43 protein-coding genes and 3 pseudogenes are annotated in these 50040 nt (G+C 35.0%); 20 read left to right on the top strand and 26 right to left on the bottom strand.

Annotated elements, in window-relative coordinates; translation table 11 throughout:
* The coding region (locus A3SG_RS0104100) for an IS110 family transposase (protein ID WP_016988746.1) at positions 1-474 on the bottom strand (474 nt) is incomplete at its 3' end.
* A gap of 219 nt (positions 475-693) precedes the next feature.
* Here A3SG_RS0104100 and A3SG_RS23050 point away from each other — a divergent pair.
* From A3SG_RS23050 to A3SG_RS0104080, 4 genes and pseudogenes are all read left to right on the top strand, one after another.
* Positions 694-1647 (top strand): annotated as a pseudogene (locus tag A3SG_RS23050) (Fic family protein).
* A 96-nt stretch (positions 1648-1743) separates the two neighbouring features.
* Positions 1744-2226 (top strand): hypothetical protein, encoded by a 483-nt coding sequence (locus A3SG_RS0104090; RefSeq protein ID WP_016988742.1) that lies wholly within the window; start codon positions 1744-1746, stop codon positions 2224-2226.
* Between the two features lie 465 nt (positions 2227-2691).
* The gene (locus A3SG_RS0104085) at positions 2692-3249 is read left to right on the top strand and encodes a hypothetical protein (RefSeq protein WP_016988741.1); all 558 of its coding nucleotides are present in this window, start codon (positions 2692-2694) and stop codon (positions 3247-3249) included.
* Between the two features lie 1221 nt (positions 3250-4470).
* On the top strand, positions 4471-5538 hold the full coding sequence (locus A3SG_RS0104080) for a DUF3810 domain-containing protein (RefSeq protein ID WP_029596599.1): 1068 nt from the start codon (positions 4471-4473) through the stop codon (positions 5536-5538).
* Positions 5539-5647: 109 nt separating this feature from the next.
* Here A3SG_RS0104080 and A3SG_RS19080 read toward each other — a convergent pair whose 3' ends face one another.
* From A3SG_RS19080 to A3SG_RS19070, 3 genes and pseudogenes are all read right to left on the bottom strand, one after another.
* Positions 5648-6487 carry a 3-oxoacyl-[acyl-carrier-protein] synthase III C-terminal domain-containing protein gene (locus tag A3SG_RS19080; protein ID WP_198008498.1) on the bottom strand — a complete coding sequence of 280 codons (840 nt, stop codon included), beginning with the start codon at positions 6485-6487 and terminating at the stop codon, positions 5648-5650.
* On the bottom strand, positions 6430-6867 hold the full coding sequence (locus A3SG_RS19075) for a hypothetical protein (RefSeq protein ID WP_016988738.1): 438 nt from the start codon (positions 6865-6867) through the stop codon (positions 6430-6432). Before A3SG_RS19075 ends, A3SG_RS19080 begins: the two co-directional genes overlap by 58 nt.
* A 334-nt stretch (positions 6868-7201) precedes the next feature.
* Positions 7202-8499: pseudogene (locus A3SG_RS19070) on the bottom strand (NAD(P)/FAD-dependent oxidoreductase).
* 507 nt (positions 8500-9006) lie between these two features.
* Between A3SG_RS19070 and A3SG_RS0104065 the strand changes: the two are divergent.
* A complete protein-coding gene (locus A3SG_RS0104065; protein WP_016988737.1) occupies positions 9007-9501 on the top strand; it encodes an RNA polymerase sigma factor in 495 nt (164 codons plus the stop codon).
* Positions 9502-9506: 5 nt separating this feature from the next.
* Positions 9507-10139: a hypothetical protein gene (locus A3SG_RS0104060; protein ID WP_016988736.1), complete on the top strand. Its 633-nt coding sequence runs from the start codon at positions 9507-9509 to the stop codon at positions 10137-10139.
* A gap of 92 nt (positions 10140-10231) precedes the next feature.
* Here A3SG_RS0104060 and A3SG_RS0104055 read toward each other — a convergent pair whose 3' ends face one another.
* Together A3SG_RS0104055 and A3SG_RS0104050 are read right to left on the bottom strand one after the other, a co-directional pair.
* Entirely contained in the window at positions 10232-11041 is an 810-nt protein-coding gene (locus A3SG_RS0104055) for a lysophospholipid acyltransferase family protein (RefSeq protein WP_016988735.1), read from the bottom strand.
* Positions 11042-11171: 130 nt separating this feature from the next.
* Positions 11172-11822: an NUDIX hydrolase gene (locus tag A3SG_RS0104050; protein WP_016988734.1), complete on the bottom strand. Its 651-nt coding sequence runs from the start codon at positions 11820-11822 to the stop codon at positions 11172-11174.
* An 84-nt stretch (positions 11823-11906) separates the two neighbouring features.
* On the opposite strand from A3SG_RS0104050, the gene A3SG_RS0104045 reads away from it, so the two are divergent.
* Positions 11907-12341, top strand: coding sequence for a DUF4268 domain-containing protein (locus tag A3SG_RS0104045; RefSeq protein ID WP_029596598.1), 435 nt, complete (start codon positions 11907-11909; stop codon positions 12339-12341).
* A gap of 304 nt (positions 12342-12645) precedes the next feature.
* Here A3SG_RS0104045 and A3SG_RS0104040 read toward each other — a convergent pair whose 3' ends face one another.
* The 4 genes from A3SG_RS0104040 to A3SG_RS0104025 all read right to left on the bottom strand — a co-directional run bounded on the left by A3SG_RS0104040 (position 12646) and on the right by A3SG_RS0104025 (position 18772).
* Complete coding sequence (locus tag A3SG_RS0104040; protein ID WP_016988732.1) at positions 12646-14187, bottom strand: acyl-CoA carboxylase subunit beta; 1542 nt, start codon at positions 14185-14187, stop codon at positions 12646-12648.
* 217 nt (positions 14188-14404) lie between these two features.
* Positions 14405-15844, bottom strand: a complete 1440-nt coding sequence (accC, locus tag A3SG_RS0104035; RefSeq protein WP_016988731.1) for an acetyl-CoA carboxylase biotin carboxylase subunit — start codon at positions 15842-15844, stop codon at positions 14405-14407.
* Between the two features lie 64 nt (positions 15845-15908).
* Positions 15909-16394 (bottom strand): acetyl-CoA carboxylase biotin carboxyl carrier protein subunit, encoded by a 486-nt coding sequence (locus tag A3SG_RS0104030; protein WP_016988730.1) that lies wholly within the window; start codon positions 16392-16394, stop codon positions 15909-15911.
* Positions 16395-16582: 188 nt separating this feature from the next.
* A complete protein-coding gene (locus A3SG_RS0104025; RefSeq protein ID WP_016988729.1) occupies positions 16583-18772 on the bottom strand; it encodes a B12-binding domain-containing radical SAM protein in 2190 nt (729 codons plus the stop codon).
* Positions 18773-18938: 166 nt separating this feature from the next.
* On the opposite strand from A3SG_RS0104025, the gene A3SG_RS20695 reads away from it, so the two are divergent.
* From A3SG_RS20695 to A3SG_RS20685, 3 genes are read left to right on the top strand one after another with little or no spacing between them, the layout of a single operon-like run.
* Entirely contained in the window at positions 18939-19574 is a 636-nt protein-coding gene (locus A3SG_RS20695; protein ID WP_016988728.1) for a hypothetical protein, read from the top strand.
* A gap of 44 nt (positions 19575-19618) precedes the next feature.
* Positions 19619-22015, top strand: coding sequence for a T9SS type B sorting domain-containing protein (locus A3SG_RS20690; RefSeq protein WP_016988727.1), 2397 nt, complete (start codon positions 19619-19621; stop codon positions 22013-22015).
* A gap of 42 nt (positions 22016-22057) precedes the next feature.
* A complete protein-coding gene (locus tag A3SG_RS20685; RefSeq protein WP_016988726.1) occupies positions 22058-26119 on the top strand; it encodes a T9SS type B sorting domain-containing protein in 4062 nt (1353 codons plus the stop codon).
* Between the two features lie 51 nt (positions 26120-26170).
* On the opposite strand, the gene A3SG_RS0104005 is transcribed toward A3SG_RS20685, so the two are convergent.
* Together A3SG_RS0104005 and A3SG_RS0104000 are read right to left on the bottom strand one after the other, a co-directional pair.
* On the bottom strand, positions 26171-26827 hold the full coding sequence (locus A3SG_RS0104005; protein ID WP_016988725.1) for an SdpI family protein: 657 nt from the start codon (positions 26825-26827) through the stop codon (positions 26171-26173).
* 4 nt (positions 26828-26831) lie between these two features.
* Positions 26832-27086: an autorepressor SdpR family transcription factor gene (locus tag A3SG_RS0104000; RefSeq protein WP_016988724.1), complete on the bottom strand. Its 255-nt coding sequence runs from the start codon at positions 27084-27086 to the stop codon at positions 26832-26834.
* 97 nt (positions 27087-27183) lie between these two features.
* Here A3SG_RS0104000 and bshC point away from each other — a divergent pair, with 97 nt between their 5' ends.
* The 3 genes from bshC to A3SG_RS0103985 all read left to right on the top strand — a co-directional run bounded on the left by bshC (position 27184) and on the right by A3SG_RS0103985 (position 30635).
* On the top strand, positions 27184-28776 hold the full coding sequence (gene bshC, locus A3SG_RS0103995; protein ID WP_016988723.1) for a bacillithiol biosynthesis cysteine-adding enzyme BshC: 1593 nt from the start codon (positions 27184-27186) through the stop codon (positions 28774-28776).
* 58 nt (positions 28777-28834) lie between these two features.
* Positions 28835-30106, top strand: a complete 1272-nt coding sequence (locus tag A3SG_RS0103990) for an acyltransferase family protein (protein ID WP_029596597.1) — start codon at positions 28835-28837, stop codon at positions 30104-30106.
* A gap of 109 nt (positions 30107-30215) precedes the next feature.
* A complete protein-coding gene (locus tag A3SG_RS0103985; protein WP_016988720.1) occupies positions 30216-30635 on the top strand; it encodes a nucleoside-diphosphate kinase in 420 nt (139 codons plus the stop codon).
* A gap of 243 nt (positions 30636-30878) precedes the next feature.
* On the opposite strand, the gene A3SG_RS0103980 is transcribed toward A3SG_RS0103985, so the two are convergent.
* Entirely contained in the window at positions 30879-31175 is a 297-nt protein-coding gene (locus tag A3SG_RS0103980) for a DUF721 domain-containing protein (RefSeq protein ID WP_016988719.1), read from the bottom strand.
* The gene (locus tag A3SG_RS0103975; RefSeq protein ID WP_016988718.1) at positions 31156-31599 is read right to left on the bottom strand and encodes a hypothetical protein; all 444 of its coding nucleotides are present in this window, start codon (positions 31597-31599) and stop codon (positions 31156-31158) included. The genes A3SG_RS0103980 and A3SG_RS0103975 overlap by 20 nt, the downstream gene beginning before the upstream one ends.
* A 477-nt stretch (positions 31600-32076) precedes the next feature.
* Between A3SG_RS0103975 and A3SG_RS0103965 the strand changes: the two genes are divergently transcribed.
* On the top strand, positions 32077-32448 hold the full coding sequence (locus A3SG_RS0103965) for a hypothetical protein (protein ID WP_016988716.1): 372 nt from the start codon (positions 32077-32079) through the stop codon (positions 32446-32448).
* Between the two features lie 415 nt (positions 32449-32863).
* Here A3SG_RS0103965 and ftsY read toward each other — a convergent pair whose 3' ends face one another.
* The 12 genes from ftsY to A3SG_RS22715 form a co-directional block, all read right to left on the bottom strand.
* On the bottom strand, positions 32864-33823 hold the full coding sequence (gene ftsY, locus A3SG_RS0103960; RefSeq protein WP_016988715.1) for a signal recognition particle-docking protein FtsY: 960 nt from the start codon (positions 33821-33823) through the stop codon (positions 32864-32866).
* A gap of 128 nt (positions 33824-33951) precedes the next feature.
* Positions 33952-34104, bottom strand: coding sequence for a DUF4295 domain-containing protein (locus tag A3SG_RS21080; RefSeq protein ID WP_016988714.1), 153 nt, complete (start codon positions 34102-34104; stop codon positions 33952-33954).
* A gap of 75 nt (positions 34105-34179) precedes the next feature.
* A complete protein-coding gene (rpmG, locus tag A3SG_RS0103950; protein ID WP_016988713.1) occupies positions 34180-34362 on the bottom strand; it encodes a 50S ribosomal protein L33 in 183 nt (60 codons plus the stop codon).
* Positions 34363-34390: 28 nt separating this feature from the next.
* Positions 34391-34627: a 50S ribosomal protein L28 gene (rpmB, locus tag A3SG_RS0103945; protein ID WP_016988712.1), complete on the bottom strand. Its 237-nt coding sequence runs from the start codon at positions 34625-34627 to the stop codon at positions 34391-34393.
* 72 nt (positions 34628-34699) lie between these two features.
* Positions 34700-35953: a CinA family nicotinamide mononucleotide deamidase-related protein gene (locus tag A3SG_RS0103940; protein ID WP_016988711.1), complete on the bottom strand. Its 1254-nt coding sequence runs from the start codon at positions 35951-35953 to the stop codon at positions 34700-34702.
* A 103-nt stretch (positions 35954-36056) separates the two neighbouring features.
* Positions 36057-36401, bottom strand: coding sequence for an Hpt domain-containing protein (locus tag A3SG_RS0103935; protein WP_016988710.1), 345 nt, complete (start codon positions 36399-36401; stop codon positions 36057-36059).
* Positions 36401-37012: a fumarylacetoacetate hydrolase family protein gene (locus tag A3SG_RS0103930; protein ID WP_016988709.1), complete on the bottom strand. Its 612-nt coding sequence runs from the start codon at positions 37010-37012 to the stop codon at positions 36401-36403. Before A3SG_RS0103930 ends, A3SG_RS0103935 begins: the two co-directional genes overlap by 1 nt.
* A gap of 96 nt (positions 37013-37108) precedes the next feature.
* The gene (locus A3SG_RS0103925) at positions 37109-37882 is read right to left on the bottom strand and encodes a 3'-5' exonuclease (protein WP_016988708.1); all 774 of its coding nucleotides are present in this window, start codon (positions 37880-37882) and stop codon (positions 37109-37111) included.
* 174 nt (positions 37883-38056) lie between these two features.
* Positions 38057-39373, bottom strand: coding sequence for a dihydrolipoamide acetyltransferase family protein (locus A3SG_RS0103920; protein WP_016988707.1), 1317 nt, complete (start codon positions 39371-39373; stop codon positions 38057-38059).
* A gap of 84 nt (positions 39374-39457) precedes the next feature.
* Positions 39458-40621: a glycosyltransferase family 2 protein gene (locus A3SG_RS0103915; RefSeq protein WP_029596596.1), complete on the bottom strand. Its 1164-nt coding sequence runs from the start codon at positions 40619-40621 to the stop codon at positions 39458-39460.
* Between the two features lie 156 nt (positions 40622-40777).
* Positions 40778-42238 (bottom strand): glycoside hydrolase family 30 protein, encoded by a 1461-nt coding sequence (locus tag A3SG_RS0103910; RefSeq protein ID WP_016988705.1) that lies wholly within the window; start codon positions 42236-42238, stop codon positions 40778-40780.
* Between the two features lies 1 nt (position 42239).
* Positions 42240-42374 carry a hypothetical protein gene (locus tag A3SG_RS22715; protein ID WP_016988704.1) on the bottom strand — a complete coding sequence of 45 codons (135 nt, stop codon included), beginning with the start codon at positions 42372-42374 and terminating at the stop codon, positions 42240-42242.
* A 217-nt stretch (positions 42375-42591) separates the two neighbouring features.
* Between A3SG_RS22715 and A3SG_RS0103900 the strand changes: the two genes are divergently transcribed.
* The 6 genes and pseudogenes from A3SG_RS0103900 to A3SG_RS19045 all read left to right on the top strand — a co-directional run.
* Positions 42592-43560 carry a hypothetical protein gene (locus tag A3SG_RS0103900; protein ID WP_035663380.1) on the top strand — a complete coding sequence of 323 codons (969 nt, stop codon included), beginning with the start codon at positions 42592-42594 and terminating at the stop codon, positions 43558-43560.
* Positions 43561-43739: 179 nt separating this feature from the next.
* Complete coding sequence (locus A3SG_RS0103895; RefSeq protein WP_016988702.1) at positions 43740-45011, top strand: DUF445 domain-containing protein; 1272 nt, start codon at positions 43740-43742, stop codon at positions 45009-45011.
* Positions 45012-45406: 395 nt separating this feature from the next.
* Positions 45407-47269, top strand: a complete 1863-nt coding sequence (locus A3SG_RS0103890; protein ID WP_016988701.1) for an ABC-F family ATP-binding cassette domain-containing protein — start codon at positions 45407-45409, stop codon at positions 47267-47269.
* A gap of 306 nt (positions 47270-47575) precedes the next feature.
* Complete coding sequence (locus A3SG_RS20680; protein WP_016988700.1) at positions 47576-48703, top strand: PAS domain-containing sensor histidine kinase; 1128 nt, start codon at positions 47576-47578, stop codon at positions 48701-48703.
* Between the two features lie 77 nt (positions 48704-48780).
* The gene (locus A3SG_RS0103880; protein WP_016988699.1) at positions 48781-49008 is read left to right on the top strand and encodes a hypothetical protein; all 228 of its coding nucleotides are present in this window, start codon (positions 48781-48783) and stop codon (positions 49006-49008) included.
* Between the two features lie 284 nt (positions 49009-49292).
* Positions 49293-50040 (top strand): annotated as a pseudogene (locus A3SG_RS19045) (O-methyltransferase); the annotation flags it as partial.

Here is a 50040-nt window from a genome sequence, read left to right as displayed (position 1 = left end):
CAGCAACATACTTTTGATATGTGATTTGGTTTGTCGCAGTTTCTTGGTCACTTGCGTTCTATGACGAGCCAAGGTCGTAAATTGTTCGTGCTCTTCTGTGGGAATAAAAACACCTCTTAGAACACCTGATTTTAATTGATTGGACAAGTTTTTAGAATCTAAGGCATCTGTTTTTTGATAACGCTCTTTATCTCCTGTCTTTATATCGGCGGGATTAACAACTAGAACATTCCAACCCAAGTTTAAAAAATATCGTGCCGCGGAGAATCCGCAACAACCCGCTTCATAAACTAAATCCACAGCATGATCTGGAAATGTATGTTCCACATATTGGTACAAATCCTCAGCATTAGACGGCATCAAATAGGTCTTGTGAAAAAATAAATCTGTTTGGATAGAAACTGTCCAGCTTTTTTTGTGAATATCTAAACCAATGAATATCTTTGGAATAGAAAAGGCGTCTTGAAATTGCATAATCTTCGTTTTTAGTACTCTCAAAGTTATGCTTTTACATTGATGCTTTGAGATAGCTTGAGCTTAGTGGCATTAACGCCTTGAATCAAGTTCTCGTTAATCCAAAAATTGAGCGATTACGAATTTCCAGCCATCTCAAAGTGACAAAACGTTAACTAAGATACTATTTGTGCTTCAGGAGAAAACAACTACTTTCGATACTATCAAATGATAGTGTCAATGAAACCATGTTATGACATTGCTCCGAAAATTTTAAAATTGATTAGTGTAATTTCTGAGAGGATTGGAGAAGTAAATGCTAATTATCTTAGCAAGCAATCTCATCAGCTTCGCAAAGAAAACCGAATAAAAAAAATTCATTCTTCTTTACAAATTGAAGGAAATACGTTAACCGAAGAACAAATCACAGCATTAATCGAAAACCGAAGAGTAATTGGTCCTAAAAAAGAGGTCTTAGAAGTTTTAAATGCAATTAAAGTTTATGAGAATCTAAATGAATATAAATTTTCATCCAACAAAAGTTTCTTAAACGTACATCTTGAGTTAATGCATGGATTAATTGATAGTGCTGGAAAGTACAGAAAACAAGGTGTTGGAATAGTTAAAGGAACAAAAGTGGAACATATTGCTCCGCCTCATGAAAATGTTCCCTATTTAATGAACGATTTATTCAAATATCTTAAAGATTCCGATGAATTGACATTAATAAAAAGTTGCGTTTTTCATTATGAAATGGAATTTATACATCCATTTTTAGACGGTAATGGCAGAATGGGAAGGTTATGGCAAACAGTAGTTTGAATGAACGAATATTCGATTTTTGAATTTTTACCGTTCAAAACGTTAATTAGCCAAACTCAAAATGATTATTACAAATCATTAGCGTTAAGTGATAAATCCGGAAAGTCAACTTACCATAGCGAATATATGCTTAATGTTATTGACAAATCGTTAGAGAGTTTACTTAATTACAATAATAGAATTTTAAAAGCCCTTGATAGATTGGAATACTTCCAAATACTTGGCGTGAAATAATTTTCAAGAAAACACTGTATGAATATTTTCAGAAACTTATCCTCTGCTACAGCAAGTAGAGATTTGAAAAAGGGAATTGAATTAAACATGTTTGAAAGTTTTGGAAATCTAAACAAAACAAAACACATAGTAAAATAATTACTGTTGCTATAAGCTAAGGCTCCGTTGGGCTTGAAAAGCCAACAATTAAGCCTTAGCTGTTTAGGCAACTTTGATAAAAAACGCTTAAATTCAATGAAAACCTACATCACTTTTCTCTTTATCATATCTTCTATTGTTGCATTTGCTCAAACTGGCAATCGCAATTATAGAGTTGAAGTTTTAAAGAAAAATGTAATTCAAAAGGAATTTGTATATGGAAAATGGACTGAAAAAGGGGAAACAGAAACGAGATTAAAATACTTAGGACTTATAAACGCAAAAAATGGAAAAGTCTACAAAATAATGAACTCGGTCTGGATTTGGGGATTATCTGGACGAGCGACAAATAGAATAGTAGTATTTAATAAAAAAAATCAATATTTAGGAAATTACTATATCACAATGTCAAACGAATTACCTATTGAAATTAAAAATGGTTATTTGATATTTAAAAATATTGATGAAGATTGTGATAAGAGAATTGAAACTAAAATTAATTTTAATTACGGCATACCGAAAAGTATTTTCAGAAAATGTAGCACAGAACTAGGCGACGCATATAATTTTGAAGAATAAACAAGCCAGCCACTAAAAGCTAAGGCTTCGTTGGGCTTGAAAAGCTAACAATTAAGCCGCAGTTGACCCGCCTGTCCCGAATTATCGGGAGACCCGGTCGAGAGTCGGCTAACACTATGGTGTTATCGTAAAGTTATTAGAAGGATTTTCAAGAGGTAATAACGCCTCTTTTTTTTCAGTACAACTAAAGTGTTTTTTACCTTAATTTCCTTCACTTAGAGACACAATTTCCCTAAGCCGCAAAGCTAGCTTTTACAGGGACTTGAACTTTGGCTATTGCAAAGAAGTAAGCAGTTAGATCTCGTTAGTTGAAAAGTGCTATATTAGCCACCAGCAAAAATTCAACAAATCCAACAAGAACGTGCCCCAACTCCACGCCTCTTGCCTGAACCAAGACCGTTCTGCGCCTTTTACTAAAGCATTGGGAGAAAAACATTTTGAAAAATAAAAAACAAATATAAAATAATGAAAAAAAGCTTACTAATTTTAACATTTGGACTTTTAACAACTCTGAATTATGCGCAAGAAAAAAATAACATTGGAACTGAAAAAGTTTTTCGGGTAAATTTTATGAACCCTGCTATTGAATTGGAAATTCCAACAGGACAGTATTCGACTTTCTCTTCCGCTTTGGGAATTGGTTATGGCGGTGGATATCCTGACTTAACTTACGCTGGAACTGGATTTATTTATATAATAAGTCCATTCGCTGATTTTCAACAAAAATGGTTTTATAACTTAAATAAGAGAAGTGCAAAAAACCGTAATACGGAAAATAATTCTGGGAATTTTGTTTCGTTACGATTTATAACTCGAGGAAATGCTATAGCGGAAAATGTAAACCGAACTTCTGATTTTGATTTTGCTTTTGGACCAACTTGGGGTATTCAAAGGCAATATGGAAAGAATTTTCATTTCCTCTTTGATGTTGGGCCTCAATATTACTTTGACACAAACGGAAATGGAAATATTTGGCCCCTTATGTTACAACTGAATTTAGGATTTGACTTAAAAAAGAAATAAAAAACGATTGACAAACACTGTTTTTGGGCAGTGGGGTTTTAGTGGAATTATAGTTTATTTTCATAGATTCGTTTAGCCGAGAAATACTTGGGTATCAAATTCCCCACCGCACTAAACCAGGAACCCTTAGATGGTACTTTAGAAAAGCACTTGATAAAAAGCATGAAGATCAGTTAATAATGATAATTCATAAATGAGAAAGCTTACTATAGTTATACTTAGAATTTTTATAGTAGCCATTGGGGGTTACTTCGTCTGGTGGCATTTACCTTTGGCAATTAATAGGGCTTCAGATATAAAACTGGATAAAAAAATTATTAAAAATATTGAAACCTAAAAAATAAAAAAAGGCTTACTTCAAGATATGATTAAAAGACTTTAAAACAATTATGTTTTAGAGACAAAGGTGATTTTTTTCAACCAGAGTACAGAAAGCTTGATGATAACAACTTTGAATTAATTTATGTAGAAGGCTTCGATGGCCCCTATTTAATATAGAATTCGAAAGAAAGAGAATGGGAAGAAGATTATCCCACATTTGGTCAGCCTAATAAAAATAAATAGAAAAAGCAGCACACAAACGCTAGGCGAATCGGATTTCTCGACAACAATAGAGCTTATTATCAATCCTTTCCAAAATCATAACATTTAGAAAATATGATTTCTCCTTTGTCCAAATGAAAAAATTTTTGGAGATTATACCAAACCAATTTATGTATTAGTCCAAATCGTTTTAGTTTACAGCCGATCCCATATGAAAATAGCACAATATAATGGGACTATATTGAATAGACAAACAGCATTGTTTAAGAAAACGTACATCAATTAATAGACGTTGCTTAGTAGTACAGACTAGTACTAAATTAACACACGAACTGATTTAGATAATGTGATTGCTTCGTTCCTCGCAACGGCCAGTTTTGTAGCGTTTTTTTGAGTGATTTAGTGTTTCTCTGGGTTTACTTTGCGGTTCTTCGTGCCACACCAAAGTTATATTACTTATCTTTTTAAAAAAACTTCTTAAATGGCTACTCTCTTTCCCTGAGAATGACCGCGAAACAAATCTTATATCACTTACATTGTGAAAAGACTTTTGCGCCTCTCTTTGTTTTCCTTTTGCGCATCTCTGCGAAACAAAAAACTTAACGTCTTTCTGCGATCTAAAAAGTCACTATATTTACCATCCACACAAAAACAGCCACGCAAATAACATTCCGCTTCGTGAAACAAAAATTCATACTTCCCTTTTTCCTTTTTATCCAAATAATTCTTCTACAGCTTATTTCGTTTTTCCCCGAAAGTGTAGAACGTTATTACAGTAACGGGGTGTATTTGAGTCTATCTCAGTTTTCAAGAATGGTCTTGGGAAGCGTTCCGTTTTCGGTAGGGGATTGTCTCTATATCATTTTAATTATAGTAGTTTTAAAATGGTTCTGGAGCAAAAGAAAATCGTGGAAACAAAATTGGAAAGCCAACAGCTTGCAGTTAGTTAGTTTTTTATCGGTTTTTTATTTTTCGTTTCATGTGCTATGGGCACTGAATTACTATCGCCAGCCGCTGTTTGAAAAAATGGAAATTCAAAAAGACTATGCAAATGTTGACTTGGTGGATTTTACTAAAAAATTGATTGCAAAAACGAATCATATTCAATTTCAACTCACAAAATCAGATCGTTTAAAAGTGGTGTTCCCTTATTCTCAGGAAAAGGTTTTTACAATGAATTTAAACGGGTATGATAACTTGTCGAAGCAACATCAAAACTTTCGTTTTATAAATTTAAGTACTAAAAAATCTTTATTTAGCGTGCCCTTAACGTATATGGGATTTAGCGGCTATTTAAATCCGTTTACCAATGAAGCACAAGTAAACTATTTAGGTCCGATGTATAGTTTCCCTATGACGGCCAATCATGAGATGGCACACCAAATGGGATTTGCCAGCGAAAGCGAATGCAATTTTATTGGCTTTCTTGGATCTATAAAAAATGACGATTTATACATTCAATATTCAGGATACAGTTATGCCTTGCGGTATTGTTTAGGAATTTTAGAATTTAACAACAAGAAATCATTTGACCAATTGATCACAACAGTTCACCCCGGCATATTAATGAACTACCAGGAAAGTGTAAATTTCAGAAAGGAATATAAAACACCTATCGAAGCTGGTTTTCATTTGTTTTATGATCAATTCTTAAAATTGAATCAACAAAAAGACGGCATACGGAGTTACAGTAAGTTTGTGAATTTGATGGTAAACTATTATGGCAAAAAAAATAATGAGCTATAAAAAATAAGTTAAGAAACCGGCTTGGCTAACTCACTTTTTACAACTCATTATTGTTTAATCATTCTATATTTTTCGCATAAATATAGTTTTTCAGTCTACAATCCCGCGCTTATATTTTTTCAAGTAGCAGTCCTGTGGCCGTAAGGCCGGGTCCAAATGCCATTGCAACAATTTTTGTTCCTGCCGTTATGTTCGAATCGTTGACAATTTCATTGAAAATATGTGGAACAGTCGCTGACGACATATTACCATGGCGGTACAATATGTCATAGGACCAGCTGGCTTGTTTTTTAGTTATTCCAATCGCATTTACGACATAATCAATAATTTTTGGTCCGCCTGGATGTATGGCAAAATGCATTTTAGACTTTTCTTCTTCAAGATCAAGACCTACTTTATAGCAAAGTGTCGTTAGAAAACCCTTGATATTTTTACGTATAAAAACGGGAACTCTTTTAGAAAGGGTCATTAGGAAATTGTATTCCCCTATTTCCCAAGACATATCTTCCAATGAATCCGGAATAATCACTTCGTGTGAAGCCAAAATTCGCAATCCTTTTTTTTCTAATACTGCTTTATCGTTCCAGAAGGACTCTTCTTCATACAAAGAATAGCCAATAAAACCATCAGCAAAAAGGGAGCAAATCATCGTATTTGCTATAGAAAATTCTGTCAAATTTAAATGTGCTGAAAGTAACTCCGTATGAACCACATCGGCTCTACCATTAAGATTACTGCCACTTATCAAGCTACTGGCCGTACGAATAGCAGGAAAAGCACCGTAACACCCCATTTGATATGAATGCGTAACCTGAGTTGTTTCCCAGTTCCTGCTTATTGTAGCATGTTGAGCGACGCTAGGTGAAGAATAGCCAGAACAAGTTACATGAACTAAATTTTCCGGTGCTTCATCAACATCTGAATAAAACTCGTCAAAAACATAACCCATTTTTTTTTGAACCATTCCATTCGAACCCCAATTTTGGGACCAAAGGTATTCCCTGTCTTTGTCTCTAAAGTTGAAGGGAAGTCATAATCCGAAGGTGAGGTTGTCTCCATCTTATTTTCAAGAAAATCTTCTACCTCTTCAAAAATTAGAATTTGTCTTTTATTGATACTTTGAGAAGGAATCGAATACTTATCAACCTGATTTGAGATCTCATCAAAACTACTTGGACCGATTTGCATCTCATTAATTAAATCTTCAACTGGTTCTCCTAGATGTTGAAAATGATGATAAAGAAACTTTGTGTATTGATTAAGTTTTTGTTGATCGATTAATTTACCCACAAGAATGGGTTTGAAATTAGAAATAATAATACTTTTCATTAATTTTAAGGCTTCGTTTAAAATCCAAAACTAATTCAAAACTATTGTAAAAAAAGCGTCGTTACAACGCAATACGTTATTATTCATTAAATATATGATTTTTAATACGTTACAAATATTAAAATTAAGTTAAAATATTATTAATCAAAGCATTGTAAGAATGTTATCACATCACTTTAAATACTGATTACCAGGCCCGTAAGAATGCTATTACAGCCACGATGACCACGTTTTATTGTATAAACCCGTTCCACTTCAAAGGTAGTATTGGCGTTTTTTAAAGAGCATACTACAGTCTTTCTCTGCTAAATAATTCTATTATATTTTAAATCAATTAAACCTCATCACTTATAAAAGCAGTAAAACTTTTCTTTTTATAGGGTCTGATAATCAACCGTCCCTCACGGTCAAAACGAATGTAATTATAAACCCAGCTAAGGAACACTACGGCTTTATTTTTGAATCCAATCAGTGAGAATAAATGCACAAACATCCACACAAACCAAGCAAAAACGCCACTGAAATGGTAATTAGGTAAATCCACTACCGCTTTATTGCGTCCAATAGTTACCATCGATCCTTTGTCATTATAATCGAATGGTACCATGGTTTTATTTTGAATTAATTTTACAATATTTTCCCCTAGCCATTTTCCTTTTTGTAAAGCAGGTTGTGCCATAATCGGATGTCCTTGCGGGTACTCTTCCGTTTCCATAGAAGTGATATCTCCTATTGCAAAGATATTATCATAGCCCTTTACCTGATTGTATTGATTGACACGAATACGTTCTACTCTCTCCACTAAAGAATTTGCATCTAAACCAGCTACCATAGCTCCTTGAACACCAGCGGTCCAATAAGGGTTGCCGTTTCAAAAACCAACTCGGAGTTTGTTGTTATAGTACGACCGTCATAATTAGTCACTCGTACATTTTTCCAAATTATCACCCCCAGCTCCACTAAGAAATTTTTGGCGGCTTTGGATGATTTTTCACTCATGGTGTTTAGAATCCTGTCACCGCTTTGAATGAGGTTAATCTCCATTTTTGCGATATCTAAATCCGGATAATCCTTTTGAAGGATTGCTTTTTTCATCTCGGCTAACGCTCCGGTAAGCTCTACTCCTGTTGGTCCGCCACCTACGATTACAAAATTGATTAAACTATCCTTGTCAGCAGTATCAGTAGTCAAGACTGCTTGCTCAAAGTTCACCAGAATAAGACCTCGTATGTTAAGCGATTGCGGAATAGTTTTCATGGCCATACTGTTGCGCTTAATTTCTCTATTCCCAAAATAATTAGTTTTAGAACCGGTCGCGATGACCTGATAATCATAGCTTAAATCTCCTATTTCAGTTAATACTTTTTTGTTTTTGGTATCTATTTCCTGAACAGAGGTGAGTCGAAAATAAAAATCATTATATTCCTGAATCACCTTACGAATTGGATAAGCAATAGAACCTGCCTCAAGACTTTCCGTCGCCACCTGATGAAGTAGCGGCAGTAAAGTATGATAATTGTGCTTGTCCAAAAGAACTACTTGTACTTTTTGATTCTTCAGTTCTTTAGCTAGTGCAATTCCTGCAAAACCAACACCAATGATAACGACTCTGGGATTCTTAGATTTTGGAATATTCCTGTTTTACATCCTAATATGTTTCACGAAGTTACTGAAGATCGACAAAATACCTTATTATTATACCAATCGAATTTATGGTTTAGTCTAAAACGTTCTGGTATAATGCCAATTTATTATAAAAATAGTACCACGAACTTAGTGTCTATCGAATATATAATCGGTATTAATTCTATATAAAGTAAAATGTTTTTTTCATAAACTAAAAGGGATATTACTTTTTTTAAGGCCTCTTACAACACCCGTTATAGCAACTTTAAATCAGTAAAAAAAGTTGTATTGCAGGCTTGATCCTTCCTTCATAGTCCAATAACGCATTTAAAAAAAATGCTGTTCTGGAAAAAAATAGCGCTAAAATAGCCCTGATGGAAATGAAAATCCTCGCGTTTTTACGGGAGATTGCAATGTACAGCGGGACGAGGCGTAACTATTAAACTAACTCTTTGTGCTCCTAAAAAATGTATTACTTTGTAACAAATTTGACTTGAACAATACTAATGAATTATGAGTGAAAATCTAGAACATTCTTTTGTCGCGCAATTGAAGGAAAATCAGAATATAATCCACAAAATTTGTCGGTTATATACTAATTGCGAAGATTCACACAAAGACTTGTTTCAAGAGGTTACTATACAATTGTGGAAGGCGTTTCCGAAGTTTAGAGGCGATAGCAAATTTTCCACTTGGGCCTATCGTGTAGCACTAAATACCGCAATCACACTTTATAGAAAAAACAAACGCTCTATAGCTACTGTTGAATATGAAGGACGGCAACACTTCATTAAAGACATCGATTACAATTATGAAGAGGAGGAGCAAATTAAACTTATGTATAAAGCCGTTTACCAATTAAACGACATAGAAAAAGCATTAGTTTTTATGTATCTCGAGGATAAGGATTACCGCGAAATAGCAGAAACATTAGGGATTAGCGAAGTGAATGCTAGGGTGAAAATGAACAGGATAAAAGGAAAACTAAAAAAAATATTAAATCCTTAAGGAATATGAAAGAGCTGGATTTATTAAAAAAAGATTGGCAAAAGAACAAAGATTCTTTTGAGCAAGTATCAGAAATAGAAATTTACAAGATGATCCATAAGAAATCGTCATCTATTGTGAAGTGGATTTTAATTATCAGTATTTTGGAGGTTTTGTTATGGACCTCTTTAAGCTTAATTTTTAACGCTGATGATTATCTTGAAAATATCAATAACAATGGATTCGTTTCCTATTTAAAGATATTTAACTATTTAAGTTACGCAGTAATCGTAATTTTTATTTATTTGTTTTATAAAAACTATATAAGAATTTCAACAATAGCTTCCACAAAACAACTGATGAAAGATATTTTGAAAACCCGTAAAACGGTGCAATACTATGTTTGGTATAATTTGGCTATGATTGGGATTCTTCTAATTATTGGATTTGTAATTGCTTTGTTTTACAATCCCGAAACTGTTCTTTTGAGAGAGAAAATTGAAAGTGACCCGATAATAATGGCAGTGACCGTTGGTATCTTAGCATTAGTTAGTATCGTGCTTTTTGGATTGTTTTGGTTGTTCTATAGACTGCTATACGGTGTTTTACTGCGAAGGCTATACGATAATTATAAAGAACTGAAGAAAATAGACTTGTAGTAGTGGTATTTATTTTTTTCACATAAAAAACCCAGCAATTTTAAATAATTGCTGGGTTTGTATTTTTGTAATAAATAAAAACTAGTATCCTATTAATATTCCCACTTACGGAATTTATTTAATTTTTCTTCTTCTTCTTTTTCCTCGGCTGGAATTACCTTTAGAAAAGAACAATGTTGTTCAATTGCATATTCAACTTTTTCTACGATTTCATCAATAGAATCATTATCATAATCAATTTCAAGAGGCTCTTTGATAATAAACGATTGTAGAATTCCTTTCTTTTTCATGCGCAACCCCTTCTTGTCAAAAGAGCGACGGAAACCATCGATAACTATGGGAACCACTATTGGGCGATGCTCTTTAATTATATGTGCCGTTCCTTTACGAACGGGCTTAAAAGATGTTGTAGTTCCTTGTGGAAACGTAATTACCCAACCATCTTTGAGTGCTATTTTAATGTTTTCTGTATCATTCGGGTTTACGTCTTTTTTATCAATAACATCCTTTCCTTTTGAACGCCAAGTTCGTTCCACTGTAATTGCACCGCCATAAGCCATTATTCTGGTCAATAAACCAGCTTGCATTGTTTCCTTAGCAGCCACGTAATAAATATTCAACTTGGGATTCCATAAATACAAAACGTTTTTAATATTATCTTCTCTTCCCTTCAAGCTGGCATTAAATACATGAAACATTGCTACGACATCAGCAAAGTAGGTCTGATGATTCGATATAAATAATACATTGGTATGCGGTAAATTTCTAATAATATCAGAGCCTTCAATATTTAATTCATTGAAACCTCTATACCTTCTGTGGGTAACTGCTCCGAAAAGTCGGATTAACCATCTCTTTACGAAAAGTACGTGTCCAAAAGGATTTCTCTTCAATAACCCCATAAGATGATGTGTTTACTTTCTAAATTTGTTAGACAAACTTACGATATTTTTTTTGTGTTATATCGTAATGGCTACATACAAAGTGGAACAACCACTTTGTATGTTCTCCTCTTAATCGATACTTCTTTGATCATTTTTCTAAATCTAAAACTGACTTCAAAACATCTTTTAACTCACTTAGCATCATTGCCGTAGCACCCCATACCACGTGACCTTCAATATCAAAGGCAGGAACATTGACGTTTTTAGCATAAGAAGTAGATAATGTTGCATCAATTATTATTTTGTCGCTTAGGAAAACAGATAATGGCAATTCAATGATGCTAGAAACTTCCGTTGGATCAAGTACAAAGCAAACTTCCTCTTTACAGATTCCAAAAAAAGGATGAACCATAAAGTTACTTGGAGGGATATAGGTAGGCGTAAAAAATTTAATGATTTCCATCTTATCAGGATGGATTCCTACCTCCTCATGTGTTTCACGCAAAGCGGTTATAGAAAAATTTTCATCTTCTGTTTCCCATTTTCCACCTGGGAATGCTATTTGTCCAGAATGAACTCCTTCATAGGAATTCCGAACAATTAATACCAAATGCGTCATCCCGTTCTTTGGGTAAAACAACATCATAACAGCCGCCATTCTTGGATTTTTATATTCTTCGAATGTGTTCTTCAAGCTTTCTGTTCTTTCAAACGGAACCATCTTTAAATGAGCCGCCATCGCTGGAAGTTTTGCCTCCGCCAAATAAGGAACATATTCTAAAAAATGTTGAAAATCCATAATCAAAGTCTATTTTTGCATATTAAAGTAAATATACTGTAGAAAATTATAGTGCGCAAATTTTCTAATAATCAAACCATCAAAATGTATAGCAAAGAAGAAACTCAAAAATTAAAGAGAGAGTTCTGGGTCACGTTCGCAGAAAAATTCCCCAGAAAATGGTTGTTGTATGACACGAAAATTAAAGACTTCTCTTTTAAATTTTATGTGGATAATAAGAAAGCCCAAGTTTTAATTGATATTGAGCCCCGAAACAAGGATACCCGAAATGCTTACTTTGATAAACTGCAGGCCTTAAAAAACATACTAGAAGAAGAATTCGTTGCCAATTTAGTATTTGAAAGAGACTACGTTCTTGAAAACGGAAAAACAATCAGTCGCATTTGGGTTGAAAAACTGGGAGTGAGTGTCAGTAATCGACAATATTGGGACGAAATCTTTATGTTTTACAATGAAAAAATGAATGCTTTAGAACTTTTCTATTCAGCATACGATGAGTTTATAAAAGACGTGATATAGTCAAAAAAGACTAATTATATTAATTTTTTTTCGTGTTTACCACTGCTCTTGTATCATAGTAATATTAACCTAAGTAGGATTATTATTTCGACGTGAGACTTTATTACTTTTGATGATACTAAAATAATGTATAACCACAAACTAAATTTTAGATTTAGGGTATGGATAATTTCACAAGAATTTCTAAGCTTAAATGATATTTTATGAAATTAACAAATCTAACTCAGCTTATAAGTCAAGAAGCGATTGTTGTATAGAATTCCCTCTATTCAACAATCGCTTCTCTGCTACATCTGTAAAAAAGCTACAACGGAATATTCCCGTGTTTTCTGTCAGGAGTAGTACTTACCTTATTTTCAAGCATACTGTACGCTTTAATCAATTTTCTACGTGTGTCTTCCGGCAAGATCACCTCATCTACAAAACCTCTTTGCGCTGCAGTATAAGGATTAGCAAACAACCTTGCATATTCTGCTTCTTTTTCTAAAAGTTTGGCTGCGGGATCTTCCGCTTTGTTAATTTCGTTTTTAAAGATAATTTCCGAAGCCCCTTTAGCTCCCATCACGGCAATTTCGGCAGTTGGCCATGCATAATTCATGTCGGCACCAATGTGTTTTGAGTTCATCACATCATAAGCACCACCATATGCTTTTCGTGTGATAACGGTAATTCTAGGAACGGTAGCTTCACTTAAAGCATACAACAGTTTAGCACCATGCACGATAATCCCATGCCACTCTTGGTCTGTCCCTGGTAAGAACCCCGGTACATCTACTAATACCAACAAAGGGATATTGAAGCAATCACAAAAACGGGTAAATCGTGCTGCTTTTTTCGAACTGTTTACATCCAAAACACCAGCTAAGTACATAGGCTGATTTGCCACAATACCAATGCTTCTTCCGCCTAATCTGGCAAAGCCCACGATGATATTTTCGGCATAATTTTTATGAACTTCAAAGAAAGAATCTTCATCGATAATCCCAGCAATAACGTTATGCATGTCATACGGCTTGTTTGGATTATCAGGAATAATCGTTGCAAGTTGTTCGCGTACCTCATCGTTTAATTCATAAGGCAACTTTGCAGTCGTCTCTTTATTACTTTGTGGTAGATAACTCAATAATTTCTTTATATCTTCCAGACATTCCACATCATTTGCAGAAGTAAGATGTGCCACGCCAGATTTAGTGGAATGTGTGCTAGCACCACCCAGTTCCTCAGCTGTTACGGTTTCATTAGTAACCGTTTTTACCACACTAGGTCCCGTCACAAACATGTAACTTGTATCTTCCACCATCATGGTAAAATCAGTCATGGCGGGAGAATACACCGCTCCGCCGGCGCAGGGGCCCATAATAGCCGATAGTTGCGGAATCACGCCACTTGCTTGCACGTTTCTATAGAAAATATCAGCATACCCGCCAAGAGAGCGTACCCCTTCTTGAATACGGGCACCACCTGAATCGTTTAGTCCGATCATGGGTGCTCCCATTTTGACTGCCATATCCATCACTTTACAGATTTTCTCTGCATGCGTTTCAGAAAGTGCCCCGCCAAAAACGGTGAAATCCTGAGCAAAAACATAGACTAATCTACCATTAATGGTTCCGTATCCGGTAATAACACCATCTCCATAATACAACTCTTTTGCCATTCCAAAATCAGTTGTACGGTGTGTTACCAATATCCCAATTTCTTCAAAAGAACCTTCATCCATCAAATATTCAACACGCTCTCTAGCTGTTAATTTCTTTTTTTGGTGTTGTTTTGTGATTCTATCTTTACCTCCACCCAAATGAGCTTGAGCAATTTTATCGTTTAATTCTTCTATTTTAGACTTCATCTGTTGGTCGTTTATTATTTTCTAGATTAAGTATCGTAATTTAAAAAAAGGAACCACAAAGGACATAGATCGTATACTTTTATAAGTAAGTCATTTTACTTTTCATAGATTTAATAGTCTATGTGCAAAAGTAATATTCTAACTAGCTCCTATATACAAACACTTCAAGAACTATTTTTCTATGTTTCTGAGTGGTAAAAATTTATTTAGTAAATTATTAATTAGGTAACCGTACTATTTTTTGATCTTCAAAATATTGTTTTAAAGCAATCATAGCGGCAATCTCTGCTTCTTGTGCCAATTGGTTTTTCAGTAGATCAGCACTGTAGTATTTTTTCACGAAATGTGTGTCAAAATTCCCAGAACGGAACGCTTCGTGTTCAAACACAAACTTACCGAAAGGCAAAGTGGTTTCTACCCCTTCTACAAGATAACCATCAATTGCTTTGAGCATAATCTGGATGGCTTCTTCACGGGTTTCACCATATGTGATCAGCTTAGCAAGCATCGGGTCATAATAGATTGGAATATCCATTCCTTGCTCAAAACCATTATCAACGCGAATTCCTTCGCCAACAGGCAACTGATAAACCTCTAAATGTCCTACGCTTGGTAAAAAGTCATTCTTAGAATCTTCGGCATATACACGCAATTCTAATGCGTGCCCTTTTATTTTAAGATCTTCTTGTTTGATTTCTAATGCTTCTCCCCTGGCTACCTTGATTTGTAATTCTACTAAATCCAGTCCGGTAATCCATTCCGTCACCGGATGTTCTACTTGCAAACGAGTGTTCATTTCAAGGAAAAAGAAATTATTCTTTTCGTCTAATAAGAACTCCACTGTTCCTGCTCCCAAATAATCGCAGGATTTAGCAACCATAACGGCTGCTTCACCCATTTCTTTGCGCAATTCCGGTGTTAAAACAGAGGAAGGAGCTTCCTCTACCACTTTTTGATGGCGGCGTTGTATGCTACATTCCCTTTCGAATAAATACAAGATATTTCCATGACTGTCCGCCATGATTTGAATTTCAATATGACGAGGAGAGGCAACGTATTTCTCAATAAAAACAGCTCCATCACCAAAAGCATTTATAGCCTCGCTAATCGCTCTTTTCATTTGGGATTCAAACTCCTCTTCATTTTCGACTACGCGCATTCCTTTTCCACCACCACCTGCAGAGGCTTTGATTAAAATAGGAAAACCTATTTCTCTGGCAACTACTTTTGCTTTTTCAATATCAGTAATGGCTTCGTCTAAACCAGGAACCATTGGAATATTATAAGCCTTAACCGCTTCTTTTGCAGCTAGTTTACTTCCCATTATATGTATTGCCTTTGATTTAGGTCCAATAAAAATAATGTTATTCTGTTCTACTTTTTCGGCAAAATCAGCGTTTTCGCTCAAAAACCCATACCCAGGATGAATAGCATCCACGCCCAAGGATTTGGCTACTTCAATGATTTTATCGCCTAATAAATAAGACTGGTTTGAAGGTGATTCTCCAATCCAAACGGCTTCATCAGCAAATTTAACATGAGGTGCGTTTCTATCAACTGTTGAATAAACAGCGACCGTTTTAATTCCCATTTTTTGGGCAGTCTTCATCACTCTTATGGCGATTTCGCCTCTATTGGCAACTAATATTTTTTTCATTATTTATGTAGATAAGATTGCACATAGACAAGAAGTCTTTTCTCTATATTCTTAGTTCTTCTTTTTACTCAAATTCAATTAAAAGCTGCCCTTTGTCCACAGCATCTCCCAAAACAACTGATATCGATTTGATAATTCCATCACGTGGAGAAAGAAAACTATTTTCCATTTTCATGGCTTCTAAAATTAATAAGCTATCGTTTTCTTTTACTGCTTGTCCTACTATCACGCTAATTTCCAAGATCAACCCCGGCATTGGTGCTTTAATCGCATTGATTTGTTTAGTCAATCCTACCTCAAATCCTAATTCATGGATAAGTTGGTCTAAATTATTAGAAATAGCAACAGTATAACTGTTATTATTCACTTTGACCGTGTAAGTCTTATGATTGAAATCAGCCGAGAGAATCTCCGCTTTGTAGGGTTTGCTTTCGTGTAATACATGGAATGTGTTTTTATCCATATTTACAGCGTCGAGACGCGAAACTTGTTCCTTATCAAAATCAAATTGAAAAGAATCATTTACTTTTACTTTATAGCTATCACTCATTAATGCAATTTTTATGATCGTAAAAATAAGTAAAAGAAAACGTTTTCGTAAAATAAAAAGAGAGATTTATGCTAAAAAGCTATAGCTCTACCTCTGGCACAGCAATATCTAAGAGTATGAATTTAATTCAGCGCTTTCAAATTTTGCCTGTGTCAACTTCTCTTTTGGATATGAAGTAAGTAGGTTGCTTAAAGTACTAACACACCAAATTCCCTTAACGTGTTAATTGGCTTTGAGTGCCAAAACAATTCAAAGTCTTCTAAATTACTCTCAAAATCGGCCTTAATTTCCTGAAACGTTAGGACTTTAGTATTCACAACTGCAATTTTTGCAAGTATTGCTACTAACCATTCTCCTTCTATCTTATTTGTTTGAATGGTAAAACTTTCTTTTTTATCATGGAAAGTCAAGCTCATCATATCCCAGGAATTTCCTTTTTTAGATTTGGTAACATAGTCCACCGAAGGCTTTCCACCTAACCAAACAATTTTAGCCGCCGGTTTGATATTAAAATCATCCGCTACTTCTAGCGCATTAAAAATATAGTCGCCGGAAATTTTAGTCTTTGGGATTTTGAATTCAAACCACTCCTGCAAATCATAATCGAAACAGATGCCGTGCATGAAATTGAATAAAGACTTCTTAAGGCCAAAACTAAACTTCTCATGCTCAATCCCTGTGGAATCAATATAATCAATATCATTATTAGCGAAGGTACCGATAGCTTCGGTTTTTTTCTTCACGCCAAATTTCTCCGGATGTATTCCAACAGGACTATGTGCTGTCATGGCAAATTGATGCCAAAAACCAGACTGCAGTACTCCTGCCTCAAATAATTGACGCACCATCTCCAGACTGTCTACTGTTTCTTGAACCGTCTGCGTTGGATACCCATACATCAAGTAGCAATGCACCATAATCCCTGCTTCTGTAAAGTTGCGGGTCACTCTGGCTACCTGCTCTACCGTCACTCCCTTATCTATCAATTTCAACAAGCGATCTGAGGCTACTTCGAGACCACCAGATACCGCAATACAGCCTGAAGCTTTTAATAATAAACACAAATCTCTAGAAAAACTTTTTTCGAATCGAATGTTAGTCCACCAAGTCACTGATAATTTTCTTCGAAGTATTTCGAGTGCTAATGCCCGCATCAGTGCCGGAGGTGCCGCTTCATCGACATAATGAAACCCATTTTCACCGGTTTGCTCCATCATTTGCTCCATGCGATCACAAAGTAAACTGGCTGCAACTGGTTCGTAAATTTTGATATAATCTAACGAAATATCACAAAAAGTACATTTCCCCCAATAGCATCCATGCGCCATAGTCAGCTTATTCCAGCGGCCGTCGCTCCACATGCGGTGCATTGGATTTACGATTTCGATAACCGAAATGTATTTATCCAACATTAAATCGGAATAATCTGGTGTACCTACTTGTGCTTGCTTGTAATCTGGTTTTAGGGAATTATTTTTGTAAACTACTTTTCCTTCTTCCAGAAGAAAAGTTCTTTTGAAAGAGTTGTGAGCTGAGTTTTCGACATTGGCGATTAACTCTTCAACAGGTACTTCGCCATCGTCCAAAGTGATATAATCGAAAAACTCAAAAACGCGCTCGTCAGAAAGGGAACGCAATTCGGTATTAGGAAAACCGCCTCCCATCGTAACTTTAATTTCAGGATGATGGTTTTTGATCCATTGCGCTGATCTAAAAGCACTGTATAAATTCCCCGGAAAGGGAACAGAAATCAAGAATAAAGTAGGCTGAATCGCTTCAATTCTCTCTTTTAAAATGGATAATAAAAGTTGGTCGATATATGTTGGTTCTTGTTGTAAAGCTTCGTACAATTCGTCAAAAGAATTAGCACTTCGCCCTAAACGCTCTGCATAACGGCTGAAGCCAAAATTCGCATCCACACATTCCACAATAAAATCAGAGATGTCTTCGAGATACAAGGTCGCCAAATGCTTGCCCTTATCCTGCGTTCCCATCGTACCGAAAGCCCAATCGAGTTCCTCCAGTTGCGCAAAACGAGAAGCTTCGGGCAAATAATCTTCCTGACAGATTTGGAGTGCCAAGGTTGGATTTTTCCCTTGCAAAAAACGAATTACCGCATCGATTGTTTTTATATATTCCTCCTGCAATGCAAAAATTCGTTTAGAATTATCAGAAACTGCATCGTCTATAGTTGCAATTTCAAATAATTCCGACAATCCCACTTTAGAAAATAATTTCAAAATTACTTCTATCCCCAGATCCGCTTGGACTGACTCGATATTTAAAGTGTTTAAGAAACCCTTAATATAAGCACTTGCCGGATACGGCGTATTCAGTTGGGTAAAAGGAGGCGTAACAATAAATATTTTTGTTTTCAAAAGGAAATTGTTTTGTGCAAAAATAAGGGATATTTATATAGTTTACACATAAATCACGGGCTAGATTTTTAATTCGTATCCTGTTTTAAATACCAACCATAATGCTTTTTTGCTGTTGTGTAATTTGTACAAAATGAATTACATTTACGATTGTTAATTGATTCGAATGAAATATAGATTTCTTTTTTTATTTTTTATAACTTCTATTGTGACGTACTCACAATATACTTTAATTCCAGATCCAGTTTTTGAATCGTTTTTAATTAGAAATGGTTATGATAGTGGTAATATGGATGGAAAAGTGTTAACTGCTAATATAAATACAATTACCAAACTAGATTTTTATGATGGTACTCAAAATCTCATTGCAAGCTTAAAGGGAATTGAAGATTTCGTTGCCTTATCTGAGCTTAATTTTAATAATGGCAGTTTACTATCTAGTTTAGATATTTCAAAAAATCTAGCTTTAACTAAATTAATTTGTACATCTAATAATTTAACAACTTTAGATGTTTCTAAAAATATAAATTTAAGAGAATTACAATGCCATAGTAATTCTATATCAGAACTGGACGTTTCTAAAAATATTAACTTAACTCTACTAAATTGCTCTAGTAATAAACTACTATCCTTAAATATTTCAAAAAACATTGACCTTAATATTTTAAACTGCTCTGACAATAAATTAACTACCTTGGACACATCTAGCAATTTAGCCTTAACAGAAATAGGCTGCTCAATGAATCAATTAACAAACTTGGATGTTTACAAAAAACAGCAAACTAATATTTTTATTTTGTAACAACAATCAAATCTCTAACCTTGATCTAACAAAAAATATGGGTCTTGAGAATCTTTCATGTACTGGTAAATTTTTTAACAGAAATTGACTTCACATATAATACTGAACTAACAACGCTATACTGCAGTAATAACAAATTACAAACTCTTGATTTTTCAAATTGTTCTAAATTATATACTGTTGATTGTCATAATAATCAATTAGCAGATATAAATGTTTCTAAAAATCCAGTTTTAAATTTTCTAAGATGTGAATACAATCAATTAACCAATTTAGATGTTTTAAATAATTTAAAATTAAATTATTTAACTTGTCATTTTAATAAAATAACAAGTTTAGATGTTTCCCGAAATAATAACCTTGGCATGCTTAGATGCAACAACAACCAACTAACTTTGTTAGATCTCGGAAATTCAACTAGTTGGACTTGGTGGGATGATTATAATAGCTGGTTAAATAATCCAGATTTAAAGTGTATAAATGTTCCAAGGGCTTCATTTTTTAACATCTATTTTTCAAATAGAAAAGACGATACTGCCTTCTATTTTGATGGTACAGCCGCAAAATTTGAATCATCAATTCAAACCATTTGTTCTAAAGTAAATCCAACAATAATTGATATTGTTATAGATGGCTATAATATTAAATGGTTCGATGCTCAAATTAATGGAAACGAACTTCCTATTTCTACCCTTCTGGTCGAGGGCGCAACTTATTATGCAATGAATACCGCCGGTACCTGCGAAGGCCCAAGATCTTCCGTTAAAATAACTTTAAAAATTCTAGCCGCTCCTATTGCTGCAACTCCTCAAACCTTATGTAACATTCAAAATCCAACTTTAGACAACTTAAATGTTATAGGTGATAATATAAAATGGTATCAAAACATGAGTGATGTCAATTCTATTCCAAATACGACCCCAATGGTTAGTGAAACACCTTATTACGCTTCACAAACTAAAAATGGATGTGAAAGCTCTAAAACTCCAGTAGTAATTATTATTCGGAATTCTTCAAAACCTACAGCTACTTCCCCCCAAACCTTCTGCATACAACAAAACGCCACTATAAACGATATCCTCATCTCAGGCCAAAACATAATATGGTATGATGCTTTAACAAACGGGAATGTTTTACCAAATACAACAGCACTTCAAAACGGAACAACATATTACGCTTCGCAAACAATCAATGGATGCGAAAGCGAAAGGATTCCTGTTTTAATTAATATTGTAAACACCGCTGCACCAACAGGTAATAGTCCACAAACATTTTGCAGCAGCCAAAATCCAACTGTGGCCTCTATTATTGCTTCTGGAACAGCTATAAGATGGTATGACAACACCATAAATGGAAATCTTTTACCAAGTACAACTCCGCTTCAAAATGGAGTTACTTATTATGCATCACAAACAGAAAACAGTTGTGAAAGCCCCAATCGTTTAGCTCTAAAAATTGAACTGATAAATACTTTACCTTCGAGCAATTATGCAGTAATGCTATGTGATGAATTGAATGATGGCAAAGAAACCGTCGATTTAACGTCATATAATTCTAACTTAATTTCTAGTACCGCTGGTTATTCATTCGATTACTACAACTCACTATCAGGAGCGGAAAACGAATCGACTACAAATCAAATAACAAATGCTTCTAGCCTTAAAATAAATTCAGGAGTCAATATAATTTATGTTCGCATCAATTCAAATACGCCTTGTTATGCAATTGCAGTTTTAAAACTCTCTGTCGTAGCAAAACCAATTATTCCCATTGCAGATATTGTCCCTATTTGCGAAAACAACACCATTACAATAAGCGCAGGTGCAACCACAGATTCTTTTTCATGGTCAACAGGAGCAACGACACCTTCAATCACAATCACAAACCCTGGAGAATATGCCGTAACGGTGACCAAAAACTATAGTGCAATTTCTTGTTCCAGTTCTAAAAGTTTTACGGTAAAAAAATCCACTATTGCAACGATAACTTCGATTGAAACAATGGACTGGACAGATAAAAACAATATGATTTCTGTATATGTAAGCGGTGCTGGTGATTTTGAATATTCTATTGACGGAACGCGCTATCAAGACAGTAATGAATTTCAAAATCTAATCAGCGGCGCTTACACGGTGTATGTAAGAGACAAAAACGGCTGCGGAATCGTAACCGATAAAGTATATCTACTGATGTATCCTAAATTCTTTACACCAAACGGTGATGGATACAATGATACTTGGAGCATTCATTTTTCGGATACTGAAATTGGATTAACCGTTCAACTATTTGATCGTTATGGTAAATTAATTACCGTATTGAATCAAAATCAGACTTGGGATGGCACTTTTAACGGTCTTGAACTTCCATCAACAGATTATTGGTTTATCGTAACCAGAGCAGATGGAAAAGAATACAAAGGGCATTTTACGTTAAAGCGATAGCATAGAAAATTTAATTACATTTACGATTGTCAAATTAATCGAATGAAACATACATTACTCTTCCTTTTTTTATTAATTATTGCTCCTTCATTTGCGCAATACAAAAATAAATCAGTTGGTTTTACGGAAAACAAAGGGCAGATTATTGACCAAAAGGGAAAGGCAAACCCAGCAGTAAAGTTCTTGTTGAATTCGAATGGATTAAATGTACAATTAAGAAAAAATGGCTTCTCTTATGATATTTATGAAATAAAAAAAACGACTGCACTACCTTTACAAACATCAAAAAAAACAACAAATCAGAGTCCTCAAAAAGAAATAATAGAACCCGAATATAATTTTGAGTATGTATTTCATCGCGTTGACATCGATTTTTTGAATTCAAATTCAAATGTTGAATTCATTAAAGAACAAGAATCAAAAGATTTTGATAATTATTATAACATTCCAAACAAACCCGAAGGAGTCCTTGGAGTCCATAGTTTCAAACAAGTCACATACAAAAACATCTACCCGAATATTGACGTAGTTTTCACTATTCCAGCTGACGCTGCAAAAACTGTCGAATACAATTTTATAGTACATCCAAAAGGAAAAATATCGGACATCCAACTCCTATTTAATGGTGCCAAAACAGAATTAATTGATAATAAAATCCGAATGCATGTTCGTTTTGGCGAGATGGATGAAACCTTACCAGCGAGCTGGACAGAAGATAAAACTGGTAAAAAAGACATTGCCATTGGTTACAAAAAAATAAAAAACAATGTTTATGGTTTTGACGCAGATATACAGTTTTTAAATAAAACGTTGATTATTGATCCTATTCCAGTAAGGTTATGGGGGACATATTATGGCGGAAACAATGGAGATTACTCATTAGATTTATGCAATGACAGTAATAATAATGTTTATTTTTCTGGTTATACATCAAGTACTACAAACATTGCTACTACGGGTACTTTTCCAACTCCATATTACTATACAAATGGATATATTGCAAAGTTCGATTCGAATGGAGTTAGACTTTGGGGAATTTATTACTCCACAAAACCTTCCACTATCAAAGTAGACACTAACCAAAACGTGTACTTTACTGGAGCCGCATCTGGTGAAACTAATGTTTCAACTCCAGCATCTCATCAACCGTTGCGTAGTGGTTATTATGATAATGCCTATTTGGTAAAATTAAATTCCTCTGGAGTTCGAGAGTGGGGTACTTATTACGGAGGAACAAGGTCTGATCAAGGGAGAGACATTAGTTTTGACAATCTCAACAATATTTACTTAGTTGGCTCTGCACAAAGTTTAGAAAACATTGCAACCGCTACTGCATTTCAACCTACACATGGCCCAGGCTATCTTGATAATGACGGTTTTATCGCAAAATTTAATCCTCAAGGAACTAGAATTTGGGGGACTTATTATGGCGGATCAGAGGGAGATCAAATTACTTCTTCTAATATTTCAGAGGATGGTTTTTTATATATAACTGGAACTAGTAATAGTACTAATAACATTGCCACACCAAACTCTTATCAGCCCAGTTTAATAGGGTACGGGGCTGGATTAATTGCTAAATTTACGTTAGATGGAGAAAGAATTTGGGGTAGTTATTTTAATGGAGAAAGATTTGCATCCATTACCAAATCCGAATTAAAAAATAATTTTTTATACTTAATAGGCAAAACTGATTCTAAAAATAATTTGATCAGCTCTGGTACCTTTAACGAAACTTTTCAAAGTTCCTCTTTTTCTTTAGGAAATAACTTCAACAATTTTATAGTTAAATTTGATTTATACACTCAAAGTCAAATTTGGGGTACTTATTTTGGAGAAATCATACAAGATTTGGCCGTAAATTCTAAAAATAAAATTATCATTGAAGGTTGCACTGATTTTGATAGTGGAATTGCAACTGCCGGCGCCTACTCTACATTCCGTCAATATGGCGATGCCTATATGATCAAACTTGATGAAAATGGACAGCGAGAATGGGGGACTTATTACGGAGGAAACCTTAGTGAAGGTTATAATGGTGCCGCTGATGTTAACAATAAAATTTCAATCGATAAATTAGATAATATTTATTTGGTAGGAAATACAGAAAGTACCTCAGGTATTTCAACACCTGGTTCACATCAGGAGAACTATTCATTAAATTCGCTTGGCGGATTATACAACGTCTATCTGGCCAAGTTCCAAGATTGCCTTACCAATCCTATAGCATCTAGTAACTCACCAATCTGCATTGGCAACGAATTAAAATTAACTGCTTCCGGCGGAACAAATTATTTCTGGACTGGTCCAAACGGATTTACTTCTACCGAGCAAAACCCAATAATTCTAAATGCAGCTGCTTTAAATAGTGGTGAATACAGCTGCGCTATTACCGGAACTGGCGGCTGTGACGATACCAAAAAAATTGATGTGGTCATCGGAGATCTTGTCGCTCCAATTCCCAATCTAGCAAACTTACCTAATATTACAGGAGATTGTACAACTACAGTTAATACAATCCCAACAGCAACTGATGTCTGCGCAGGAGCAATTACAGCAACGACGACTAGTCCCCTTTCATATAACCTACCTGGAACGTATACTGTTGTTTGGAACTATAATGATGGAAACGGAAATACTACAACACAAAGTCAAACTGTTAAAATAAACACTCAGCCCTTACCTACTGCCGTTTCTACACAAATCTTCTGTATCCAACAAAATGCAACTTTATCCGCTGTTGTTATTTCTGGACAAAACATAAAATGGTATGATTCTCAAACAAACGGAACTCTTTTATTAAATACCACAATTCTACAAAACAGCACCACCTATTACGCTTCGCAAACTATAAACAGTTGTGAAAGCGAAAGGGTTCCTATTTTAATTAACATTGTCAATACCGCTGCACCAACTGGCGATAGTCCGCAAACATTTTGCAGCAGTCAAAACCCTAGCTTAGCTACTATTATCCTTACCGGAACAGCTATATGGTGGTACGATAACGCAACTAATGGATTACTTTTACCAACCACGACTCCGCTACAAAATGGAATTACTTATTATGCTTCCCAAACAGAAAATGGATGTGAAAGCACTACTCGCTTAGCCGTAAAAATAGAACTGATCAATACTCTACCTGCGAGCAATTATGAAGTAATGCTATGTGATGAATTGAATGATGGCAAAGAAACCGTCGATTTAACGGCATATAATTCCAACTTAATTTCCAATACCGCTGGTTATTCTTTCGATTACTACAATACACTATCAGGAGCGGAAAACGAATCGACTACAAATCAAATAACAAATGCTTCTAGCCTTAAAATAAATTCAGGAGTCAATATAATTTATGTTCGCATCAATTCAAATACGCCTTGTTATGCAATTGCAGTTTTAAAACTCTCTGTCGTAGCAAAACCAATTATTCCCATTGCAGATATTGTCCCTATTTGCGAAAACAACACCATTACAATAAGCGCAGGTGCAACCACAGATTCTTTTTCATGGTCAACAGGAGCAACGACACCTTCAATCACAATCGCAAATCCGGGAGAATACGCAGTAACGGTGACCAAAAACTACGGTGCAATTTCTTGTTCCAGTTCTAAAAGTTTTACGGTAAAAAAATCCACTATTGCAACGATAACTTCGATTGAAACAATGGACTGGACAGATAAAAACAATATGATTTCTGTATATGTAAGCGGTGCTGGTGATTTTGAATATTCTATTGACGGAACGCGCTATCAAGACAGCAATGAATTTAAAAATCTAATCAGCGGTTCTTATACGGTATATGTCAGAGATAAAAACGGCTGCGGAATCGTAACCGATATAGTATATCTACTGATGTATCCTAAATTCTTTACTCCAAACGGTGATGGATACAATGATACTTGGAGCATTCATTTCTCAGATACTGAAATTGGATTAACCGTACAACTATTTGATCGTTATGGTAAATTAATTACTGTATTAAATCAAAATCAGACTTGGGACGGCACTTTAAACGGACATGAACTTCCCTCAACCGATTATTGGTTTATTGTAACTAGAGCCGATAGAAAAGAATACAAAGGACATTTTAGTTTGAAAAGATAAAGCAATATCATGGGGCAAAGCAAAATGAACCTGTTTTATGCACCAGAGTATTTAATTACTATTAATTTTCAATTCCTTAAATTTCAGATACGAATAAACCACCGGCACTATCGCAATGACTGCAATAGTGGAGAGAAGAATGTAAATAAAAACACTTTTAGCTACAGTCAAACTTCCCACTACAATTAACAGCCCACCAATAATCCAAAGTTTACCAGCCAGTATATGCGTTAATTTCCAAACTTCTTTATTCTCTAAAGTCCACGGTGTTTTAATTCCAATAAAATAATTGGGTTGGATTACTTTAAAATAATTCCCTAATGCAATAAACAGAACTCCAAGTGGAATGGCAATCAAATTCGGACTTGAAACAGATGGATTTTCGGTTAAATGCAAAATAATAAAAGCGAACATGTACATAAATAAAAGCATTATAAATTTCAATTGATAGTACTTCCCTCCCATCTGTTCGATTTTCTTTTTCGGATCAATTTTAGGAACCACTAGCATTAATACATAAGTCAAAACAGGCAATAAAAACAATAGGGCTATCAAGGAGTATTTATCTCCCCATTTATCAACTTCTCCTTTATAATTCCAATGTGTCGGTACTTTCTCGGGTAACGTATTCCAAATAATAGCCAAATAGACGAAAGGAGCCAGTACAATTCCAATTAAAGGAAGTTCTTTTTTCAAAGTTAATTTCATGATTTTATTTTTTAAAAGTTAATATCCATTGCAATACATCCTCCATTACTGTTGTGTTAATGGAATAAATCATGAATTGACCGTTTTTTTCGAAAGTGATCAAATCCGCACGCTTCAGAATATCTAAATGATGTGAAATACTCGGTTTTGAAATATTAAAATGGTTTGCAATTTCACCTGCCGATAAATCTTTATCTTTCAAAAGCTCTAGTATCTCCCTCCTTGTCATATCATTTAATGCCTTAAAAATAGCATTCATTTTTTCTTGTATTTATATATTTAGACAAATATCTAAATATTATTTCAAATGGCAAAATTAAATTTGAATTTAGTACATTTACATAAAATAGTACATTATGCCTACCGACTGTATCAGCTATCAAAATTCAGGGTATTTCACCTTATTGATGAATGATTATTTAGATCAAAAAAACGATTTACACTCCTTATATAACAACTTCCCCACAATTGAAAATTTTGAAGGACAAATCCTTGAAAAACAAGCCAATTATGATGACTCAAACAGAGTCGCATTAGTTTCTGTACTGCAAAAGCAATATGCTGCTATTGAAACTTCTCATTTGACACAACAAAATATTGAAGCGCTAAAAGTGACTAATACATTTACTGTGACTACGGGACATCAACTTAATTTATTTACAGGCCCATTATATTTTTTATATAAAATCATCTCCACTATTAATCTTACCAAGGAGTTAAAAGCAAAATATCCTGCCTACAACTTTGTCCCTATTTACTGGATGGCGACAGAAGATCATGATTTTGAAGAAATTAATTATTTCAATTTCAAGGGGAGAAAATTCAGATGGAACAAAGAAAGTACCGGTCCTGTCGGGAGATTGTCTACCGAAGGATTGTCTGATGTTTTTGAATTGTATGCCCAAGAACTGGGTTCAAGTACCAATGCCGAAATCTTGAAAAATTTATTTAAGGATGCCTACCTCAATCACGACAATCTTGCCGATGCCACGCGTCATTTAGCGAATTCTCTTTTTGGAACATACGGTCTGGTAATTCTTGATGCTGATAATGTCGATCTAAAACGCCCTTTTATTCCTTTTGCGAAAGAAGAACTACTAAAGCAAACTTCCCACAAAGCAGTACTTGAAACAACCGAAAAATTAAAAAAGTACAACATACAGGTAAATCCGCGCGAAATTAATTTGTTTTATATCGAAGATAAAATGCGAGAACGCATCATTCTGGAAGAAGGGAAATACAAAATAAACAATACTAAAATTGAATTTTCCGAGGAGGAAATCTTGGCATTATTGGAGAGTAATCCCGAAATGTTCAGTCCTAATGTGATTATGCGTCCATTATATCAGGAAGTGATTTTACCTAATCTCTCTTACATCGGTGGAGGCGGGGAAATCGCCTATTGGTTGGAATTAAAATCTTTCTTTGCTGCAGTAAATATTACTTTTCCAATACTTTTAGTTCGAAACTCCGTGCTATTGGCAACTGAAAAGCAGGGTAAAAAAGCAGACAAGTTAGAGTTAAACTGGAACGATTTGTTTTCAAAACAAGCTGATTTAGTGAATACTAAAACAATACAATTATCGGAATTCCCACTCGATATGTCCACTTTAAAAAATCAATTGCAAGAACAATTCAAAACATTATACGAAATTACCAAGCAAACTGACAAGTCATTCGTTGGCGCAGTAAAAGCGCAGGAAGTAAAACAGACTAAAGGACTGGACTATCTGGAAAAACGTTTGTTAAAAGCTCAAAAAAGAAAGTTGAGTACCATTCTACAACGCATCACCGATTTACAAAACGAATTGTTTCCTAATAAAAGCCTGCAAGAACGTCAAGCTAATTTTTCCGAGTTTTATTTAGAAAATGGAAGCAATTTGATTCCTACGATAATCGATACTTTACAACCTTTAGAACAAGATTTTAATATAATTACACTTTCATAAAAGAATAAAAGCATTAAAAAAATAGTACGTACTTTTAATTATAATCAAACGAAAAGCAATGGTAAAAGAATGCTTTATTTCATTGGATATATTTAGAGGGCTTACTGTTTTAATGATGACCATAGTCAATAATCCAGGCAACTGGTCCGGCATATATCCACCGTTAGAACATGCGGAGTGGAATGGTTGTACGCCAACTGATCTCGTTTTTCCTTTTTTTATATTCATCATGGGAGTAGCAATCCCATTTGCACTGCATTCCAATACTTTTGACGACAGCACCTTAACTAAAATACTGGCACGCGCGCTTCGGATCATTTGTTTGGGTATCTTTTTCAATTACTTTGGTAAAATCAAACTATTTGGTCTAGAGGGCATCTCTTTATTAATGGGAAGACTGATCATAACCTTTGGCGTAGGTTACGCCCTTTTGGGTAATTTCACTTCGAAAATCAAATTATCCCTCGCCCTTACCATTCTGGCATTGTATCTCTTTTTAGCTTTCGGTGGTATGGAGGCCTATAAGGAAGTACGACTTCCGGGTGTATTGCAACGTATTGGGATTGTCTATTTTTTCATATCATTACTGTATCTGAAAACAAATCAAAAAACACAAATCATTACAGCGATAGCTTTATTGTTAGGCTATTGGGCATTAATGACATTAGTACCCGTTCCGGGAATTGGCGGGGCAAACCTTGAAAAAGGAACTAATTTAGCTGCTTGGATCGATAATACCTTGCTAAAAGGCCATCTGTGGGTATATTCAAAAACGTGGGATCCTGAGGGAATTCTAAGCACCCTACCCGCAATCACCACTGGAATAATAGGACTACTGATTGGACAATTGCTAAACAGCGGTATTGGTAAACTTCGCATTATAAAAAAAATGATAATCGCAGGCAGCATACTGGTTATAATAGGATTAGTCTGGCATACCGTTTTCCCCATAAATAAATCGCTTTGGACAAGTTCGTATGTTTTATTCACGGCCGGTATAGGCATACTCATTTTTACAGCGCTTTATTATATCATTGACATTTTAGACATTCGAAAAGGATTTAAATTATTCTTAATTTGGGGTGTAAACCCTATGATCGTTTTTTCATTTTCCCAGATAATACCGCAGGGGTTAAGAATGATTGAATTTCAAAATCCAAATAGTACATCCGAACAAATTAACCTCCAACAATATTTCTACAGTTTTTGGATTCTTCCCTATTTCAACAACCCCATGTCAGCATCCTTAGCCGGAGCTATAGTTTACTCGTGTATATGGAGTTTCATTTTGTGTCTATTTTACAAAAATGGCTTGCTTTTTAAAGTGTAAGGTGAAAAAAATTATAATTAGCAAATAAAAAAACCAAAACTACTGATTTCCTAATTTCAATTCAAAAAAAAGTTTACTTTTGCACAAAATCTAAAAAACACAAAACAAAATGGCTACAAATAGAACATTTACAATGATTAAGCCTGATGCTGTTGCTAACGGACACATCGGAAACATACTTGCAATGATTACAAATGCAGGTTTCAAAATTGTTTCTTTGAAATTAACTCACCTAACTGTAGCAGATGCGCAAGCATTTTACTCCGTACACGCTGCAAGACCTTTCTACGGTGAATTAGTAGAATTTATGTCAAGAGGAGCTATTGTTGCTGCTATTTTAGAAAAAGATAACGCTGTTGAAGATTTTAGAACACTAATCGGTGCTACTAATCCAGCTGATGCTGCTGAAGGTACCATCCGTAAAGCATATGCTACTTCAATTGGAGAAAATGCAGTTCACGGTTCTGACAGTGATGAAAACGCAGCTATCGAAGGTTCTTTCCATTTTGCAGGAAGAGAGCAGTTTTAGTTTTCAGTTTTTTAGTATTCAGTTAAAATAACAGAACTTACAAAACTTACAACATATAAAAATCCCGTCCGCTGAAAGCGAGTACGGGATTTTTTTTTATACCAAAGAAACCTAAATCCATGACCTTCATCATAGAAAATACAGTTCATAATAAATCCCGTCCGCTGAAAGCGAGACGGGATTTATTTATATTAACATTTAAGTTCAGTCTCCACCTCCTCCGGAAGTACCTGTGGGAGGAACTTACCTCAACACTACATCTTTCACAACGTCACGACGCAATTCTTCATTTATCATAGTCACAATTTTAGTTTTCCCGTGACTTAACTCTTCACGCAATACAGAGGAACTTAACTCGACGTATAACGTGCTTCCTTTCAATACTACATTTTTAGTATAACTGTTTACCCCATTGCCCATCAAGCTGCTCCAGGCATCCTTAACATCTATCTGGTCCATCCCAGGCTGGAGTTTATTGACTTGGATAATTTGCTTTAAAACATCCCCTACTGTACTTTGATTATTTAGTCTTTTCGCCATCACCTGTTAAATTTATTGCTCCTGTTTTCTTATAATGATATTCGTTTTTCTCTTCATTTATCACCACCAACTCGGTATCTGAAAGAGCCAGTAGCTCTTCACTCCATTTTGCATAAGGAGTGGAGTAATCCAAGAATGCTTTATCATCTTTAAAGCGAACCGCTACATTCTCAAATGCATCATTCACTATAAAACTACCATCTAACTGTGGCATTACTTTCTTCCGAATCCCCTTATTATTCTTGGTAATCTCAAAATAATCATAACTTACATTAATGCTATAATCCTTGTCTTCGCCTTTATCAAACACTACTTTTTCTATTTCCCAATAGCCGTTTAATTTTGTAACATCAGCAGGTTCGATTTTTTGCTGACAGCCCACAAAAAATAAAGAAAGCAGTAATATTCTAAATGTATTTTTCATATAATTATTTGTTTATTTTTTTGGAGCATTACCCCGCCTTTCACTACAATCTTTTTGTTTTATTTCAAAAACAAAAAGGATTTCCATTGCAATCAGGGCTAGGAGTTTTGGATAAATAAGTTCATTCTTATTATACCACAAAGCTAACCTTATTAAACTCAAAGAAAACAAAAATAGCAAAACACATTCAACTATTTTATATGTATTTAGACAAAGTATCATTAAAAAATGCGAGATACTAAAAATGTATTACATGCCCTTTGCTGCTGTAAGTACACTTTCGGTATAGTACAGAAAAACAGAACTAAACCCTGCACTTCGCGAAAGCGATAACTTCTCTCATTCGACAGTACCTTTGTGATAAAGATCATCTCCCATCAGTTTAAATTAATAATAAAGTAAGGCTCTACTTCTTTTACATAACATAGAACTGAAACACTGCCAAACCTCGCTAACCTTATTAACAGGAAAGTTTAGATGGAGCAGTATAATAATGGACACTCAGTAACAACTAGTGGATATTGGTTTACTATGGGTAAAACAACTATGGCTACCATAAACGGAATTGGAGAACAAGAAGTGTTTTTGAACATCAATTCTAAAGTTTCAGCCTATATAGGTACAAGATGGACCAACCGACCTTTGAAAAAAGAAAACTTGATTACCAATAAACAATTGCTGACAATCACATCACACATCACCGATATGGTAAATGATAGTGCTATAACGCCATTAAGCAGCCGATATAAGGTAGATAATCGGAACTCTGGCATAGATCGACGAACAAGTAAAATTCGCTACTATTTACCGCAATCACAATTGCAATTTTCAGTACATGTCATTAAGTAAGCACATCATTACAAGGATAGGGACTTGGGGAAAAATGACCATAAAATTTATATTATTTCAAGTAATTCCGATGTAATCAAAACGCTTTGGCCTAAAACTTAAATTCGTTTGGTATAAAAATATGGTCGTGATAAGAATGGGTGATGTCGCTGATACGGTAAATCTTATACTATCCGATTTTGATAAAATGCTCTGGGTACTTATTGGTAACCTCTAGAAATAAGAGCTAATTATTTAGTTCTTCTTTTGCTGGTCAGCCCTAGTACAAATAAACCCAAACCCAACAACAATAACAGGTAATAGAACACAACGCTATCATCTCTAATAACATTCGCAACAACAAAGCAAATAACACTGACCACATACAAGGAGAGTGGACTTAAGTTCTTAATAGCAGAGAAATTCATAAAGCAATTTATTTAAAGAACGAATCCACAAATTCGTGTTTATTGAAGACTTGCAAGTCTTCGATTCCTTCGCCGACACCAATATATTTTACGGGAATTTTAAACTGATCTGATATTCCAATGACAACACCACCTTTTGCAGTACCGTCTAATTTAGTTACAGCAAGAGAAGTCACTTCCGTGGCAGCTGTAAACTGCTTGGCTTGCTCAAAAGCGTTTTGACCAGTTGAACCATCCAAAACTAATAAAACATCGTGAGGAGCGTCAGAAATAACTTTTTGCATTACCCGTTTTACTTTTGTCAACTCATTCATCAAATTGATCTTGTTGTGCAAACGTCCTGCGGTATCAATAATTACGATATCGGCATCTTGAGCAACGGCTGATTGTAAGGTATCAAATGCAACAGAAGCGGGATCAGATCCCATGTTTTGTCTAACGATAGGAACACCTACTCTATCAGCCCAAATTTGTAACTGATCTATTGCGGCGGCGCGAAAAGTATCTCCAGCACCTAAAACCACTTTATAACCCGCTTTTTTAAATTGGAATGCAAGCTTTCCGATGGTAGTTGTTTTACCAACACCATTTACACCCACCACCATGATAACATATGGTTTTTTATCTTTTGGAATTACAAATTCTGTCGCTTCACCTGCACCCGTATTGGTTTCAGACAGCAACGCTGAAATTTCTTCTTGAAGAATTTTATTGAGCTCTTCAATACCGAGATATTTGTCAGCAGCAACACGATTTTCAATGCGGGTAATAATTTTAAGAGTCGTATTAACCCCAACATCAGAAGCAACAAGAATTTCCTCTAAATTATCTAAAACGGCATCATCAACTTTAGACTTTCCTGCAACAGCCTTACCTAACTTAGAAAAGAAAGTTGTTTTTGATTTTTCAAGACCTTTATCTAGGGTCTCTTTTTTTTCCGATGAAAATATTTTTTTGAAAAAACTCATTGTAGTAGCAGTGTTAGGAATGAAGCATTAGACACAGTGAACTAATACCTTCTTCACAACGGTAAAGATATAAAATAAAAAAGCTACTTCCGAATGAAAGTAGCTTTTCTATATAATGCTTTTCTTAATTAGTTCTTTTTCAAGAACTCTTCAACTAACTCAGGTGCCATTATAGACTCTACGAATGTATAAGCCCCTGTTTTTGGAGATTTCACCATCTTGATGGCTTTTGATAATCTCTTAGAAGATGTTTGTAACGATGCTACTGTTTTCTTTGCCATGATTCAAATGTGTATTTAAATTTAAATGAAATCTCTAAACGCGAACATTTGAGATTTAATTAAAACCTGTAATTATTATTTAATTTCTTTGTGAACAGTTACACGTTTCAAGACTGGATTAAATTTCTTAATCTCTAATCTGTCTGGAGTATTTTTTTTGTTCTTCGTTGTGATGTATCTTGAAGTTCCTGCAACACCTGATGTTTTGTGTTCCGTACATTCTAAAATTACCTGGATTCTATTACCTTTCTTTGCCATCTTGCTATTTTTTTTTAGAAATTAAAGATTATTTAATAAATCCTTGCGCTTGAGCTTTCTTCAAAACTGCAGCAATTCCATTTTTATTAATTGTTTTTACCGTAGATGCAGCTACTCTTAGAGCAATCCATCTATCTTCCTCTGGAAGATAAAAACGCTTTTTCACTAAGTTAACAGAAAACTTTCTCTTAGTCTTATTCATAGCGCGAGAAACGTTATTTCCTACCATCGCTTTTTTACCTGTAAGTACACAAACTCTTGACATTATGCTTATCTTTTATCGTTATTCAAAATCAGGGTGCAAAGAAAAGAAAAATAAACCTATAAACCAATAAAATTATAGCACAATTTTAAAAATTTCTTTCTTCAATATTTCTAAACTTTTAATCACCGCGCTATCTATCACTTTATCACGGGGTTGGCCAAAATTATATTTTTCTACAATAACTTCGTCCGGAGTAGCCAAAGCGATAAAAACAGTTCCAATTTCAGCGTTTTCATCGCCTTTTGTCGGACCTGCGTTTCCGGTTGTTGCAATAGCATAATCCGTCTTCATAATTTGTTTTACCCTTAAAGCCATCGCCGAGGCCACTGCTGCACTTACCACAGAAAACTCCTTTATTACGCTCTCAGGAACCCCTAAAATGTCTATTTTAGCTTCTGTGGCGTACGAAACGACACTTCCTCTAAAATACTCTGAAGCCCCAGGTATTGAAGTTAATAGCGCAGCAATTTTACCTCCGGTGCAACTTTCGGCGGTAGCCAGTGTTTTGCATTGTTGTTTTAACATTTTACCCACCTGGAACTCGATAGTTTCGTCCTCTTCAAAACCAACAATTATATCATTAATAATCAAATCTAAAGTTCTGACATATTGATCTAACGCACTTTCTAAAACTTCTTTATTCGTACCTCTCGCCGAAAGACGCAATCGAACTTTTCCCGGACTCGGTAAATAAGCCAACTTTATAAATTCCGGAAGGCTGTTTTCCCAGTCTTGAATTCGTTCTGAAATTAAGCTCTCCCCTTGCCCGTAGGTCAGAATTGTTTTATGTATTATATAAGGACGACTGTATTCTCGTACCACTTTGGGTATTATTTCACTTTCGACCAGATACTTCATTTCATAAGGAACTCCCGGAAGCGAAATAAAGACAGTCTCTTCTTTTTTCATCCACATTCCCGGTGCAGTTCCCACAGCATTATGTAGCACTGTGCATTTTGAAGGAACGAGCGCCTGGTCTTTATTTATCTGAGTAATAGTACGCTTATAGATTCCTTCTATAAGTTCTGTAACATGATCCAAAACTAATTGATTCACAACCAATTCATCTTCAAAATAATCGCAAAAAGTCTTTTTAGTAACATCATCTTTCGTAGGCCCAAGACCACCAGTAATAATTACTAAATCTACCGTATTTTGAAGGGTTGAAAACGTCTGTAAAATGTGTTTTTTGTCGTCGCTAATCGATATCATTTCACTAATTTCAACTCCAATTTTATCTAACGACTTAGCTATAAAAGCCGAATTTGTATCAATAATTTGTCCAATTAAAATTTCATCCCCTATAGTAACTATGGTTGCTTTCATTTTTCTGATTATAGATTTAGTATTTACTTTAAACACTAAAATTCAACATTCAAATGGCTTGAGTGTTGAATTTTAGTGTCTAAAAATAAGGATTAATAGTGCTTTACAAATCAAAATCCTTTTTTATTTCTTTGATCGCATCTTTAACCTGAGACTTAATGCTCTTGAAAGTATGATCGATATCTTTTCTTTTTCCTTCCACTTTCGTCCATGCCTCCACCTGAAGGATTTCTTCAAAAGCAACATTCAACCCAAGCAAGTCTAAGGTTGGTTTTATCTTGTGCGCATAAGCATAGGCATGCTTGTGGTCTTTCTTTTTAATTCCTTCTTTGATTTGCATCAAATCCTCTGGAACTTCCGTAACGAACAACGTTAGAATTTCATTTACAAATTCCGGGTCATTATCTGAAAGCGCATATACTTTCGCAAGGTTGTAGTTTAAAGCCATTATTTTACTTGTATTCTGAATAGTTTTTGTCCCTCTAAAAATCCCTCCAATACATCATCTGCTTTGACGGCAGCAACCCCTTCAGGCGTTCCCGTAAAAATAATGTCTCCTATTTTCAATGTGAAAAACTGAGATACATAGGAAATAAGCTCATCAATTTTCCACAACATATAGCTGGAATCACTGATTTGAACCGTTTTACCATTATTGGTTAACTCAAATGTAAGATTTTCTAACGAACTAAATTGCTCTTTTTGCAAAAAATCTCCAATTACTGCCGAACCATCAAATGCCTTAGCTTTTTCCCAAGGTAATCCCTTAGCTTTTAGCTTCGCTTGCAAGTCCCTAGCAGTAAAATCAATACCTACACTAATTTCGTCATAGTATTTATGAGCAAACTTAGATTCTATGTATTTTCCCACCTTACTAATTTTGACGATAATTTCTATTTCGTGATGGATATCTTCCGAAAATTCAGGAATTACGAAGGGATGTTGCTTTAATAAAATCGCCGAATCGGGTTTCATAAAAATAACAGGTTCAGTAGGCCGCTCGTTTTGTAACTCTTCTATGTGGTTAACATAATTTCTACCAATACAGATTATTTTCATTTTTTAATTTTTAGTCCTTAGTTTTTAGTTCCTTGGTACCTCGTCCTAGTTTTTAGCGATTCAATACGCTAAGGACTATTTACTTGAGACTAAGTACTAATTTTTAGTATTTAACTTCCTAAGTTTAATCGCGGTTAATACTTTTTTAGTATACAAAGGAAAATCTGCATTTTGTATCCAACTAAAATATCCCGGTTCTGTTTCTAAAATTTTATCGACTTTTACCCCTTTGTGTTTCCCAAAAGCAAAAATTTCATTATTCTCCTTATCAAACGCAATCATTCCAGCAAAATCAGCAATTTTCTTTCTTGTAGAAAATTCCGATAATGATTTCATGTCGTTTTGTAAATCCGGATAACGTTCTAATTGTGCTTTCAATATTTCATAGGTCGCCATAGTATCTGCTTCCGCTGAATGCGCATTTTCTAAACTTTCTCCACAATAGAATTTTAAAGCAGCACTTAACGTTCGTTCTTCTTTTTTATGAAAAATCGTCTGAACATCAACTGAAACACTATTTTTCATATCAAAATCGACTCCTGCACGAAGTAATTCTTCTGCCAACAAAGGAATATCAAAACGATCCGAGTTAAATCCAGCTAAATCACAGTCTTTTATCATCGTGTGAACCTGTGAGGCCAACTCGTTAAAAGTAGGTTCATTTGCCACTTTTTCATCTGTGATTCCATGTACGGCAGTTGTTTGTGCCGGAATTGGAATAGTGGGATTTACTAACCAGGTTTTACTTTCTTTGTTTCCGTTTGGAAAAACTTTAAATATTGATATTTCTACAATTCTGTCTTTTCCAACATCAATTCCAGTGGTTTCTAGGTCAAAAAAGCAGATCGGTTTATTAAGTTTAAGTTCCATTATTTTATTTTTATTATCATACAAATGTAAATTTTATACCTGAATTTCACCAATTATCAGGCATTAATTTCGTCCAAAAAGACAAAGCTTTGTGATACGACAACCGTTTTATAAAAAACAAAACCCAACAAATTTAAAAAATTTGTTGGGTTTTTTCATGTGTTTATTTCAATACTACAAATCTCTATTCACATCAAATGCTTCTAAGTATTCCGCAACTCGTTTTACAAAACCGCCTCCTAGCGCTCCATCTACAACACGATGGTCGTAACTATGAGAAAGGAACATTTTTTGACGAATTCCAATAAAATCACCCTCTGGTGTTTCTATTACTGCTGGTACTTTTCTAATTGCTCCAAGAGCTAAAATTCCAACTTGCGGTTGATTCAAAATAGGTGTTCCAAAAACACTTCCAAACGTCCCTACATTCGTAACGGTGTATGTACCACCTTGCGTGTCATCCGGTTTCAATTTTCCTGCTTTAGCACGTCCACCAAGATCATTTACGGCTTTCGCCATCCCAACCAAGTTTAGTTGGTCTGCATTTTTAATGACAGGAACAATTAAATTACCGTTAGGCAATGATGCTGCCATACCCAAATTAATATTTTTCTTTTTGATAATATAATCACCGTCTACAGAAATATTTAAACCTGGAAAATCTTTCAATGCTTTGGCCACCGCTTCCATGAATATTGGTGTGTACGTTAACTTCTCCCCTTCTCTCTTTTCAAAGGCATTTTTGTTTTTCTCTCTCCATTTCACAATGTTAGTCACATCTACCTCAATAAAGGACTGAACGTGTGCCGAAGTTTGCACTGAAGCTACCATATAACCAGAAATTAGCTTACGCATCCTGTCCATTTCAATAATCTCATCACCACCATTTACTGATATCGGTGCCACTTTTTGTGCTGTTGGTACTTTTGCCACCGGTGCTGGCTCAGCTATTGGAGCTTCAACCGTTTTTGAAGGAGCGGCAACTTGACTTCCTCTATTTTTAACGTATTCTAGTATATCATTTTTAGTAACTCTTCCGTCTTTCCCTGTCCCGTTAACCTGTTCTAATTCAGCAACAGAAACACCCTCTGCTGAAGCAATATTTTTTACCAACGGAGAATAGAATTTATCCGAATCTGAAAAATCAGCTGGTGTCGCAACACTATCTTTAGCGGCATCAACCGTTTTTGTTACTTCGGCAACAGCCTCAGGTGTTGCAGCTTCTTTCACAACTGAAACCATTTCACCACCTTCAGTTTCAATAATAGCAATGGTTTGCCCCACTTGAACTAAATCATCCTTACCAAATAATCGTTCAACCAAAATACCTGAAACTTCACTAGGCACCTCACTGTCAACTTTGTCAGTTGCAATTTCGAGTACCGCTTCATCCGCTTCAATTTTGTCACCAACCTCTTTTAACCAATTTGTAATGGTTGCTTCTGCGACGCTTTCTCCCATTTTTGGAAGTTTTAATTCAAATTTTGCCATATTGTTAACCTACGAAGGTGTTTATGTTTTTCGTTTGCGAAATTACTAAATATTTTATATATAAATTACATTTAATGCAATTTATCATTCTGTTTTTATAATCACTCCTCTTTCATTAGAGTTGTCACTACCAATAAAAAAAGAAGTGTTTTTAGGTAATACTTTAAAGGTTGACCCCCTGTTTTCAGTTGACTTTATGAAATTTATAATTTCTTTAAAAGAAAGATCATTACTATTCAGCAATATTTCTGTCTTCGCTTCCGATAAAATCTTTGACGAAATTACCATTTTTTCTGTCTTCAAATCGTGAAAAAATACTTTTTTTTGAAGTTTCAACTCCATTTTGCTAATCAACTCGTCGTTAGAAGAATAGAAAATATAGGACTGAACTGATTTTTTTTCTTTGGCTTGACCTTGAAACATTTTAACAAAAGAAAAAAACAGGATTCCTATTTTCATAAAAAGCCAAAAAAACATCGAAACCTTGAAGTGCTTTTTATAAAAAAACTGCATCGCCTCCTGAAACCTTTTCATATAAACGCCATCCTTAATGGTGCTTTCCCCTTTATAATGAATCACTGTTGTTTCGTGATAATAGTAGTTCGATCTTCCTTTGAGTAGCATTCTATAGGACAAATCTATGTCGTCTGAATACATGAAACAGTTTTCATCAAATCCACCTAATTCTCGATATAAATCCCTTTTCATTAGCATAAAAGCACCAACCAAAATATCAACTTTACCCGTTTCATTTTCTGATAGCTTTTGCGCATAGTATTTTCCCAGTACTTTCACTTTTGGAAATAGCTTATACAGCCCAAACATTTTTGTAAAGGCAACAAAAGGCGTGGGAACTCCTCTTTTACTTTCAGGTAGAAAATTCCCTGCACCGTCAATGAGTTTTACCCCCACAATTCCTAAGTCTTTTTGCCTTTCGGCGAAAGCCAAAACTTTTATAAAAGTATCCTCAGCTACAACGGTATCTGGATTTAGGATACAAATGTATTCGCCCTTAGCAGCGGTAACACCTGTATTATTCCCTTTCGGGAAACCGGAATTCTCTTTGTTTTCAATCAGTTTTACATTTGGAAAACATTTCTTCAACATTTCGCAACTATCATCTTGCGAATTATTATCGACGACGATTATTTCGCCATCAATTTGTTCTAAAGCGCTTTGCACACTTAAAACGCATAGTTCTAAGAAATAGCGCACATTGTAATTCAGAATAACCACAGATAGTTTCAAGATATATTTTTTGAGTTTTTTAGGATGCCGTTTTTTATTCTATTTTTGGCTTGTAGAAAGACAACGCCCGTCTCTAAATATTACACACAAATACTAGTCGACACATCTACCAAAAAAAAAGCAGTTAACTGAGAAATATATGCCCAAAAAAGCCAGTTAGTACACTAATGTTTGGATTGCGTGAGGCAAAATAACAACTTCAGTCGCTTTTGTTCCAATACATAAATTATATTTTATTGTTGCATCAGTTTGATTCATAACCACCGTAACTACTTTACTATCTTGATTTAAAAAAGAGGTTGTCAACAACTGACTTCTGCTTGATAAACTGCTAATTCTTTTGGCATTTTTACCAATAAATTTAGAAAAATGACCAATATAATAATACGAAGGCGTGTAAATTAATGCGCCGGTTCTCGTATCTCCATGTATTGGTGAAAAACAAAAATTCCCTACGTGATTAGGCCCGCCATTTTCATCCAAAAGAATATTCCAATCCGTCCATCCCACAGTTCCATTATTAAAATCGTGAATCATGGATTTCCCATAACGCTCCCCGTTTGCCCACAGTTGCAATTTGGAATAATCAAATTTCTCTACACATCCTTCGGTAAAAAGCAAGTTTTTATCAGGGTACATTTCGTGTACTTTCCCAACATTTTCAAACATTGGATCCCCTCCACTCCAGCTTTCATACCAATGAAATCCGATTCCCCAAACATATTTACTCGCTTCCGGGTCGTCCAGAATCGTACTTGCTCTCTGAGATAGCAAATCTCTATTATGATCCCAAACGGTAATTTTTTTATCTCCAAGTTCTGCCTTTTTCAATGTTGGGCCTAAATATTTTTTTACAAAATCACGTTCTTCCTCTGCCGTGTAAATACATGATTCCCAAGTCTGTTTTGCCATTGGTTCATTTTGAACCGTTAAACCCCAAACAGGAATCTCTTCTTTTTCATAACTATTGATAAATTTCACATAATAATTCGCCCATGCCTGATAGAATTCAGGTAATAATCTACCTCCATTCAGCATGTTCTTGGTATTCTTCATGAAAGCTGGTGGGCTCCAAGGACTCACATATAAAGTTGCTTTTCCGCCTGCAGCTGCAATTGCTTTTTTGATCAATGGAATCCTAAATTCCTTATCATGATCAATATTAAACGTTTTCAAGGCTGTATCTCCTTCATCAATATAAGTATAACTTTCTGGGCTAAAATCACAGCTGTGAATAGTCGTTCTAATTATAGAGTATCCAATTCCTTTTTCTTGATCATAATAAGCGTCTAGGAATTCTTGTTGACTTTCTTCGGTTAATTTTGCAAAAACAGTAGCACTTGCGTCCGTTATAGCGCCGCCAATGCCCAAATAAGTTTGAAACGTTTTTCCAGGATTAACAAACACACATATTTGAGTCTCCAAAGGCTGCTTTAAATCTGTGAATCGTAAGTTGGCATCTGTTTTTGTCAATCTCAAATCTGTACTACTTGCCGAGGTATAAACGGTAACCGTTCTGTCTTTTGTCAAAAAAGCTTTTGCTTCCGCTTTGCCTTTTTGCTGTGAGAAACCCGAAAGAGTCACTGTTAAAAGTGCCGCTATTATAATTTTTTTCATACTACTTCTGTTTTTTCATCAATTTGTTGCTCAACATCTCTTCATCAAACATTATTATTGCCTGGTTGAGAACTGCTTTTTTATTTTTAAAAGGACGTCCCAAAACAACCACTGGAGAAGTAGCAATTACCGCCATTTTTTCTAAGCATCAATATTACAAAAAATAGCTGAAATCAGGAACATATCAAATGACGGAGTTGCATTAGCTTACTAAATGAATGAAAAAAAAACAGTGTTTAAATACAATGAAAATAATTTAACACTGCCACTACATCCCAAATCTAACGATTGTTTGTTTTTAATCAGAATCGATTACTTTTGAGAAATATAAATTATCAATCTATTCCGACTCATTGAAAAAAGTATTTTCATTAGCATTTCTTCTTTTTATCAGCCAGATGCATGCCCAAATTTCGGGGTGTACTGATCCTTTGTCGAAAAACTTCAATCCGTCCGCAACTATAAATAATGGCAGTTGTACGTATCGCAGGGCAAAAGTAAAACCGAAGTACTCGATACAATTACCAGCCCTTCTGAACGAAACATCTGGCCTTCTATTGAACGATAATCTGTTATGGACGACGAATGATGATACGGACACTACGATTTATGGCGTGGATACGAGCGGAGTCGTTCAAAAGAAAATAGCTCTTAAAAAAGTAACTAACAAAGACTGGGAAGAAATTTCACAAGACAGCAGCTATTTTTATATTGGCGATTTTGGAAATAATGCTTCGGGAAACAGAAAAGACCTGCATATTTTAAGGATTGAAAAAAGATCAATCGATAGGAAAACTCATAAAATTGACACTATTTCCTTCTCGTATTCAAACCAGACTGACTTTACGAAAGTGAACTCCAACAAAACTAATTTTGATTGCGAAGCCTTTGTTGTTGTCGATGATAGCATCTACTTATTTACGAAACAATGGAGACAAAAAAGAACGTCAGTATATACCATCCCTAAAACGCCTGGTAATTATAGTGCCCAACTGAAAAACACTTTCAACGTAAAAGGGTTGATTACTTCGGCTACAATTGTGAACGACAAAAAACTGCTTGTCCTCAGCGGCTACACTAAATTGCTGTCTCCTTTTGTTTATCTTTTTTATGATTACGACCGTTCGGACTTCTTTTCCGGCAATAAGCGAAAAATTAAAATAGCACTTCCGTTTCATCAAATTGAAGGTATTACTACCCAAAATGGTTTGCAATATTATCTAACCAATGAAAATTTTATAAGAAAACCATTTATAGTTGTACCACAACAATTACATCAAGTAGACCTAAGTCCTTATTTGTCCGATTATCTAGGCATATAATCCAAATACGAGTCTTTCCTCTTTACAAACAAAAAACTCTTGTCGCAATAAAAAATATTTTTACATATTTAAGTTATTACCCCTCTTTTTTATCAAAAAAATCGCTTCTGCGAACAATATTCAACAATAATTACTTACATTTCTACTTGTTAAAACTTATTTTCAAACTAATAAAACCCATGAAAAATAACCTCGGATCGATCTCTTTACTAGTCGCCTTCGCAGGCCTAGTGTTTTTTGAAGTATTGCTTCGCATGGATATTCTAACTAATCACGGTTGGAAAATTGTCACGGCAGGTTTTGAGGCGGCTACCATTGGTGGATTTGCTGACTGGTTTGCAGTAAGCGCACTATTTCATGAAATTCCAATTCCTTTTGTCCGCAAGCATACGCACATTATCGCTAAAAACCGAGAAAAACTAACCGAAGGTATAGTCGATCTAGTAACTAATAAATGGCTATCGCCAAACGTTATTGCCGAAAAATTAAACGAAGTGGACTTAGCCAAAACTATTTTGGATTTCATCCAACAACCCAAAAACCAAAAAAATGCGCTTAGTTTAATTCAAAATATAGTTTTAAAATTCGCAAACGAATTGGACAATCCAAAATTTGCGGACGCCTTGCAAAAAATATTAAGAGAGCAGATTGCCAGTATAGACTTGGCTTCCCCTTTGGGAACTTGGTTGGAGAAAGCCATCAAAAATGGAGACCATCACCAACTGTGGGAACTGGTTATTGAGGAAAGCACCGCCGCTCTTACTAATTCCGAGGTAAAAACGCTGCTACTTGCCAAGCTTGAAATTGTAGCCGAAGAATATGCTAACAAAGGTTTTTTAAAAAAAACAGTCTTATTTTTTGCTGAGAAAAGTGGTGGAATCGATTTAAACCTTATCGCTGACGACCTGCTGAGCAAGGCAGAAGAGTTGATGTCAGAGGCCAAGTCAGACCCTAATCACCCAATTCGCACTAAGTTTGACGTGTGGGTTCTTGATTTTGCGCGACAATTAACGTCCGGCGAAGAAAAGTCAATTAATATAATACAGAATCTAAAAGAACGTGTGATACAGCATGTGGAAGGAGAGAAAGTCATACATGATCTATTGATTCGCTCCAAAGAAACCATAACAGCGCAACTCCAAAACAATGAGACACCGCTGATGCAGTTCTTGATTTCCAATCTTAATCGCATGCTATCCGATTTGCGAGACGACGCAGCGGCCCAAAAGAAAATCAACCATTGGATCAGGGAAACCATTTCAGAACTACTGGTAAAATTCCACAGTGAAATCGGGAATATGGTTCGCAGCAGCATGATGAAACTAAACAACAAAGAACTGGTGGAGCAAATTGAAGACAAAGTAGGCAACGATTTACAATACATCCGATTGAACGGCGCCGTTGTAGGTGGTATAGTAGGAATTGTACTTGCTTTGCTTAAATTACTTTAAATACCAAAACGATAGCCTTACCAATAAACAACCTTAGCGTAGCACTTCAAGGTATTTACAGCAAATTTTATTTTTAGTCTGTGTGAAAAATCCGGGCTACCCTTCGAGGAATTAAATCTAAAGAGATAAAAATAAAATAAGTAGGAAATCAACTGCACAGCCTATAGAAATGAGTATCAATGCAGCGAACGCGTCAGATATTCCATCTGTTAATCACCGAAGACTAATTAAACTGCCTCAATTCGAGAAAGTTCTTCTTTCCAAAAAATTTTAAGCTAAAAATAATAAACTACCTTTGCCCAGTGGTTTTTTTTGGCAACTGATAATTAGACCTTTAATTAGCGCTTGCCTACTAAAAAACTGCGTAATCATAACAAATATATCTAGTTACACGCATGAATTACTTATCTGTTGAAAATATCTCGAAATCTTACGGAGAGAGAACGCTTTTTGAAAACATCTCTTTCGGAATTAGCAAAGACCAAAAAATTGCCTTCATAGCTAAAAATGGCTCTGGAAAAACGACCATAATGAGTATCATTAATGGGCTAGATGAATCGGATACTGGAAACGTAGTTTTGAGAAAAGGAATCAAAATGGCTTTCTTGTCTCAAAACAATAACCTGCAGGACGAACTGACCATCGAAGAAAGCATTTTCGCTTCGGATAATGAGATTTTGAAGGTGATTAAAGCTTACGAAAAAGCATTAGAACACCCAGAAGACGAAGAAACCTATCAAAAAGCTTTTGACGGAATGGACCGACACAACGCTTGGGATTTCGAAACGCAATACAGACAAATTTTATTCAAACTGAAGTTGGAAGATTTCAAACTGAAAGTGAAAAATCTCTCAGGTGGACAGCAAAAACGTTTGTCTCTGGCGATTATTTTAATTAACCGCCCTGATTTATTGATTCTGGATGAACCTACGAATCACCTGGATTTAGAGATGATCGAATGGCTAGAAGCTTATTTTGCCAAAGAAAACATTACCTTGTTTATGGTGACGCACGACCGTTTCTTCTTAGAACGCGTTTGTAACGAAATTATCGAACTGGATAATGGTAAATTATATTCCTACAAAGGAAACTACTCCTACTATTTAGAGAAAAAAGAAGAACGCATTGCTTCCGAAAATTCAAGTGTGGACAAGGCTCAAAATCTGTTTGTAAAAGAATTAGAATGGATGCGACGTCAACCGAAAGCGAGAACGACAAAATCCAAATCGCGTCAGGAAGATTTTTACGAAATTAAAGACAAAGCACAAAGCCGTCGCAAGGAAAATAAAGTAGAATTGGAGATCAACATGGAACGTATGGGAAGCAAGATTATCGAGCTTCACAAAATCTCCAAGAAATTCAAGGACCATGTAATTATGGACAATTTCAGTTACGATTTTCAGCCGGGAGAACGTATTGGAATCATTGGAAAAAATGGGACAGGAAAATCAACCTTTTTGAATTTATTGACTGGTGCACTTCCGCTTGATGGAGGAAAAGTGGTAATTGGTGAAACAATCAAATTAGGCTATTATACCCAGAGCGGAATTAATCCTAAACCGGGACAACGGGTGATTGATGTCATCAAAGAATACGGAGAATTTATTCCGTTAATGAAAGGAAAAATGATTTCAGCATCTCAATTGCTGGAGCGTTTTCTTTTTGATGCGAAAAAGCAATATGATTTTGTGGATCGATTGAGCGGTGGAGAATTAAAACGTTTGTACTTGTGTACGGTTTTGATTCAGAACCCTAATTTCTTGATTCTAGATGAGCCAACGAACGATCTTGATATTGTTACCTTGAACGTTTTAGAAAGCTTCCTTTTAGACTACCCAGGTTGCTTACTTGTGGTTTCTCACGATAGATATTTCATGGATAAGATTGTAGATCACTTGTTCATTTTTAGAGGAAATGGCGAGGTTGAAAATTTCCCCGGAAACTATTCTGATTTTAGAGCCTACGAAGACAGTACGGATGTGGCTCAGAAAGAAGAAAACAAAGCAGAGAAGAAAGACTGGAAGCAAAACAACCCAACCGGAAACTTAACTTTCAACGAGCAAAAAGAATATCAAAAAATAGAAAAAGAAATCAAGGATTTTGAAGTTCAAAAAATTGCAATTGAGCAATTATTCACAGACGGAAAAGTACCAGATAATGACATTTCAAAAAAAGCAAAAGAACTCGAAAACATCAATAATAAAATTGAAGACCGAGAAGAGCGCTGGTTTGAACTTTCAGCTAAGATAGAGGGATAACCACACAAACCCCAAGGGGGAATAAAAAGACATTCCTTATAAAAATAAGCCCCAGCACTTTTAGCAGCACTGCATGAAAGTATTGGGGTTTCCTTTTTCACAAAAAAGAAAATGAACCTGAAACAATCGATTATTTTGATTTTTAGGAATAAAAATAGTAATATCGGTGCATCGTTAAGCAATACTCGCCTTGCCGCTAATTTAAAAGAGCCGCGCAAATAAATTTAAATACGGGCGAAATAATAGCACAAAGGAATTAGAAGGAGTAATTTCCCGGTTCTAGAAATAAAAAAAGTTAATCAAAAAATGGTAGGAAGTGAGGAAAAATTCAGACAAATGGTATTTAATATGCGTGTTGGTGTGTTATTACAAGGACCCAAAGCAGAAATATTGCTGAGTAACCCTGCAGCGCTAGAATTGCTTGGTTTAACTGAAGATCAACTTGTTGGTAAAACATCATTCGACCCTGAATGGAAAGTAATTCATGAAGACGGCTCCCCTTTTCCCGGAAACACGCACCCTGTCCCTATGGTACTTGCTACTTGCAAACCTGTTTGCGGTGTAATCATGGGAGTTTACCGCCCCGTCTCCAAAGACAATGTTTGGCTACTAGTTGATGCTATGCCACAGAAAATAGTAAATAAATCAGTTCAACAAGTTGTGTGTACTTTTATAGATATAACTTCAAGGAAAGAAGCTGAATTAGGCTTGATAGAAAAAGGAAAAGAAATCAAAGAAATTAATTTAACTAAAGATAAACTCTTTTCGATAATTGCTCATGATCTTAGAAGTCCATTCAATACTATTTTGGGCTTTTCAAAACAATTATTAAAAAAATACAAAAGTGAAAACTTTGAGCAAACTGAACTCTTTATAAAAGCAATCGAATCTTCAGCAAAAAGCACCCTTGTTTTATTGGATAATTTATTGAATTGGCAAAAATCACAAACCGGTCAATTACATTTTAAACCGGAATTTATAAATTTCCATTCTATCAAAGAGGCAATAGATGATTTATTAAATTCGACAGCAGTTGTTAAAAATATTTCGTTAAACTATTTTTATTCTGAAGACGTAGTCATTTATGCCGATAAGAATATGGTCCTTACCATTTTGCGAAATCTTATCACTAATGCAATAAAATTCACAAATGAAGGAGGTGAAATTACTGTTGTAGCCATTGCAAGTCCTGAACAAATTGAAATTACAGTATCTGACAATGGTGTAGGTATGAACGAAGATGTCAAAAGTAAAATATTCAAGGTAGGATATCAAGTAACTCAAAGTGGAACATCAGGTGAAACCGGGACCGGTTTAGGTTTAATTCTCTGTAAAGAATTTGTTAAAAAGCACAGTGGGAAAATATGGGTCGAAAGTGAACTGGGAAAAGGCTGTGATGTTAAATTTATACTTCCCGCAGAACAATATAAATAACCTTAGCCAACTCAAGCAAATTTAATGAGCGCTCGAAGTTTATACCCAAAGACAAAATTGCTTACACTTGCAACACAATGAAACAGACCTTCAAATTGCAGACGAGCTGGAAAAATTTTATATTCAAAACGTTGTTATCAATGGTCCTACTGACTACGGGTTTCACACTGATTTCCTTATATGTTCCTATTAAAGCATTGATTTCAGGGAAAAGTTATACAGCAGTAAAATTTCTTTCCTATTTAGAATTAAGGAAGCATACGGCAACTATTTTCGCGGTATCTATTGCTATCAGCGCTAAATAATTGAGAAAAAAACAACACTAATTTCTCCCGATAACTAGAATACGCAATTAAAAGAGCGCCTGAACACACACATGAAACGCAAACCCACAACTTGTAAGAACTACTTCTACTTCCGGCTTAAAGGCAATGGCAAAACTTTTTATCCTTGAAAAAGATTGAACCGATAATCCAAATAATCATAATGGCAGGTAATAGGTTGCGGTTTTTAATTTATAAAAATCCACAATTATAAAATGCCTTTGTATCTTCGCGTTTCCTACGTGAAAATCCGTGTAATAACTGCTATGCTATTCCAAATCAAATCTTACCTGAAATTCCTTTGGCACTCTAAGAATGAGCATGCCGTACACTCCCCTTTTGTATTCACTTTGATTACTAAATGTTTTTACGACCGCAAGCCAAAACCGGAATACAAAGTTTTAAAAAACTATCGAAAGGCACTTTTAGAAAATAAAAATACAATTGAAGTTAATGATTTTGGAGCGGGTTCTAAAGTATTCAAATCCAACAAAAGAGAAATCTCCAGGATTGCCAAAACCGCTGGGATCACACAGAAACGAGACGAATTATTGTTCCGTGTTAGTAATTATTTTCAGCCTGACACTATTTTAGAAATAGGAACATCACTAGGATTGGCAACAGTTGCCTTATCCGTTGGAAACCCAAAAGCACAAATAACGACACTTGAAGGCTGTCCAGAAACATCAAAAATTGCCCAAGAGCAATTAGAAAAATTTGCTTTACCCAATGTAGAATTTGAAGTGAATGAATTTAGTAACTATTTAGAAAAAGCGAATACTTCAACAGAGTACTTTTCCTTAATCTATTTCGACGGTAACCATCAGAAGCAGTCCACATTAGACTACTTTGATCTATTATTACCTACAATAACTAATGATACCGTTTGGATTTTTGATGATATTCATTGGTCTCCAGGAATGGAGGAAGCTTGGGAAACGATAAAAAAACACCCAAAACGTTAACAGTAACTATTGATACGTTTCTAGTGGGGAGTTTGTTTTTTTTTAGTTA

It is taken from the genome of Flavobacterium sp. ACAM 123, from assembly GCF_000264055.1.
GTDB lineage: Bacteria > Bacteroidota > Bacteroidia > Flavobacteriales > Flavobacteriaceae > Flavobacterium.
This window is presented reverse-complemented; position numbering and strand designations above follow the sequence as displayed.

What these genes read in the sequence shown, in the direction of transcription:
- A3SG_RS0104090 (WP_016988742.1), top strand. Translation starts at nt 1,744, where the DNA reads ATGAAAACCTACATCACTTTTCTCTTTATCATATCTTCTATTGTTGCA.
- A3SG_RS0104085 (WP_016988741.1), top strand. Translation starts at nt 2,692, where the DNA reads ATGAAAAAAAGCTTACTAATTTTAACATTTGGACTTTTAACAACTCTG.
- A3SG_RS19080 (WP_198008498.1), bottom strand. Translation starts at nt 6,487, where the DNA reads ATGGGTTATGTTTTTGACGAGTTTTATTCAGATGTTGATGAAGCACCG.
- A3SG_RS19075 (WP_016988738.1), bottom strand. Translation starts at nt 6,867, where the DNA reads ATGAAAAGTATTATTATTTCTAATTTCAAACCCATTCTTGTGGGTAAA.
- A3SG_RS0104065 (WP_016988737.1), top strand. Translation starts at nt 9,007, where the DNA reads ATGAGTGAAAATCTAGAACATTCTTTTGTCGCGCAATTGAAGGAAAAT.
- A3SG_RS0104060 (WP_016988736.1), top strand. Translation starts at nt 9,507, where the DNA reads ATGAAAGAGCTGGATTTATTAAAAAAAGATTGGCAAAAGAACAAAGAT.
- A3SG_RS0104055 (WP_016988735.1), bottom strand. Translation starts at nt 11,041, where the DNA reads ATGGGGTTATTGAAGAGAAATCCTTTTGGACACGTACTTTTCGTAAAG.
- A3SG_RS0104050 (WP_016988734.1), bottom strand. Translation starts at nt 11,822, where the DNA reads ATGGATTTTCAACATTTTTTAGAATATGTTCCTTATTTGGCGGAGGCA.
- A3SG_RS0104045 (WP_029596598.1), top strand. Translation starts at nt 11,907, where the DNA reads ATGTATAGCAAAGAAGAAACTCAAAAATTAAAGAGAGAGTTCTGGGTC.
- A3SG_RS0104040 (WP_016988732.1), bottom strand. Translation starts at nt 14,187, where the DNA reads ATGAAGTCTAAAATAGAAGAATTAAACGATAAAATTGCTCAAGCTCAT.
- accC (WP_016988731.1), bottom strand. Translation starts at nt 15,844, where the DNA reads ATGAAAAAAATATTAGTTGCCAATAGAGGCGAAATCGCCATAAGAGTG.
- A3SG_RS0104030 (WP_016988730.1), bottom strand. Translation starts at nt 16,394, where the DNA reads ATGAGTGATAGCTATAAAGTAAAAGTAAATGATTCTTTTCAATTTGAT.
- A3SG_RS20695 (WP_016988728.1), top strand. Translation starts at nt 18,939, where the DNA reads ATGAAATATAGATTTCTTTTTTTATTTTTTATAACTTCTATTGTGACG.
- A3SG_RS20685 (WP_016988726.1), top strand. Translation starts at nt 22,058, where the DNA reads ATGAAACATACATTACTCTTCCTTTTTTTATTAATTATTGCTCCTTCA.
- A3SG_RS0104005 (WP_016988725.1), bottom strand. Translation starts at nt 26,827, where the DNA reads ATGAAATTAACTTTGAAAAAAGAACTTCCTTTAATTGGAATTGTACTG.
- A3SG_RS0104000 (WP_016988724.1), bottom strand. Translation starts at nt 27,086, where the DNA reads ATGAATGCTATTTTTAAGGCATTAAATGATATGACAAGGAGGGAGATA.
- bshC (WP_016988723.1), top strand. Translation starts at nt 27,184, where the DNA reads ATGCCTACCGACTGTATCAGCTATCAAAATTCAGGGTATTTCACCTTA.
- A3SG_RS0103990 (WP_029596597.1), top strand. Translation starts at nt 28,835, where the DNA reads ATGGTAAAAGAATGCTTTATTTCATTGGATATATTTAGAGGGCTTACT.
- A3SG_RS0103985 (WP_016988720.1), top strand. Translation starts at nt 30,216, where the DNA reads ATGGCTACAAATAGAACATTTACAATGATTAAGCCTGATGCTGTTGCT.
- A3SG_RS0103980 (WP_016988719.1), bottom strand. Translation starts at nt 31,175, where the DNA reads ATGGCGAAAAGACTAAATAATCAAAGTACAGTAGGGGATGTTTTAAAG.
- A3SG_RS0103975 (WP_016988718.1), bottom strand. Translation starts at nt 31,599, where the DNA reads ATGAAAAATACATTTAGAATATTACTGCTTTCTTTATTTTTTGTGGGC.
- A3SG_RS0103965 (WP_016988716.1), top strand. Translation starts at nt 32,077, where the DNA reads ATGGAGCAGTATAATAATGGACACTCAGTAACAACTAGTGGATATTGG.
- ftsY (WP_016988715.1), bottom strand. Translation starts at nt 33,823, where the DNA reads ATGAGTTTTTTCAAAAAAATATTTTCATCGGAAAAAAAAGAGACCCTA.
- A3SG_RS21080 (WP_016988714.1), bottom strand. Translation starts at nt 34,104, where the DNA reads ATGGCAAAGAAAACAGTAGCATCGTTACAAACATCTTCTAAGAGATTA.
- rpmG (WP_016988713.1), bottom strand. Translation starts at nt 34,362, where the DNA reads ATGGCAAAGAAAGGTAATAGAATCCAGGTAATTTTAGAATGTACGGAA.
- rpmB (WP_016988712.1), bottom strand. Translation starts at nt 34,627, where the DNA reads ATGTCAAGAGTTTGTGTACTTACAGGTAAAAAAGCGATGGTAGGAAAT.
- A3SG_RS0103940 (WP_016988711.1), bottom strand. Translation starts at nt 35,953, where the DNA reads ATGAAAGCAACCATAGTTACTATAGGGGATGAAATTTTAATTGGACAA.
- A3SG_RS0103935 (WP_016988710.1), bottom strand. Translation starts at nt 36,401, where the DNA reads ATGGCTTTAAACTACAACCTTGCGAAAGTATATGCGCTTTCAGATAAT.
- A3SG_RS0103930 (WP_016988709.1), bottom strand. Translation starts at nt 37,012, where the DNA reads ATGAAAATAATCTGTATTGGTAGAAATTATGTTAACCACATAGAAGAG.
- A3SG_RS0103925 (WP_016988708.1), bottom strand. Translation starts at nt 37,882, where the DNA reads ATGGAACTTAAACTTAATAAACCGATCTGCTTTTTTGACCTAGAAACC.
- A3SG_RS0103920 (WP_016988707.1), bottom strand. Translation starts at nt 39,373, where the DNA reads ATGGCAAAATTTGAATTAAAACTTCCAAAAATGGGAGAAAGCGTCGCA.
- A3SG_RS0103910 (WP_016988705.1), bottom strand. Translation starts at nt 42,238, where the DNA reads ATGAAAAAAATTATAATAGCGGCACTTTTAACAGTGACTCTTTCGGGT.
- A3SG_RS22715 (WP_016988704.1), bottom strand. Translation starts at nt 42,374, where the DNA reads ATGGCGGTAATTGCTACTTCTCCAGTGGTTGTTTTGGGACGTCCTTTT.
- A3SG_RS0103895 (WP_016988702.1), top strand. Translation starts at nt 43,740, where the DNA reads ATGAAAAATAACCTCGGATCGATCTCTTTACTAGTCGCCTTCGCAGGC.
- A3SG_RS0103890 (WP_016988701.1), top strand. Translation starts at nt 45,407, where the DNA reads ATGAATTACTTATCTGTTGAAAATATCTCGAAATCTTACGGAGAGAGA.
- A3SG_RS20680 (WP_016988700.1), top strand. Translation starts at nt 47,576, where the DNA reads ATGGTAGGAAGTGAGGAAAAATTCAGACAAATGGTATTTAATATGCGT.
- A3SG_RS0103880 (WP_016988699.1), top strand. Translation starts at nt 48,781, where the DNA reads ATGAAACAGACCTTCAAATTGCAGACGAGCTGGAAAAATTTTATATTC.